Annotated in this window: 36 protein-coding genes and 2 pseudogenes (1 of these 38 only partly in view); 21 read left to right on the top strand and 17 right to left on the bottom strand. The window is 69.7% G+C overall.

All coding sequences use genetic code 11. The annotated features are described in order from the left end of the window. Positions 1-306 (top strand): annotated as a pseudogene (locus FG385_RS24350) (preprotein translocase subunit SecA); the annotation flags it as partial. A 42-nt stretch (positions 307-348) separates the two neighbouring features. Here FG385_RS24350 and FG385_RS24345 read toward each other — a convergent pair. Next, positions 349-771 carry an Rv3235 family protein gene (locus FG385_RS24345; protein ID WP_139099099.1) on the bottom strand — a complete coding sequence of 141 codons (423 nt, stop codon included), beginning with the start codon at positions 769-771 and terminating at the stop codon, positions 349-351. Positions 772-877: 106 nt separating this feature from the next. Between FG385_RS24345 and FG385_RS24340 the strand changes: the two genes are divergently transcribed. Next, positions 878-1,261 carry an HAD family hydrolase gene (locus FG385_RS24340; RefSeq protein ID WP_139099098.1) on the top strand — a complete coding sequence of 128 codons (384 nt, stop codon included), beginning with the start codon at positions 878-880 and terminating at the stop codon, positions 1,259-1,261. On the opposite strand, the gene FG385_RS24335 is transcribed toward FG385_RS24340, so the two are convergent. Beyond that, positions 1,239-1,994 (bottom strand): TrmH family RNA methyltransferase, encoded by a 756-nt coding sequence (locus FG385_RS24335; RefSeq protein ID WP_235022763.1) that lies wholly within the window; start codon positions 1,992-1,994, stop codon positions 1,239-1,241. The two genes, FG385_RS24340 and FG385_RS24335, sit on opposite strands and share 23 nt — an antisense overlap. 87 nt (positions 1,995-2,081) lie before the next feature. Between FG385_RS24335 and FG385_RS24330 the strand changes: the two genes are divergently transcribed. The 3 genes from FG385_RS24330 to pruA are packed head-to-tail and all read left to right on the top strand — an operon-like array spanning position 2,082 to position 5,620. After that, entirely contained in the window at positions 2,082-3,494 is a 1,413-nt protein-coding gene (locus FG385_RS24330) for a WS/DGAT/MGAT family O-acyltransferase (protein ID WP_139099096.1), read from the top strand. Then, positions 3,491-3,982, top strand: coding sequence for a DUF6912 family protein (locus FG385_RS24325; protein ID WP_139099095.1), 492 nt, complete (start codon positions 3,491-3,493; stop codon positions 3,980-3,982). Before FG385_RS24330 ends, FG385_RS24325 begins: the two co-directional genes overlap by 4 nt. 9 nt (positions 3,983-3,991) lie before the next feature. Further along, entirely contained in the window at positions 3,992-5,620 is a 1,629-nt protein-coding gene (gene pruA / locus FG385_RS24320; RefSeq protein ID WP_139099094.1) for an L-glutamate gamma-semialdehyde dehydrogenase, read from the top strand. Between the two features lie 13 nt (positions 5,621-5,633). On the opposite strand, the gene FG385_RS24315 is transcribed toward pruA, so the two are convergent. Both FG385_RS24315 and rsgA read right to left on the bottom strand, forming a co-directional pair. Further along, on the bottom strand, positions 5,634-6,458 hold the full coding sequence (locus FG385_RS24315; RefSeq protein ID WP_139099093.1) for a LolA-like protein: 825 nt from the start codon (positions 6,456-6,458) through the stop codon (positions 5,634-5,636). Between the two features lie 26 nt (positions 6,459-6,484). Next, entirely contained in the window at positions 6,485-7,474 is a 990-nt protein-coding gene (rsgA, locus tag FG385_RS24310; protein WP_139099092.1) for a ribosome small subunit-dependent GTPase A, read from the bottom strand. 94 nt (positions 7,475-7,568) lie between these two features. On the opposite strand from rsgA, the gene FG385_RS24305 reads away from it, so the two are divergent. The 6 genes from FG385_RS24305 (at position 7,569) to FG385_RS24280 (ending at position 11,663) form a co-directional block, all read left to right on the top strand. Further along, on the top strand, positions 7,569-8,324 hold the full coding sequence (locus FG385_RS24305) for an SOS response-associated peptidase (RefSeq protein WP_139099091.1): 756 nt from the start codon (positions 7,569-7,571) through the stop codon (positions 8,322-8,324). Further along, positions 8,321-8,929: an alpha/beta hydrolase family protein gene (locus FG385_RS24300; protein ID WP_139099090.1), complete on the top strand. Its 609-nt coding sequence runs from the start codon at positions 8,321-8,323 to the stop codon at positions 8,927-8,929. Before FG385_RS24305 ends, FG385_RS24300 begins: the two co-directional genes overlap by 4 nt. 96 nt (positions 8,930-9,025) lie before the next feature. Beyond that, a complete protein-coding gene (locus tag FG385_RS24295) occupies positions 9,026-9,523 on the top strand; it encodes a YbaB/EbfC family nucleoid-associated protein (RefSeq protein WP_139099089.1) in 498 nt (165 codons plus the stop codon). A gap of 24 nt (positions 9,524-9,547) precedes the next feature. Continuing rightward, positions 9,548-9,877, top strand: coding sequence for a hypothetical protein (locus FG385_RS24290; protein WP_139099088.1), 330 nt, complete (start codon positions 9,548-9,550; stop codon positions 9,875-9,877). A 5-nt stretch (positions 9,878-9,882) separates the two neighbouring features. Further along, complete coding sequence (locus FG385_RS24285; RefSeq protein WP_139099087.1) at positions 9,883-11,010, top strand: hypothetical protein; 1,128 nt, start codon at positions 9,883-9,885, stop codon at positions 11,008-11,010. After that, a complete protein-coding gene (locus tag FG385_RS24280) occupies positions 10,941-11,663 on the top strand; it encodes a hypothetical protein (RefSeq protein ID WP_327436858.1) in 723 nt (240 codons plus the stop codon). The genes FG385_RS24285 and FG385_RS24280 overlap by 70 nt, the downstream gene beginning before the upstream one ends. Here FG385_RS24280 and ybaK read toward each other — a convergent pair. After that, on the bottom strand, positions 11,660-12,136 hold the full coding sequence (gene ybaK, locus FG385_RS24275; RefSeq protein ID WP_139099086.1) for a Cys-tRNA(Pro) deacylase: 477 nt from the start codon (positions 12,134-12,136) through the stop codon (positions 11,660-11,662). The two genes, FG385_RS24280 and ybaK, sit on opposite strands and share 4 nt — an antisense overlap. A gap of 193 nt (positions 12,137-12,329) precedes the next feature. Here ybaK and FG385_RS24270 point away from each other — a divergent pair, with 193 nt between their 5' ends. Together FG385_RS24270 and rsrA are read left to right on the top strand one after the other, a co-directional pair. After that, positions 12,330-12,962, top strand: a complete 633-nt coding sequence (locus FG385_RS24270; protein ID WP_139099085.1) for a sigma-70 family RNA polymerase sigma factor — start codon at positions 12,330-12,332, stop codon at positions 12,960-12,962. Beyond that, positions 12,959-13,270: a mycothiol system anti-sigma-R factor gene (gene rsrA / locus FG385_RS24265; protein WP_139099084.1), complete on the top strand. Its 312-nt coding sequence runs from the start codon at positions 12,959-12,961 to the stop codon at positions 13,268-13,270. Before FG385_RS24270 ends, rsrA begins: the two co-directional genes overlap by 4 nt. Before the next feature lie 158 nt (positions 13,271-13,428). On the opposite strand, the gene FG385_RS35695 is transcribed toward rsrA, so the two are convergent. Then, complete coding sequence (locus tag FG385_RS35695; protein WP_098515123.1) at positions 13,429-13,503, bottom strand: 50S ribosomal protein bL37; 75 nt, start codon at positions 13,501-13,503, stop codon at positions 13,429-13,431. Between the two features lie 91 nt (positions 13,504-13,594). Here FG385_RS35695 and FG385_RS24260 point away from each other — a divergent pair, with 91 nt between their 5' ends. After that, on the top strand, positions 13,595-15,100 hold the full coding sequence (locus FG385_RS24260) for a sensor histidine kinase (protein ID WP_139099083.1): 1,506 nt from the start codon (positions 13,595-13,597) through the stop codon (positions 15,098-15,100). Between the two features lie 174 nt (positions 15,101-15,274). Here the strand turns inward: FG385_RS24260 and FG385_RS24255 are convergent, their stop codons facing one another. Together FG385_RS24255 and FG385_RS24250 are read right to left on the bottom strand one after the other, a co-directional pair. After that, positions 15,275-15,520 (bottom strand): WhiB family transcriptional regulator, encoded by a 246-nt coding sequence (locus FG385_RS24255; protein ID WP_139099082.1) that lies wholly within the window; start codon positions 15,518-15,520, stop codon positions 15,275-15,277. 274 nt (positions 15,521-15,794) lie between these two features. Further along, on the bottom strand, positions 15,795-16,712 hold the full coding sequence (locus FG385_RS24250) for a diacylglycerol/lipid kinase family protein (RefSeq protein ID WP_139099081.1): 918 nt from the start codon (positions 16,710-16,712) through the stop codon (positions 15,795-15,797). 259 nt (positions 16,713-16,971) lie between these two features. On the opposite strand from FG385_RS24250, the gene FG385_RS24245 reads away from it, so the two are divergent. After that, the gene (locus FG385_RS24245) at positions 16,972-17,448 is read left to right on the top strand and encodes a hypothetical protein (RefSeq protein ID WP_139099080.1); all 477 of its coding nucleotides are present in this window, start codon (positions 16,972-16,974) and stop codon (positions 17,446-17,448) included. A 39-nt stretch (positions 17,449-17,487) separates the two neighbouring features. Here the strand turns inward: FG385_RS24245 and FG385_RS24240 are convergent, their stop codons facing one another. Beyond that, entirely contained in the window at positions 17,488-17,964 is a 477-nt protein-coding gene (locus tag FG385_RS24240) for a GNAT family N-acetyltransferase (RefSeq protein WP_139099079.1), read from the bottom strand. A gap of 12 nt (positions 17,965-17,976) precedes the next feature. After that, on the bottom strand, positions 17,977-18,558 hold the full coding sequence (locus FG385_RS24235; protein WP_139099107.1) for a histidine phosphatase family protein: 582 nt from the start codon (positions 18,556-18,558) through the stop codon (positions 17,977-17,979). Between the two features lie 58 nt (positions 18,559-18,616). Between FG385_RS24235 and FG385_RS24230 the strand changes: the two genes are divergently transcribed. Further along, positions 18,617-19,126 carry a hotdog fold domain-containing protein gene (locus FG385_RS24230; RefSeq protein WP_139099078.1) on the top strand — a complete coding sequence of 170 codons (510 nt, stop codon included), beginning with the start codon at positions 18,617-18,619 and terminating at the stop codon, positions 19,124-19,126. A 21-nt stretch (positions 19,127-19,147) separates the two neighbouring features. On the opposite strand, the gene FG385_RS24225 is transcribed toward FG385_RS24230, so the two are convergent. Further along, positions 19,148-19,744 (bottom strand): dTDP-4-dehydrorhamnose 3,5-epimerase family protein, encoded by a 597-nt coding sequence (locus tag FG385_RS24225; protein WP_139099077.1) that lies wholly within the window; start codon positions 19,742-19,744, stop codon positions 19,148-19,150. Positions 19,745-20,040: 296 nt separating this feature from the next. Here FG385_RS24225 and FG385_RS24220 point away from each other — a divergent pair, with 296 nt between their 5' ends. The 3 genes and pseudogenes from FG385_RS24220 to FG385_RS24210 all read left to right on the top strand — a co-directional run. Next, positions 20,041-21,240, top strand: coding sequence for an NAD(P)-dependent malic enzyme (locus tag FG385_RS24220; RefSeq protein ID WP_139099076.1), 1,200 nt, complete (start codon positions 20,041-20,043; stop codon positions 21,238-21,240). 78 nt (positions 21,241-21,318) lie between these two features. Next, the gene (locus FG385_RS24215) at positions 21,319-22,398 is read left to right on the top strand and encodes an ABC transporter ATP-binding protein (RefSeq protein WP_139099075.1); all 1,080 of its coding nucleotides are present in this window, start codon (positions 21,319-21,321) and stop codon (positions 22,396-22,398) included. A 162-nt stretch (positions 22,399-22,560) separates the two neighbouring features. Next, positions 22,561-23,730, top strand: a pseudogene (locus FG385_RS24210) (S8 family peptidase); the annotation flags it as partial. 231 nt (positions 23,731-23,961) lie between these two features. Here FG385_RS24210 and FG385_RS24205 read toward each other — a convergent pair. Together FG385_RS24205 and FG385_RS24200 are read right to left on the bottom strand one after the other, a co-directional pair. Then, on the bottom strand, positions 23,962-27,639 hold the full coding sequence (locus FG385_RS24205; RefSeq protein ID WP_139099074.1) for a multifunctional oxoglutarate decarboxylase/oxoglutarate dehydrogenase thiamine pyrophosphate-binding subunit/dihydrolipoyllysine-residue succinyltransferase subunit: 3,678 nt from the start codon (positions 27,637-27,639) through the stop codon (positions 23,962-23,964). Positions 27,640-27,811: 172 nt separating this feature from the next. Then, positions 27,812-32,752: an RHS repeat-associated core domain-containing protein gene (locus tag FG385_RS24200; protein WP_139099073.1), complete on the bottom strand. Its 4,941-nt coding sequence runs from the start codon at positions 32,750-32,752 to the stop codon at positions 27,812-27,814. Positions 32,753-32,913: 161 nt separating this feature from the next. Here FG385_RS24200 and FG385_RS24195 point away from each other — a divergent pair, with 161 nt between their 5' ends. Continuing rightward, positions 32,914-34,284, top strand: a complete 1,371-nt coding sequence (locus FG385_RS24195; protein ID WP_139099072.1) for an FAD-binding oxidoreductase — start codon at positions 32,914-32,916, stop codon at positions 34,282-34,284. Between the two features lie 43 nt (positions 34,285-34,327). Next, on the top strand, positions 34,328-36,598 hold the full coding sequence (locus tag FG385_RS24190; RefSeq protein ID WP_139099071.1) for a P-loop NTPase fold protein: 2,271 nt from the start codon (positions 34,328-34,330) through the stop codon (positions 36,596-36,598). Positions 36,599-36,883: 285 nt separating this feature from the next. Here the strand turns inward: FG385_RS24190 and FG385_RS24185 are convergent, their stop codons facing one another. From FG385_RS24185 to ald, 4 genes are all read right to left on the bottom strand, one after another. After that, complete coding sequence (locus tag FG385_RS24185) at positions 36,884-40,636, bottom strand: ABC transporter ATP-binding protein (RefSeq protein WP_139099105.1); 3,753 nt, start codon at positions 40,634-40,636, stop codon at positions 36,884-36,886. A gap of 90 nt (positions 40,637-40,726) precedes the next feature. Then, positions 40,727-41,611 carry an ABC-2 transporter permease gene (locus tag FG385_RS24180; RefSeq protein WP_139099070.1) on the bottom strand — a complete coding sequence of 295 codons (885 nt, stop codon included), beginning with the start codon at positions 41,609-41,611 and terminating at the stop codon, positions 40,727-40,729. Next, positions 41,611-42,660, bottom strand: a complete 1,050-nt coding sequence (locus FG385_RS24175) for an ABC transporter ATP-binding protein (RefSeq protein ID WP_139099069.1) — start codon at positions 42,658-42,660, stop codon at positions 41,611-41,613. Before FG385_RS24175 ends, FG385_RS24180 begins: the two co-directional genes overlap by 1 nt. A gap of 537 nt (positions 42,661-43,197) precedes the next feature. Further along, positions 43,198-43,760, bottom strand: the 3' portion of a protein-coding gene (ald, locus tag FG385_RS24170) for an alanine dehydrogenase (protein WP_139099068.1). Its footprint extends 553 nt past the window's final position; 563 of the gene's 1,116 nt are visible here — the last part of the coding sequence; the start codon falls outside the window, past its right edge; it ends in the stop codon at positions 43,198-43,200.

Here is a 43,760-nt window from a genome sequence, read left to right as displayed (position 1 = left end):
GCCGCGGTCCCCGCCGCGGGCCAGGCCGCGCCCGTGGCCGAGCCGGGGCGCCATGCGCGCCCGGCCCCGCCGCAACCCGAGGCGGAGCCGGTGCCGTCGGCGTTGCGCGGCAAGGGGCTCGGCGAGGGCAACGGGCAGAGCGGGCTCACCTTCTCCGGGCCGGCCGAGCAGGGCGGCGTGCAGCGCAGCGGCGCTGGCACGAAGAAGCAGTCGGCCGGTGGTGGTTCCGCAGCGGGCGGCACCCGCCGCGAGCGCCGTGCGGCTGCCCGTGCCGAAGCGAAGAAGTCCAAGAAGAGCGGCCACTGAGTCGTGTGAGGGGCCCGCCGCGAACGGCGGGCCCCCTTACTTTCACCGCGGGGCGATCACGTCGAACACCGTGCAACGCCACGTGTCGTCAAGCAGGTCGAAGCGGGCCGCCACCGCGTACACGCGCGTTGCGGTCGCCACCGTCGCCGCCACTTCGTAGGACGAAGGCGGCACGACGCAGCCTCGGATGCCCCTCAACTGCGGCCGCGCGATTCGCAGCGGGGGCTGGACGACCAGTTGCGCCTGCAGCCGGAGGCCCGTCCAGCCCTGCACATGCGTCACCGACCTGCGCCCGGTGCGGACCTCCAGCAGCGCGTTCACCACGGAACGGACGTGCGCCAGCGGCAGCGGCGGGCCGTCCGGGCCCGACCGCCGATTTCTCGGCCGCGCCGGCGGCCGCCTGCCTCCAGACAGCAGACGGCCCAGCTCGCGATATGGCTCGTACCAGGTCAGCGGTGTCAACACCCGCTCGCCTCCCCCAGGAAGTTCGGATCATTCGACCGTTATGAGGGGGAAGTCCGAATCGTTCGGCCCGATGGAACCCGAACCGGTGACGACTATGGTCGGACGCATGCTCAGGGGGCTCGTGATCGACTACGCCGGGGTGCTCACCGACCCCGACGCCGACGCCTTGTACGCGGCGATCGGCGGGCTGCGCGACCGCGGTATCCGGACCGCCCTGCTGTCCAACGCCACGGGCGGCAGCCAGGCCAAGGCCCGGTTGGCCCGCTGGTTCGACGCACTTGTCTTCTCCGGCGAGGTCGGCTTCGCGAAGCCGTCCCGGCAGGTCTACCTGATCACCGCTGAGCGGCTGCGCCTGCCCGCCGCCGCCTGCGTCTTCATCGACGACTCGCGCGGGAACGTCGACGGAGCCGTGGCCGCCGGCATGACCGGGGTGCACCACACCTCCATCGAGGCGACGCTCGTCGAGCTCAGCGCGTTGTTTCCCGCCTGACGAGGTCGAAGCACAGCACCGCCGCGGCGGCCGACACGTTCAGCGACTCGACGGCCCCGGGCATCGGGATCGACAACCGCCCGGTCAGCAGGTGCTTGACCTCGTCCGACACCCCCGCCGTCTCGCCGCCCAGCACGAAGGCCGCCCGCTCGGGCAGCTCGGCGGAGAACAGCGGTTCCCCGCCCGACGCGCTCAGCCCGTACAGCCGGTACCCGGTGTCGGACAGCATCCCCGCCGCCTCCGCGGCCGTCGCGCAGCGCAGGACCGGTGCGCGGAACGCGACCCCGGCCGAGGCCTTCACCACCAGCGGGTCCAGCGCCGCGACCCCGCGCCGTGGCACGACGACGCCGCCGATCCCGGCCGCCGTGGCGGTGCGGAGGATCATGCCGACGTTCGCGGGCGTGGTGATCCCGTCGAGCAGGATGACCCGGGTGGGCAGCGGCGCGCTCGCCAGCGCGGCCGACAGCGGCCGCATCCGGGGCGCGACGACGTCCGCGAGCACACCCTGGTCCTGCTTCCCGTTGCCGGCCAGTACCTTCACACGATGCGCGCTTGCGCGGTGCACCGGAACACCGGCCCTGCGCGCGGCCTGCTCGATTTCGGGGGCTCGCGCCGTGTCCGCCAGGATCACCTTGTCGACCCGCAGCCCCGCATCGCCCAGCGCTTCGAGCACCGGCTTGCGGCCGTAGACGGTGAGAAAACGGTCCTTCGGAGATACCTGAGTTTCGTGCACGCCCCAAGTACAGCAGCCTGTGCCAGCGCCAGCCCCTCTCCCTCCACCGCCCTCAACGGAGGCGCTTCGCGCCGCTACATTGACTTTATGCCCGACCGGCTCTCGGCGCTCGACGCGTCGTTCCTCTACCTGGAGGACGCCGTGACCCCGATGCATGTGGGCGGTGTCGCGGTGTTCGAGCGCCCCCGCGACGGGTTCGACTACGAGCAGCTCCTGTGCCTGGTGCGCCAGCGGCTGGGCTACCTGCCGCGCTACCGGCAGCGCGTGCTCCCGGTGCCGGGGCGTATCGCCCGGCCGGTCTGGGTCGACGACGTCGACTTCGACCTCAACTACCACGTGCGCCGCTCCGCGCTGCCGTCTCCGGGCAGCGACGAGCAGCTGTTCGACCTGGTCGCCCAGCTGATGGCGCGGCCGATGGATCACGGGCGCCCGCTCTGGGAGGCGTACTTCGTCGAAGCCCTCGCCGGCGACCGGGTCGCGCTCGTCACGAAGACGCACCAGGCGGTGGTGGACGGGATCGGCACGGTCGAGCTCGGCCAGCTGATCCTCGACACGGCACCGCAGCCGTGTGAACCGTACGACCACGCCGACACCTGGGCGCCCCGCCGGATGCCGTCCAACGCGCAACTGGTCCTCGACGCGGTGAGCGACACGGTGCAGCGGCCGGGCGAGCTGGTGGAGAACATCCGGACCGCCGCCGGGGACGCCGCCGCAGCCGCGGACAAGCTCTCCGGCACGGTCGGCGGGCTCGTCTCCGCGCTGCGCACGATCACGCGTCCCGCCCCGTCCGGGCCGTTGAACAGGCCGGTCAGCGGTGGGCGCGTGTTCGCCGCCGTGCGCACCCGCCTCGAGAACTATCGCTGGATCCGCGCGCAGCTCGGCGGCACAGTCAACGACATCGTCCTGACCGTGCTCACCGGCGCGCTCCGCGAGTGGCTGCTCTCACGCGGCGAGAGCCTCCACGCGAGCGCCACCCTGCGCGCGCTAGTACCGATGGCCGTGCTCGAACCGGACACGGTCGAGTTCTTCACCGCCGGGCTGGTGAACAACCAGGTCGAGGCCCACCTGCTGGATCTGCCGGTCGGCGAGCCGAACCCGGTGCTGCGGCTGCGGCATATCAGCCACGCGATGCGCGTCTACACCGACTCCAGCCGCTCGGTCGCGGCGCGTGCCATGCTGAAGGTGGGCGGGTTCGCGCCGGCGACGATGCATTCGCTGGCGGCGCGGGCCGCCGGGTCGTTCTCCGGCCGGATCTTCAACCTGGTGATCACCAACTCACCGGGTCCGCAGCAGCCGCTGTATGCGGGGATGGCGAGGCTGGCGGAGATGTACCCGGTGATCCCGCTGGCGCGCAACCAGGCACTGGCCATCGGGGTAACGTCCTACCACGGGAATGTCTACTTCGGACTGAACGGGGACCGCAAGGCCGTGTCCGACGTGGGGAACCTGGCCGCGATGGTCGAGGATTCGCTGGACGAACTGAAGGGGACGCACTGGTGAGGGTCTATCTACCGGCGACGATCGGGATGCTGCGCAAGCTCGTGTCCGAGGGCAAGCTGCAGCCGCCCGGCGGCACCGGGTTCGCGCTCACCCCGGCGCTGCGCGAGTCCTATGTCAGCGGTGACACCGAGGAGCTCGAGTACGCCGCGATGCTCGACGCGGCTCGCGCGTCGCTGCGGCTGCTCGGTGACGAGGAGAAGGAGCTGCCCCGCCGGGTGGTGATCTCGGTCGACGTCGGGAACGCCACCATCCGGCCCGATCTGGACGCGGCCGTGGTGAAGCTGTCCGGGCCGATCGTGCTCGACGAGGTCGCGGCCGTACATGTGGACACCGAAGAAGCCGAGAAAGCCGTCCGCGCGGCGGCGGCCGTGATCGACGCCGCGGACCTCGGCGACCTCGACGCGGAGTTCACCCTCGGCGAGGCCGAGGATCACGACCTGGCTTGGTATGCACCGCAGGAGCTGCCTTTTCTCTTGGAGTTGCTCTAGGAGTCTCTGATGGACGCCGTCACGAACGTGCCCAGCCCGCGCAACGAACCGGTCCTCACCTACGCGCCCGGGACGCTGGAACGCGAGTCGCTGCTGCGGCGGCTCGCGGAGCTCGAAGCCGAGAAACACGAGCTGCCGCAGACGATCGGCGGCCGCAGAAGGCTCGCCGGGGGAGACTCGTTCGACGTCGTCCAGCCCCATGACCACGGGCATGTGCTCGGGGCGTCCGCGCAGGCGACGCCGGAGGACGTGGCGGACGCGGTCGAAGCCGCGAAGGCCGCCGCGCCGGGGTGGCGGGAGCTGCCGTTCGACGAGCGGGTCGCGGTCTTCCTGCGGGCCGCGGATCTGATGGCCGGCAAGTACCGCGACACGCTCAACGCCGCGACCATGCTGGGGCAGTCGAAATCCGTGCAGCAGGCGGAGATCGACGCGGCCTGCGAGCTGATCGACTTCCTCCGGTTCAACGTGCACTACGCGCGCCGGATCCTCGCCGAGCAGCCGAACTCGGCGCCGGGCAGCTGGAACCGGATGGACTACCGGCCGCTGGACGGGTTCGTCGTCGCGATCACCCCGTTCAACTTCACCGCGATCGCCGGCAACCTGCCGAGCGCCCCCGCCATCATGGGCAACACCGTGGTGTGGAAGCCGACGCCGACGCAACAGCTGGCCGCGCACTACACGATGCTCGCCTTCGAGGAGGCCGGCCTGCCGCCCGGGGTGCTCAACCAGGTGACCGGCGACGGTCATGCGGTGAGCCAGGTCGCGCTGGCCGACCCGGGGTTCGCCGGACTGCACTTCACCGGCTCGACCGCGACGTTCAAGCTGCTGTGGCGGCGGATCGCGGAGAACCTCGACGCGTACCGCAGCTACCCGCGGATCGTCGGGGAGACCGGCGGCAAGGACTTCCTCATCGCCCATTCCTCGGCCCGCACGGACAAGCTCGTCGCCGCACTCGTGCGCGGTGCTTTCGAGTACCAGGGCCAGAAATGTTCGGCGGCTTCGCGCGCGTACCTCCCGCGTTCACTGTGGGAGGGCGGGCTGCGAGACGAGCTGGCGGACCTGACGCGGACCGTGAAATACGGTGATATCACCGACTTCTCGCTGTTCGGCGGCGCGGTCATCGACGCGCGTGCCTTCGCCAAGCACCGGAAACTGCTGTCCACCGTGGACTCCGATCCGGCGCTGCGCACCCTCGTCGGCGGGCACTGCGACGACTCGATCGGCTATTTCGTCGAACCCACCGTGCTGGTCTCCGACGACCCGGGGCACGACGTGTTCTCGATCGAATACTTCGGACCGATCCTCGCCGTGCACGTCTACGAGGACGCCGAGTACCCGGCGATCCTCGAACAGGCGGACAGCGTCTCGCCGTACGCGCTCACCGGCGCGGTGTTCGCCGAAGACCGCGCGGCCATCCAGCAGGCGCACCAGGCGCTGCGGTTCACCGCGGGCAATTTCTACGTCAACGACAAGCCGACCGGCTCGATCGTGAGCCAGCAGCCGTTCGGCGGCTCACGGGCGTCGGGCACCAACGACAAGGCGGGTTCGATGTTCAACCTGCTGCGCTGGACGAGCCCGCGCTCGATCAAGGAGACCTTCGACGCGCCGACCGGCGTCGGCTACCCGCATATGGGGTAGCCGACGCCGGTCGTCAGTTGGGCAGCTTGAGCTCGCCGACCTGGTCGGCGGGCGGGGCCTGCACGTCGACCGGGACACCCCAGTCGGTGTATTTCACGGTGATCTTCATGCTCTGCATCCCGGCGGGTGCCTCGCTGGAGGCCTTGAGCAGCGGGCTCATGTCCTCGGTGATCCGCACCGGAAGCTGGTCCTGGTTCAGCCACAGCTCGACCGGAACGATCAGCTGTTTCCCGGCGAGCTTGCGCAGCTCATCCTGCGACAGCCCGGTATCGGTGAACGTGTCGAGCGCCTTGATCAGGTCGACGTCGATCCAGTAGTGGGTCACCGGCTGGGCGTCGAGCGTCTCGTGAGCGCTGCGCGTGATCGTGCCGGCTTCCTGGATCTGCTGGAGCACCTTGCTTGGGTCGTTCTGCTGGGCCTGGGCGGTGCCCATCCGCTGGGCGATCGCGCTGTCCTGCGGCACCTTCCCCCATGGCTTGCCGCCGGTCATCTGCGCCCGGTACTGCTCGGGCACCTGCAGGTACATCGTCTTGTCCACGTACCGCAGCACTTCGTCGACCGGGCCGACCGTCATCGACAGCTGCATGGCGGAGTTTTCCCCGTCGAACCGCCCCTCACCCTGGCCGTTCATCGCCTGGTTGCCGAAGGCGATCTCCATGGCGAACTTCGCGGACTTGGCCTTGGCGGTCTGGTTCGTCGCGGCGCGGACGAGTTCCTGCGCGTTGCCGAACACCTGCGGATCCGCGGTCGGTGTCCCGGAAATCGGGCGTGCCCCGCAGCCGGTGAGCGTGAGCGCCAGCGCGAGCGCACCGACAGCGAAGACCTGTCTTGTTCTCATGATCCCCCAATCGCGTGAAGTGCTCGCTATGTTTCCAGACCGGCACGTGATCCCAGCAAACGACGCAAAGATCGCAACCGGCGCGCCTCCGGAACCTCGTCGAGCATGCAGTCGGGATCCTCGGGCGGCCCGAGATGGCCGCAGCCCGGCGGGCATTCCTCGGCCGCTTCGGCGAACTCCGGGAAGGCGGACACGATGTCGTCGGCCGTGATGTGCGCGAGCCCGAAGGACCGCACTCCGGGGGTGTCGATCACCCAGCCGCCGTCGGGCAGCGGCAGCGCGACCGCCGCGACCGAGGTGTGCCGCCCCTTGCCGACGGCGCTCACCTCGCCGGTGGCCAGTTCGGCGTCGGGGACCAGCCTGTTCACCAGTGTCGACTTGCCGACACCGGAGTGGCCAACCAGCGCGGAGACCCGGCCGCGCACGGTGTCCGCCAGCGGCAGCGAGTCCTCGTCGTGCCTCGTCACGAGTGCGGGCACGTCGAGGTCGGCGTAGCGGGCGAGCAACTCGTCGGGACTCGCGAGATCGGCCTTGGTCAGGCACAGCACCGGCCGCAGCCCGCCGGCGAAGCACGCGACGAGGCACCGGTCGATGAACCCGGTGCGGGGCGGCGGATCCGCCAGCGCGGTGACGATCAGCAACTGCTCGGCATTGGCCACGACGACTCGTTCGTAGGGATCCGTGTCGTCGGCCGTGCGGCGCAGCACGCTCGTGCGCTCCTCGACGCGAACGATCCGCGCGAGCGTGTCCGGCTTGCCGCTGACGTCGCCGACCAGGCCCACCTGATCGCCCACCACGACCGGCGTGCGGCCCAGTTCACGGGCCCGCATCGCGGTCACCTCGCGCGCCGGGTCACCGCCCATCGCGCAGGTCCAGCGGCCACGGTCGACGGCGACGACCATCGCCGCGACGGCGTCGGCGTGCTCGGGGCGGCGCTTGCTGCGGGGGCGTGAACCACGTCCGGGGCGCACCCGGACGTCGCTCTCGTCGAGCCTGCGCCAGTCCCTGCCCGCCAAACCGTGCTCCTCCTCGCCGGATATGTCCGCCCACGATGATCCCTGATGTGTGTCACGATGGATTCTTCAGCACCGGCATGAAGGAGCAGGCGACATGTGCGGCCGCTACGCCTCGACCAAGAATCCCGCTGATCTGGTCAAGGAGTTCGACGCGGTGGACGAGACGGACGGCAAGGCCCGCGACGCCGACTACAACGTCGCGCCGACCAAGAACGTGGTCACCGTCGTGCAGCGGCATCCGCGCGACGCCGAGGGCATCGTGCTCGACGACGAGCCGGCCGTGCGCAGCCTTCGTGTCATGCGCTGGGGGCTCGTGCCGTTCTGGGCGAAGGACCCGTCGGTCGGCAACCGCATGATCAACACGAGGGCCGAGACGGCGACCGGGAAGCCGGCGTTCAAGAGGGCACTGGCCAAGCGGCGCTGCCTGGTACCGGCCGACGGCTGGTACGAATGGCGCAAGACCGACGGCAAGAAGGAGCCGTTCTTCATGACCGGCGAGGACCTGGCGTTCGCCGGGATCTGGGAGAGCTGGCGCGACAAGAACGAGCCCGACGCCGAGCCGCTCATCACGTTCTCGATCATCACCACCGACGCGATCGGCCGGCTCACCGACATCCACGACCGGATGCCGCTGCTGATGGCGAAGGACAGCTGGGCGAACTGGCTCGACCCCGACCGCGACGAGGTCGGCGAGCTGCTGACCCCGCCGCGCGAGCTGATCGACACGCTGGAGCTGCGCCCGATCTCCGACCGCGTCAACAACGTCCGCAACAACGGGCCCGAGCTGATCGAGCGCGTCGAGGCCGGTGCGGCCGACCTCGATGACGCCCTGTTCCAAGTCCCGAAATGACCCGGATCGAGATTCCCACGCCGCACGGCCCGGCCCGTGCCGAACTGCACTGCGCCGAGGAGGGCGAGGCCCTGCTGCTGCTCGGGCACGGCGCCGCCGGCGGGTTCGGGGCGAAGGACCTCGTCGCGGTGACGCGGGCCGCGCAGGCCGCCGGGGTGGACGTAGCCCTGATCGAGCAGCCGTACCGGGTCGCGGGCCGTCGCGCCCCGGCTCCGGCGAAGCAGCTCGACGCGGCGTGGCTCGCGGTCGCGGAGGAGCTGAGCGAGCGGTTCGACGGGATGCCGCAGGTGTTCGGCGGCCGGTCTTCGGGTGCGCGGGTCGCCTGCCGGACGGCCGGCGCCGGGCAGGCGGTCGCCGTGCTGTGCCTGGCCTTTCCCGAACATCCGCCGGGCAGGCCGGAGAAGTCACGGCAGTCGGAGCTGGACGCCGTCGAGGTGCCGGCGCTCGTGGTCCAGGGCGAGACCGACCCGTTCGGCCGTCCGAAACCGGGCCCGCATCACGAGGTCGTCGTCATCCCGGGCACGCATGCCCTGGACAAGGACCTCGAAGCGCTGTCGCGGATCACCTCGGAGTGGCTGGTCCGCGTGCTGCGCCCGCTCGACTAGCGACGGTTTTGTGATTTTTCGGGTAAAGCGAACAAGGCGGGCGTGCACCTGGCACAATCCGGACATCTGACCTGATCCTGCGTAAAGGGAGACGCGATGTCCGCACACATGGACCAGCTGATCGCCCAGTTCGAGAACTTCCAGGCCAAGGTGCGCCAGGCCGAGGCCAGCTTCGCCGGGGTCGGCGACATGCAGGAGCGGATCGCGCAGGTCGAGAACTCGGTGACCTCTCCGGACGGCACGGTCACCGTCGTCGCGGGCGCGGGCGGGACGGTCACCGGTATCCGGCTCGCCCCGGGCGCCGTCCGCCTCGGCTCCGACCAGTTGGCCGCGACGATCATGAAGACCCTGCGCCAGGCCGTTGCTGGGGCCGTCCAGCAACAGGCCGGGATCGTCGACACCACGTTCGGTGACGCGTTCGGCGTCAACCTTTCGGACCAGGTTCGCGAGGCTCAGGCCGAGGCGTTCGGAACCGCGGCGGAGGAGCCTGCGTCGACACCACAAGCGCCGGCACCGCAAGCACAGCCGCGCAAGCGCCGGCCCGGCCCGCCGGACGACGACGACTACTTCGACCAGAACATCCTCCGCCGCTGACCGATCCGACCGAGGGGTGCCCGCATGTCCGAGGCAATACAGACCAACATCGACGCGATCGCCGGGTACTCCCGGCAACTCCCGTTCTACGAGCAGGAAGCGGACAAGTTCGGTGGTCTGATCGACGCCGCCGACGTGACCGACGAAGCGTGGGGCGTCGTCGGCATCTTCGCCAAACAGGGCTATGCCGACCGGCTCGGTGAGCTGCGGTCGCTGCTGACCGATCTGAAGGACGGCGTGGACGGGTTCGTGACCAAGCTGACCAAGGCTTCGGAGATGTACCAGGGTATGGAGGACGCCGGGAAGATCACCTTCGGCAGGTACCAGGCCGAGATCGACGCGGTGGGGGAGTAAGGCTCATGGCCGGGGAAAAGAAGAGCATCGCGGAAACGCTCAACGTCGAGGGGTACGACGAGAGCACGGGCGCGAACCTCGACCGCGCCGCGGGGTACGTGCCGGTCGCCGGCACGATCTACAAGTCCGGCAAGTCGATCGCGTCGCACGCCCAGCAGGCGGCCGAGGCGGACAACCCCGGTGAGCTGGCGTCCGCGGGCGCCGCGCTGGTCGGCGACGGGGCGGCGTTCGTCGGCGCCGCCGCGGGGGACATGGTCACCTTCGCGATGGACCCGATCGGCTGGCTGGTCAGCCACGGGCTCAACATGCTGCTCGAACTCGTCCAGCCGCTGCAGGACGCGTTGCACCAGGTCACCGGCGACGGGCCGGCGATCGGGCACGCCTCGGAGAACTTCGTCACGATCGGGCAGGGCTTCGTCGCGCTCGCCGAGGACTTCGAGAAGACCGGCGACACCGCGCTGGCCGAGTGGGTGGACGACGCCGGCAAGGCCGCGAAGGAAGCGCTCGGCGACTTCTCGTCCGGCATCCGCGGGCTCGGTTCGGCGGCTGGTTCGGTGGCCGAGGTGCTGCAGATGTGGTCGATGGTCATGGTGGTCATCGAAGAGGTGATCAAGGGGATCATCACCGAACTGGTCTCGTGGCTGATCACCATCTGGCTGCCCGCGCTGGCCTCGTCGGTGATCAGCTTCGGTGGTTCGGTCGCCGCCGCGATGACCGCGTCCATCGCCAAGGCCGCCAGCGTGCTGCAGAAGGTCACCCGCTATCTCGGCAAGTTCGGCAAGCTGCTCGACAAGTTCATGGAGTTCCTGGTCCGCTACAGCGGCAAGCTGGAGGTGTTCACCAGGAAACTGCGGGTCGGCGTGCTGCCAGGGGAAACCAAGTTCGGGATCGGTGCGGCGGCGCAGGGCTTCCAGCCGAGCAACCGCGTGCTCACCTCGATGTTCGGCACCTCCGTCGGTGCCAGCCCGCTGATCGCCGGCGCGGGCGTCAAGGCCGGTATCGGCGCCGGTAAAGGCGCCTTCGCCGAAGGCAAGGAAGCCGTCACTCCTGAAGGAGACGAGCCGTGGTTCGACAAGAGCGAGATCGGTGGGGATCGCAGCCCGGAGGAGACCCGCAAGAACCTCGACATCTAGCGGCGCAGGCGCCGGCCAGGGCCCGGCGGCGGGCGGCGGAGAAGATCTTCGCCAACGAAGAGCGGCTCGAAGCCGAACGGGACAGGATCCTCGTGCGCCCCGGGTTCCGGGAACGGGTCGAGGAAACGATGCGAAGCCAATGGCGCGAGCCGGTCGTCGCGTTGCGCCTCGGTGACGACCTGCGATTCGACGTGCCCGGCCGGCGCCTGGACGGCACAGTCAAGGGCAAGCGCCTCGTCCGGCGGTTCTTCTGGAACATCCTGCGTGGCATCGGCGTCGCGGCAGCGTACGTCTTCTACCTGTCGAACCACGCGGGTGGCGGCCGGTCAGGCCGTGCCCGGCGGGAATTCCATGTGATGGGCCCGGCGAACGCGATGGCGCTCGACCTGGTCGACAGGCTCCGGCCGGCGAAGGGGCCGTGGCTGGTGTGCTCGCCGTCGTCTGTCGCGGTCGTGGACACCGGATCGACCTCCGTCGACCCGGCTGACGCGCCCCAGCCGCAGATCATCTGGCAGGCGCGAAAACCGCAGGCCCCGGACGTCGGCCTCGGCACGCGCACCATCACCTGGCCGGACGGGTCGAGCTTCAAGTTCCCGCTGCACGGCCGCACCGAGGCCCAGCACCTGCGACAGTATGTCGAGAGCCTTCGCTAACCGGCGATCGTGGCCACCGTCGCGTTCGTGAGCCGCACGAGGTCGGCCGGCGCGAGTTCCATCTCGAGTCCGCGGCGGCCACCCGAGCAGAAGACCGTGCCGAAACCCTCCGCGGACGAGTCGATCACGACCGGCAGGCGGCTGCGCTGCCCCAGCGGCGAGATACCGCCGAGGACGTACCCCGTGGCGCGCTGCGCGGCCGCGGCGTCGGCCATCTTCGCGCGCTTGCCGCCGACCGCCGCGGCCAGCGCCTTGAGGTCCAGCTGACCGGTGACCGGGACGACGCCGACGGTCAGCTTGCCGTCGATGTCCGCGACGAGTGTCTTGAACACGCGTGCGGGCTCGACGCCCAGCGCCTCGGCCGCTTCGAGCCCGTACGACTCGTGCTTCGGATCGTGCTGGTAGGTGTGCAGTGTGTGTGCGACCTGCTGTTTCGCCAGCACGGCGGTCGCCGGAGTTCCCTTGCCTGCCATCGTGATCACAGCTTAATCGATCGGGAATGACGACCCGCGGATTCACGTTTATAGCTGCGTGATGACCGATCTCGCTCGTCCCAGCGGCAGGGTGCAGAACCTCACACGTCCTGGTCAAGGCGCCGCACGCGGCCAGGCAAAGCCTGCCCGCGTATCCTCGAAGCTGTCTTACGCGCACGGGGAAGGGAAAGGTTTGCCGAGCACGCCGAACGAAGCGACACCCGCGGCCGCCGAGCAGGAGCAGGCGGCCGAACGCGCTGAGCGTTTCGAACGGGACGCGATGCCGTTGCTGGACCAGCTCTACTCGGCCGCCATGCGGATGACCCGCAATCCGGCGGACGCCGAGGACCTGGTGCAGGAGACCTATCTCAAGGCGTACGGGGCGTTCAGTTCCTTCAAGGAAGGCACGAATCTCAAGGCCTGGATGTACCGCATCCTGACCAACACGTACATCAACGGCTACCGCAAGCGCCAGCGCCAGCCGGTGCAGCAGCCCACGGAGGAGATCACCGACTGGCAGATCGCCCAGGCGGAGAGCCACACCTCGAGCGGCCTGCGTTCGGCCGAGGTCGAGGCGATGGACAGGCTGCCCGACAGCGACGTGAAGCAGGCGCTGCAGCAGTTGCCCGAGGAGTTCCGGCTCGCGGTGTACCTTGCCGATGTCGAGGGATTCGCCTACAAGGAAATCGCCGAGATCATGGACACTCCGATCGGCACAGTGATGTCCCGGCTGCACCGCGGCCGTGCGCAGCTGCGGAGTCTGCTGGCCGACGTCGCGCGTGACCGCGGCTTCATCAGGAGCGCTCAGCAGGAGGTGGCGCGATGAGCTCGCCGGAGTCCGGGAAGGACAAGGTCCGCTGTGAGGAAGCGCTCGCCGAGATCTACCTTCTCCTTGACCGCGAGTGCAGCCCGGAGCGGGACGAGGAGCTCAGGCGGCATATCGAGGACTGCCCGCCGTGCCTTGAGGAGTACGGCATCGACGAGGCGATCAAGCAGTTGCTGCACCGCAAGTGCGGGGGCGACCTGGCCCCGGCGGAGCTGAGGCAGAAGCTGCGGGCCTCGATCCGCCAGACCGTGGACATCCGCGGCCGCGTGACGGTCGAGCGCACCGAGGTCCACGTCGAACGGGACTGAACCCCGGACACGCTGTGCCGGTCGTTGCTAATCCGACCACAGTCACGGCTATCTGCCTTGTGCAGCAACGGTTACGTGCTGCTCGGGGTCTGCTTGCTTTTGGTCGGATCAGCAAAGGAGGCCCCGGCGGGCGCCGGGGCCTCCTGCGTACCTGATGCTCAGGCGTTCGGCTTCTTGCCGTGGTTCGCGCCGTTCTTCTTCCGGTCGCGACGCTTACGGGCACGCTTCGACATATCCGCTCCTCGGGTGTTGCTTGGCGTTGTCCAGTGTCGCAGGTGCCGCCCGGCCTGTGCCGACCCGGTCAGTTCTGGTTGTATGGATGCGATGTCCACACTCTCCGACCTGCTGGCCGAGAACACGGGCCTGCCAGGTGAGGCGGCCGACCATCTCCAGGCGGTGGTGGCCGAATGGCAGCTGCTCGCGGACCTGTCGTTCGCGGACTTCCTGCTGTGGGTGCCGGTCTCGCCGGAGTTGAACGCTCAGGGCGGTGACTTCGTCTGCGTCGCGCAGGCCCGCCCGACCACCGCCCCGACAGCGCATCCCGAGGACGTCGTCGGCACCCGGTTCGCCGCCGGGGAGCATCCGCAACTGGCCCGCGCGATGCGCGAGGTCCGCATCTGCCGTGAGGAGGACCCGCACTGGTATCGCGATCTGCCGATGCGGCGGGAGGCGGTGCCGGTGACCTTCGCCGGGAACGTCATCGCGGTGCTCAGCCGTGAGACCAACCTCGCCGCCCCGCGGGTGCCGAGCCCGCTCGAGGTCGCGTATCTCGGCAGCGCGGGCGACCTGTGCCAGATGATCGCGGACGGTACGTTCCCGAGCGCGGACTCGCAGAGCGACGTGCACACCAGCCCGCGCGTCGGTGACGGTCTGATCAGGCTGGACGCGAGCGGCAACGTGGTGTTCGCGAGCCCGAACGGGTTGTCGGCGTACCACCGGATGGGGCACGAGGCCGATCTGGTCGGCACCCGGCTGGCCCCGGTGACCCGCTCGCTGATCCGTGACCCATTCGACGCGACGGAGGTCGCGCACCGGATTCTCGACGCGCTGGACGGCAAGCCGGGCAGCCGTACGGAGGCCGACTCGCGGCGCGGGGCGGTCGTGCTGTTCCGCGCGCTGCCGCTGCGGCCGCACGGGCAGCCGGCGGGTGCGCTGGTGCTGGTGCGGGACGTGACCGAGGTGAAGCGGCGGGACCGGGCGCTGCTGTCGAAGGACGCGACGATCCGGGAGATCCACCACCGGGTCAAGAACAACCTGCAGACGGTGGCCGCGTTGCTGCGGCTGCAGTCGCGGCGGACGGCGAGCGACGAGGCGAGGCTGGCGCTGACCGAGTCGGTGCGCCGGGTCGCGTCGATCGCGATGGTGCACGAGGCGCTGTCGGTGTCGGTGGACGAGCGGGTCGATCTCGATCAGTTGCTGGACAAGGTGCTGCCGATGGTGGGCGAGGTCGCGACAGCCGAGTCGCGGGTGAGCATCCGGCGCTCCGGCTCGTTCGGCGTGGTCGTCGCGGAGATCGCGACACCGCTGGTGCTGGTGCTGACCGAGCTTGTGCAGAACGCCGTGGAGCACGCTTTCCCGACCGGTCGGCCCGGCTGGGTGGAGATCGCGGTGTCCCGCTCGGCGCGCTGGCTGGACATCGTGATTCGCGACAACGGGCGGGGGCTTCCGTCGGGGTTCTCGCTGGAGCGGGCGGACGGCCTGGGCCTGCAGATCGTCCGGACGCTGGTCGAGTCGGAGTTGCGGGGCTCGCTGTCGTTACGCCGGGTCAGGGACTCCGACCAGCACGGCACCGAAGCCGCCCTACGAATCCCCCTAAGCCGCCGGTTGTAGCCTAAGAGGCCAACAAAAAACGGGCGCTGGCCCACGATCAACGTGCCCAGCGCCCGCCCAGGGCGAGATGCTCGCACCGTGGGGGTCTGGGGGCTCGGCCCCCAGATGCAATCAAGAGAGCGAGCCTGGTCCGCGCTTTCCGCGGACACAGCTCGCCCCGGCTCGGGTCTCTCCCTACCGGATGCCGATGTGCGCGCGGCGACGCTTGAGGGCGCGACGCTCGTCTTCGCTCATTCCGCCCCACACGCCGGCGTCCTGCCCGCTGGCAAGGGCCCAGGAGAGGCAGTCGGAGGCAACGGTGCAGCGGTGGCAAACGGCCTTCGCCTCGGCGACCTGCAGCAGAGCGGGACCACTGTTCCCAACCGGGAAGAACAGCTCCGGGTCCTCGTCTCGGCAGGCCGCGTCGTGGCGCCAGTCCATGTCTGTGAGCTCCTTCTAACGGGCGCAGTGTGATGCGCCACAGTCGTCATGGCGGTCGTGTTTTTGGGTGCTTGTGAATGCTTTCACGAACCACCGCTTTCGACAAGGGTTTTCTCGAGATCGGTGAGTCAGCTCACCTGGTCGGGCGACCGTGCTGACCTGCGGTTTCTCTCCGAAACGGCCATCGAAGCGGAAGGATTGTGCGCTGAACGGACCCTCTGCGTCGACGAGCGGCAAGTTGCACTTTGCCGCGCACGATCACCCGTCTGGGCCCTCACCCGCCGGTCAGAACGGTCAAAGCGTGTGGGACACTGACGAATTCGACGCCGGTTCGCTGCCCTACCGGATCCCCGTCCACCTGGAAGTTTACCGGGTGCGAAGCCGTCACGCGCAGTTCTGCCAGATCATCGTGCCGCACCAGGTTCCGGCCGCGATGCTTCGCTTCGTCGCGCAGTGCCTGCCGCACGTGCCGGTAGACGGTCGCCAGCCGCAGGCGCCGCAGCGCGAACAGGCCCAGACCGGTGTCGAACGAGGTCCCGGTGTTCAGATGCACGGGGCGCGTGCCCACATAGCTCCACGGGTCGGTGTTCGACACGAACGCGGTGCTGACCTCGACCGGATCCTGGCCGGGCAGGTGCACCGTGAGCGGTTCCCGGCCGCGCGGAGGGTTGAAGTAGCAAGTGACCGCCGAGCGCATGTACAGCACGGCGTTCGTCTGCTTGCCGCGACGGTCGGCGACGGTCGCGACGACGTCGGCGTCCCAGCCGAGGCCGGCATTGAAGGTGAACCAGCGCTCGTCGGCCTTGCCGAGGCCCACGGAACGGCTCTCACCGCCCTCGATGGCCCGCAGCAGTTGATGCGTGGCTTCGACCGGATCCCGTGAAATGCCCAGGGCACGCGCGAACACGTTCGCCGAACCGCCCGGAACGACGCCGAGCGCGGGGACGCCGCCGCCCGGACCGTCCGCGAGCAGGCCGTTGACGACCTCGTTCACGGTCCCGTCTCCGCCATGCGCGACAACCAGGTCGATGCCCTCCCTGGCGGCACCCCGCGCGATCGCGAGTGCGTGCCCGCGGTAGTCGGTCTCGACCACCTCGAGCTTCACCTGGCTCGCCAGCGCGTGGGCCAGCACGTCCCGGCCACCGGCCGTGGTGGACGTCGCCTGAGGGTTGACGAGGAGAATCGCGCGCACAACCGCAGGGTAGGTCAACCGCCGCCGTCCAGGCGGGGTGCGGAGTGCCAAGTCACGGGAACAGATCCGAGTGCCGGTGGACCTCCCATCGTTCACGCCGTACCGCTCGTCGTGACAAGTGCACCCGGGACGACCGCCCGCTCGCCGACGACATACAGATCTTGACCCGACCGGCCGCGGTTCGAAAACGGCCGACCGGGTGGCTTACCATCGAAAGTGCTCACAGAAGGTCACGGCCGCAGGTGGAAGGCGTTTTTCCGTGTCGATCGCAGACAAGATCGCCCCCGCGCCACGTGAGGTCCGGCTCGCCGGGTTCCTCGCCGTGCTGCCCGGCCTGGGCCTGCTCGTGTTCGCCGTCGTGCTGCTCACGTCGGCGGGAGCCTCCGATGCCCCGCGTAACAACGTCCTCGCGGAGGCCGGCTTCTACGTCCTGTTCGCGCTCGCGGTGCTCGGCTGCGCCGCCGGGCTCGCGATGGGGCACACGTGGGCACGGTCGCCAGGGGTCGTGACCGCGTTGATCACCGTCGGCGTCGGCTGGTACCTGGCCGCGCCGTCCGGGCAGCCGGGACCGGGGGTGCCGGTCATCCTGGTCGGCTTGGTGATCCTCGTACTGCTGTTCCGGCAGCGGTCGCGGGCGTGGGCGCTCGGCCAGCGGCCGGGCGAGACCGAGGAGGAGGCCGCCGAGCGTGGCGGCCTCGAGGGTCGCCACGCCGAGCGGGACCAGCGGAAGGACTAGGTCGGTGTCGAACTCGGCGTCTTGGATGTAGATCTCGGGTTAGGGGGTGCGGGCCAGGTTGTCGAGGGCGGTGTCGGTGAGGCGGTAGACGGTCCACTCGTCCATCGGGATCGCGCCCAGCGAACGGTAGAAGCCCGTCGCGGGGTTCCAGTCCAGCACGGACCACTCGAGCCGCTGGTAGCCGTTCTCGACGCATTCGCGGGCGAGCGTCGCCAGCAGGGTCTTGCCCAGCCCCGACCCGCGCATCTCGGGACGTACGTACAGGTCTTCGAGGTAGATGCCGTGCACCCCGCGCCAGGTGGAGAAGTTGAGGAACCACATCGCGAACCCGACGATCTCCCCGTCCTGCTCGGCGACGTGGGCGAACACCGCGGGCGTCTCGCCGAACAGCGCCGTTCGCAGCTTCGCGCCGTCGAGCCGGCATTCCGCGGGCGCCTTCTCGTAGGCGGCGAGATCGTGCACCAGCTGCACGAGCGTGTCTACATCGGACTCTTTGACGCGGCGGATCTCGGCCAAGGCGGACCTTCCCTACGACGGCGGGATGTTCAGGTGCTCGATCTTGGGTTCGCCCCGCTCTTCGCCCAGCACCGACACCCCGGCCGGATCGAGTCCGAAGTGGACTCCCGCGGTGGCGGGCAGGCCCAGCCAGCGGGCCACCAGCACCCGGCCGAAATGCCCGTGCCCCACGAGTATGACCTCGGTCTCGGCGAGCGCGGCACGCACCCGGTCGAGAAGCTTATCGGCCCGCGCCGCGACGTCGGCACTGCTTTCCCCGCCGGGGATCGGCCCGGTCCACACCGTCCAGCCGGGTACCGATTCGCGGATCCACGAGGTGGTGACGCCTTCGTACTCGCCGTAGTCCCATTCGGCGAGGTCCTCGGTGGTCTCGTCGATCACCAGCCCGGCGAGTTCCGCCGTGCGGACCGCGCGCCGCCGCGGGCTGGTCAGCACCAGCGCCGGGCCCTTGCGCAGGGTGCCCAGCGTCAGCCCGGCCGCCCTCGCCTGGCTCTCCCCTGCCGGGGTCAGCGGGATGTCCGTACGCCCGGTGTGGCGACCGTTCACCGACCACTCGGTCTGGCCGTGCCGGAGGAGGAAGAGCTCGTGGTCCACGGTTGCGAACATAGCAACCATGCTGCTTTGCTACTCGTGAGTAACAAGGGAGCGTGTCATGAGCCAGACCTTCGCCATGTGGTCGAGACTCGCCGGGTTGCCCGGTGGTAAGCGGCTGTTCTCCGCCGCGGTTTGCCTGCGTGCGCCGTATTTCCTGACGGTGCTGCCGGCCGTGCGGGAGCTGCGGCCCGGCTACAGCGAGGTGACCGCCCCGAAGTGGTGGGGTGTGCATAACCACATCGGGACCTTTCACGCGATCGCGGCCTGCAACCTCGCGGAGATCGCGATGGGCATGCTCGCCGAAGCGACCGTGCCCGGCACCCATCGCTGGCTGCCGAAGGGGATGACCGTCGCCTACCTGGCCAGGGCGGAGACGAGCCTGCGTGCGGTCGCCGAAGTGCCGGAGCTTCCCGAGTTCGGCGACGAGGGTTTCGACCTGCCCGTGCCGGTGACGATCTTCGACAAGTGGGGGAAGGCGGTCGTGACGGCGACGATCACCATCTGGGTCACGCGGAAGCCCTCGCCAACGTCGGCCGTGGTGCCCAAGCACCATCACCGCGCCGGCTGAGCGCGACATCGAGCGAAGATCTCACCTGAGCGACGCGTAATGCGCGCGGCAGGCCTCGTAGTCCGGCAGGAGACCGGCCGCGCGCGCTTCGGCGAGCGTCGGCGCTGCGGTGTCCTTTTCGGACAGGATCGGCTCGAGGCCGGCGGGCCAGGGCAGGGCCAGTTCGGGATCGAGCGGGGTGATGCCGTGCTCGCCTGCCGGGTGGTAGCCCGTCGAGCACAGGTACGACATGGCCGTGCCGTCCTCGAGCGCGACGAACGCGTGACCTAGCCCCTCGGCGACGTACACCGCGCGGAACTCGACCGCGTCCAGCCGTACGGCGTCCCACTGGCCGAACGTCGGCGAGCCGACGCGCAGGTCGACGATCACGTCCAGCAGTGCGCCGCTCGGGCAGTACACGTATTTCGCCTGGCCCGGCGGGATGTCCGCGAAGTGCACGCCGCGGATCGTGCCGCGGCGGGAGATGCTGTGGTTGGTCTGGGCCAGCCGCATGGGGTGCCCGATCGCTTCGATGAGCGCGGGCTCCTGGAACGGGGCGACGAACAGGCCGCGGTGATCGGGGAACTGCTGGGGGGTGAATTCGTAGGCGTCCCGCACGGCCAACTCGCGAACCTTCATGGAAAAACCATAGCCATTCCGCTCGCAAGCCGGACGGACGTCTTGTTATACCCGCTTGACCAGTGTTTTTTGTGACATCCGGCGCACCTGCGCACCGCTGCCGGGGCAGGTGGTGTCAGACTGTGAGGACCGCCGCGTCCGCGGCCGTCGCCTGACCATGGGCTGCCAACCGGACGCCTGGCCGGCCGCCGGCGCCACCGCGCACGGGCCGCCGAGCAGCAGGAGCCAGTTCACACTGGGGAAATCGGGGACGGCCCTTGGCTGTCCCCGTTCGCAGTCCCGGGAGGGATTCGAGAATGACGCAAGCTGAGACGACGAACACTGCGCGGGACGATTCGTCGCCGGTGACCGATGACGAGATCTTCGCGGGGCACGGGGGCGGCAAGTTGACCGTCGCCGCGAAGCGGCCGATTTCCAGCCCGCGCGACCTGTCGGTCGCCTACACGCCCGGCGTGGCGAAGGTCAGCCGTGCGATCGCCGAGGACGCCTCGCTCGCCAAGCGCTACACGTGGGCCGACCGGCTGGTCGCCGTGGTCAGCGACGGCACCGCCGTGCTGGGTCTCGGCGATATCGGGGCGAGCGCGTCGCTGCCCGTGATGGAAGGCAAGTCGGTGCTGTTCAAGACGTTCGGCGGGCTCGACTCGATCCCGCTGGTGCTCGACACCACCGACGTGGACGAGATCGTCGAGACGCTGGTGCGGCTGCGGCCGTCGTTCGGCGCGGTCAACCTGGAGGACATCGCCGCGCCGCGCTGTTTCGAACTCGAGGACAAGCTCAAGGCGGCGCTGGACTGCCCGGTCATGCACGACGACCAGCACGGCACGGCGATCGTCACGCTCGCCGCGCTGCGCGGGGCGAACCTGGTGCTCGGCCGCGACATCGCCGGGCAGCGGGTGGTGATCTCCGGCGCCGGCGCCGCCGGGGTCGCGTGCACGAAGATCCTGCAGGAGGCGGGTGTTGCCGACGTCACGGTGCTCGACTCGAAGGGCATCATCCACGCGGGCCGGGAAGGGCTGAACCCGGTCAAGGCGAAGCTGGCCGAAACGACGAACGCGGCCGGGCTCACCGGCGGGCTGGCCGAGGCGCTGCGCGGGGCGGACGTGTTCCTGGGCCTGTCGGGCTCGACGATCGACGAGTCGCTGCTGGGCGCCATGGCCGAGGGCTCGATCGTGTTCGCACTGTCCAATCCGGACCCGGAGGTGCACCCGGAGGTGGCGGCACGCTACGCCTCGATCGTGGCCACCGGGCGCAGTGACTTCCCGAACCAGATCAACAACGTGCTGGCCTTCCCCGGCGTGTTCCGGGGCGCGCTCGACGCGGGTGCGCGGGCGATCACGGAGAACATGAAGCTCGCCGCGGCGGACGCGATCGTCGCGGTCGCGCAGGACGATCTCGGTCCGGACCGGATCGTGCCCAGCCCGCTCGACCCGCGGGTGGCGCCGGAAGTCGCCGCCGCGGTCGCCAAGGCGGCGGTGGAAGACGGCGTCACGGGCTAGGGTGGCCTGAAGGCTGTCGCGAAACGGCCGGTTCCCTGCTCGGGGGGCCGGCCGTTTCGGCAAAGGGAGGCAGGACACGTGGGGATCGAGTTCCGGGACGTCACCAAGCGTTATCCGGATGGCACGGTGGCGGTGGACGGGCTCAGCCTGACCATCGACGACGGCACCATCACCGTGTTCGTCGGCCCCTCGGGCTGCGGCAAGACCACGTCGCTGCGCATGATCAACCGGATGGTCGAGCCGACCTCGGGCCAGGTGCTCCTGGACGGTAAGGATGTCCGCGAGTCCGACCCGCCGGTCCTGCGGCGCGGCATCGGATACGTCATCCAGAACGCGGGCCTGTTCCCGCACCGCACGGTGCTCGACAACGTGGCGACGGTGCCGCTGCTGACCGGCTGGGGCAAGCGCAAGGCCCGCGACCGCGCGGCCGAACTACTGGACACCGTGGGTCTGCCCGCGGAACTCGCGAAGCGCTATCCGGCACAGCTTTCCGGTGGCCAGCAGCAGCGGGTCGGGGTCGCCCGCGCGCTCGCCGGCGACTCGCCGGTGCTGCTGATGGACGAACCGTTCTCCGCGGTCGACCCGATCGTCCGTGAGGGACTGCAGGACGAACTGCTCCGGCTGCAGTCGAGGCTGGGCAAGACGATCGTGTTCGTGACGCACGACATCGACGAGGCCGTGCGGCTGGGCGACAAGGTCGCGGTGATGCGCGTGGGCGGGAAGCTCGCCCAGTACGGCACGCCCGCGGACGTCTTGCGCCATCCGGTCGACGATTTCGTCGCTTCGTTCGTCGGCAGGGATCGTGGCTACCGTGGCTTGTCCTTTGTGGATTCCGCCGGGGTGGAAGTCAAGGATGTCGCGACGATCGAGGTGGGGGAGCCGCTGCCCGGCCCGGTCGAGGACTGGCGGCTGGCGGTGAACGCCGAGCGTCGCCCGCGCGGATGGCTCGCGCCGGGGTCCACAGTGGACGGGAAGCTGGCGGAGCCGGATCTGGTCGCGGGCGGTTCGCTGTACCAGCAGGGCAGCCCGATCCGTGGCGCGCTCGACGCCGCCCTGTCCTCGCCCTCGGGGCTGGGCGTCGTGATCGACGACGAGGGGCGGGTGGCCGGGGTGGTCACCGCGCGGCAGATTCTGGACGTACTCGACGACAGGGAGTGACCGCAAGCCTACTTTCGGCTGGGGCTGTTCGAGTTCCAGGTCTTCCGATCGCGGGGATGCCGGTTTTACGCTCAGCGAGGCATTCGCGAAGTGAATGCTTTTCGCCCCTTGCGGTCCGGTGCGTGATCGCCGGACCGGCCCTGCCAAGGAGGAATACCTGCCGTGCGTATCCCCACCGGAAGCAAGCGCAGACCGTTCGCCGCACTCGGCCTGGCCGCGGCCGCGGCGACCATCGCCGCCGTTGCCACCAGCGCTCCGGCGATGGCCAAGGAAGGCTCCATCGTCGGTGCCGACGGCGCCGGCGCGATCAAGGACAGTTACATCGTCGTCATGAAGAACGGCGCGTCGCCCACCGGTGCGCTGACCGGGCTCGTGCACCGAACGTTCTCCTCGGCGTTGACGGGCTACTCGGCGACCATGAGCGAGAGCCAGGCCAAGCGGCTCGCGGCGAATCCTGCCGTCGCGTTCGTCGAGCAGGACCACACCTTCCACATCGCGGCGGACCAGCTGAACCCGCCGTCGTGGGGGCTGGACCGGATCGACCAGCGGTCCCTGCCGCTGGACGGCAAGTACACGTACTCGACGACCGCGTCGAACGTGCACGCCTACATCATCGACACCGGGATCAACCTCGCCCACAGCGATTTCGGTGGGCGTGCCCAGTCCGGCTACGACTTCGTCGACAACGACAGCAACGCGAGCGACTGCAACGGCCACGGCACGCACGTCGCCGGCACTGTCGGTGGGAGCACCTACGGTGTGGCGAAGGGCGTGCAACTGACCGCGGTGCGGGTGCTCGACTGCTCGGGTTCGGGCACGTACTCCGGTGTCATCGCAGGGATCGACTGGGTCGCGCAGCACGCGGTCAAACCGGCGGTGGCGAACATGAGCCTCGGCGGGAGCGTGTCGACGGCGGTGGACAACGCGGTGGAGAACGCGATCTCCGCGGGTGTCACGTTCGCGGTGGCCGCGGGCAACGACAGCGCGAACGCCTGCACCACCTCCCCGGCCCGCGCCGCCGACGCGATCACCGTCGGTGCCACGACGAGTTCCGATGCCCGTGCGTACTACTCGAACTACGGCAGGTGCCTGGACATCTTCGCGCCGGGCAGCAGCATCACGTCCGACTGGATCGGCAGTTCCACGGCGACGAACACGATCAGCGGCACCTCGATGGCGACGCCGCATGTCACGGGCGCCGCGGCCCTGTACCTGGCGACGCACGCCAGCGCCTCCCCGGCAACGGTCCGCAACGCCCTCGTCGCCGCCGGCACGACAGGGAAGGTGACCAGCGCAGGCACCAACTCACCCAACGTATTGCTCTACACCGGCCAGTAAAGAACGCAAACCAAGGGCCACCCGACCCGGCCACCCGCCCGACGCAAGATGACCGCGAACCCCGGGTCATCCCGGAGCCTGCCCGCCGGCGAGGCATCTTTGAACCGGGCGCGGGCGCCCTCGATGGGAGGGTGTGGGCGGTGTGGTCCGGTGGTGCGTTTTGTTGCTGGGTAAGGAAGAGCGCCCTTTCCCCTTGGCTGGGGAGGGCGCTTTCCTGTGTGTCTTTTACTCGAAGGCCTTGGTGATCAGGGCCTTCTGCTCCACCTCGTGCACCTTGGACGAACCGGCCGAGGGGGCGGCCATCGGGCGGCGGGACACGACGTCCAGGCCCGACAGCAGCTGCGGCAGCTTGCGCGGCAGGTGCAGGCCGAGGAACGGCCAGGCGCCCTGGTTCTCCGGCTCCTCCTGCACCCAGGTCACCTGCCGCGAAGCCGTGTAGCGCTCGAGCGCGGCGCGCAGTTTCTTGATCGGCAGCGGGTAGTACTGCTCGACGCGCACGATGGCGACGTCGTTCGCCTCGCGCCTGGTGCGTTCGGCGACCAGTTCCCAGTACAGTTTGCCCGAGGTCAGCAGCACCTTCCGTGCCTTGGCGGGGTCGATTTCGACGTCGTCGATCACCGAGAGGAACTTCGACTGGTCGACGAAGTCTTCGACCGGCGAGGTCGCGACCTTGTTGCGCAGCAGCGACTTCGGGGTGAAGACGATCATCGGCCGGCGGATGCCGTCCAGCGCGTGGCGGCGCAGCAGGTGGAAGTAGTTCGCCGGGGTCGAGGGCACCGCGACGGTCATCGAGCCCTCGGCGCACAGCTGCAGGAACCGCTCGATCCGGCCCGAGGTGTGGTCCGGACCCTGGCCTTCATGCCCGTGCGGCAGTAGCAGTACGACGTCCGAGAGCTGGCCCCATTTGGCCTCGCCCGAGGAGATGTACTCGTCGATCACCGTCTGCGCGCCGTTGACGAAGTCACCGAACTGCGCTTCCCACATGACCAGCGCGTCCGCGTTCGCCACCGAGTAACCGTATTCGAACCCGACGGCCGCGTACTCCGACAGCGCCGAGTCGTAGATCAGCACCCGGCCCTGGCCGTCCCGCAGGTTCTGCAGCGGCGCGTACTCCTTGCCGCTCTTGCGGTCGATCAGCACCGAGTGCCGCTGGGTGAACGTGCCGCGGCGCGAGTCCTGGCCGGACAGCCGCACGAGGCGGCCTTCCATCGCGAGCGAACCGAACGCCAGCAGCTCACCGAAGGCCCAGTCGATGCCGCCCTCGCGCGACATCTTCGCGCGGCGCTCGAGCACCGGCTTGACCCGCGGGTGTGGGCTGAAGCCTTCGGGCACGTTCATGAACGCGTCGCCGATGCGCTCGATGACCTCGCGGGACACCGCGGTCGTGACCTTGGCCGGCACCTGCTGCTCACCCTCCACCGAGGGGCTCGCCGTCGCCGGGTGCTTCTCCAGTTCGCGCACCTCGTTGAACACGTGCTCGAGCTGGCTGGAGAAGTCGCGCAGCGCGGCCTCGGCCTCTTCGACGGAGATGTCACCGCGGCCGATCAGGGCCTCGGTGTACGTCTTCCGCACCGAGCGCTTCGTGTCGATGATGTCGTACATCGCCGGCTGCGTCATCGACGGGTCGTCGCCCTCGTTGTGGCCGCGGCGGCGGTAGCAGATCATGTCGATCACGACGTCCTTGTTGAACGCCTGCCGGTAGTCCACCGCGAGCTTCGCGACCCAGTGCGCGCCCTCCGGGTCGTCACCGTTCACGTGGAAGATCGGCGCGCCGATCATCTTCGCGACGTCCGTGGCGTACTGCGAAGAGCGCGAGTGCTCCGGCGCCGTGGTGAAGCCGACCTGGTTGTTGATGATGATGTGCACGGTGCCGCCGGTGCGGTACCCGCGCAGCAGCGCCAGGTTCAGCGTCTCGGCGACCACACCCTGCCCGGCGAAGGCCGCGTCGCCGTGCATCAGCACCGGCAGCACGGTGAAGCCCTGGCCATCCTGGTCGCCCTTGTCGAGGATGTCCTGCTTCGCGCGGACGATGCCCTCCAGCACCGGGTCCACGGTCTCCAGATGTGACGGGTTCGAGGCCAGCGACACTTTCGTCTCGCCGTCGCCGAACATGCGGAAGTACTTGCCCTCCGCGCCCAGGTGGTACTTCACGTCACCGGAACCGTGCGCCTGGCCCGGGTCGAGGTTGCCTTCGAACTCGCGGAAGATCTGCGAGATCGGCTTGCCCACGATGTTCGCCAGCACGTTGAGCCGGCCGCGGTGTGGCATGCCGATGACGACCTCGTCGAGTTCGTGCTCGGCGGCCTTGTCCAGCACGGTGTCCAGCAGCGGGATGACCGTCTCGCCGCCTTCGAGCGAGAACCGCTTCTGGCCGACGTACTTGGTCTGCAGGAAGGTCTCGAAGGCCTCCGCCGCGTTCAGCTTGGACAGCACGTACTTCTGCACGGCCGGGTCCGGCTTCGCGTGCGGCACCTCGACCCGCCGCTGGATCCACCGGCGCTCTTCCGGGTCCAGGATGTGGGTGTACTCGACGCCGACCGTGCGGCAGTAGGAGTCGCGCAGCACGCCGAGGACGTCGCGCAGCTTCATCCGGTCCTGCCCGGCGAACCCGCCGACGGCGAACTCGCGGTCGAGGTCCCACAGGGTCAGCCCGTGCGAGAGGACGTCGAGATCGTCGTGGCGGCGCTGGCGGTAGTTCAGCGGGTCGGTGTCGGCCATCAGGTGACCGCGCATCCGGTAGGCGTCGATCAGCTCGAGGATCCGCGCCGTCTTGTCGATCTCGCCCTCGGGGAGGTCCTTCACCCAGCGGATCGGTTCGTAGGGCAGCCGCAGCGAGGTGAAGATGTCGTCGTAGAAGCCGTCCCCGCCGAGCAGGAGCTCGTGGATGCGCTTGAGGTACTCGCCCGATTCGGCACCCTGGATGATCCGGTGGTCGTAGGTCGAGGTCAGCGTCATGATCTTGCTGATACCGAGGTCGACCAGGGTCTTCTCGCTGGTGCCCTCGAAATGCGCCGGGTACTGCATGGCACCGACGCCGATGATCGCGCCCTGGCCCGCCTGCAGGCGCGGCACGGAGTGGTTCGTGCCGATCCCGCCCGGGTTGGTCAGCGAGATGGTAGTGCCGGCGAAGTCGTCGGCGGTGAGCTTGTTGTTGCGCGCCTTCTTGACGATGTCCTCGTAGGCCTGCCAGAACTGGAGGAACGTCATGTTCTCCGTGTTCTTGATGGAGGCGACCACGAGGGTGCGGCTGCCGTCCTTGCCCTTCATGTCGATGGCGAGGCCGAGGTTGACGTGCTCGGGCGTGACCGCGAACGGCTTCCCGTCGACCAGCTGGTAGTGCCGGTTCATGTTCGGGAACTCGTGCAGCGCGCGGACCATCGCGTACCCGATGAGGTGGGTGAAGGAGATCTTCCCGCCCCGGGTGCGCTTCAGATGGTTGTTGATGACGATGCGGTTGTCTGCCATCAGCTTGGCCGGCACGGCGCGCACGCTGGTCGCGGTCGGGACGCTCAGCGAGGCGTCCATGTTCTTCGCGATCGCGGCGGCGGCGCCACGCAGCTGCTTGGTCTCCTCGTCGGCCGCGGGCTTGGCGGCGGCCGCCTGCGGCTTCGCGGCGGCGGGCCGCGGGGCGGGGGCGGGCTTGGCGGGAGCGGGAGCGGGTTTGGCGGCGGGCTTCGGAGCGGTGGGCAGCCCGTTCGTCGACGGCTTCGGCGCCTGCGTCGCCGGGGCGCTGGCGCCCCCGGTGTCCGGCTTGGTCTCCGGCGTCTGCGTCGGCTTGAAGTCGGAGAAGAAGTCATGCCACGCGGCGTCTACGGAGTTGGGGTCGGCGAGGAACTGGTCGTACATCTCCTCGACGAGCCATTCGTTGGGGCCGAACTGTGACGCAGGGCTGCTGCTGGACACGGCAGAGACTCGCCTCTATCCATCTCTCGATCTTGGTTGTCCGCTGATGCGCCTACCAGGCTAACCCCCCACCCTCGCCGCATGTGATCGAAGTGGTGCATCTCCGTTGCAAGTGCGTTTGGTGTTCCTCACTTGATCGGTTCAGTCGGGGATGGATCTGCTACCGCGACGGTCAGGTCTGCATCGCGTTCACCACCCGGTCGCGAGCCGCGGCGAAGTCCGCCCGTCGAGCGGCCTTCGCCGCGGCGGAGTCGTACAGATCTCCGCCGGGCATGCGCATCTCGCCGGTGACCGTGTCCATCCTGGTGCCGGACGGCGGGAAGATCGGCATCTCGGTGAGCTTCCTGTTCTCTAGCAGGTATGCCTTCGTCACGTCGTGCAGATCGCCCTTCCACTCCGCGTGCAGATTGAGGTGGTCACGGATGGAGTGTTCGAAACCATTGGCCGAGCCGGGAAACTTCGTCTCGTTGCTGACCTCCACTTTGTACTCGGCGTGCAGGTTCTCCAGGTCGTTGCGGATGGTCTTCGCGCCGTCCTCACCCCATCGGTGCGCCAGCGCCTGGTGGGACGGCAGAGTGCCGCCATCGCCGCCACGCGAGGTCTTGAGCCAGTTGTCGACCTTCTTCAACGGCTCTTCGAACGAGCCGCTCATGTTCTTGTTCGCGGTGCTGCTCAGTGGGGTCAGGTTGGGCGACAGCCCCGGGCCGCCGAGGTTGTCGTTTCGCAGGTGACCGCGAATGAACGCGGAGCCGTCGCCGTCCTTGCCGTTGCCGGCCGCCTTCATGTCGTCGATCTGCTTCTGCAGCTGGGGGTTGAGTTTTCCTTCTCGCGCGGCCTTGTTGAGTTCGATGACGTCGGTGTTCTGCCCTGGCTGCGGCTTGCTGCCACCGCTGTGCTTACCGCGCCCGTCGAGCTTGTGCGGGCGGCCACCGGAGGTCGTGCCGCCGCCCTGCGACTCCGTCCGGCCGGACTCGCGATTGACCGGCCCCGAGGGGTTGTCGATGGCCTGCTGGTTGCTGCTGTAGTCGTCGGTCTTCATCTTCTTGTTCGCGCTCGACGCGGTCCCGTCCGCCTTGCGCTTCCCGGTCCCGGACGGGCTGCTCGACGGCGCCGTCTGCGCGGCTTGGCACGGTTTGGCGCGGCCGGACTTTCGAGGTTCGATGTCGTCCGCGAACTTCGCCATCCAGTCCTGGGTGAGCCCGACCGGGTCGAGCATCGTCATCGGGTCGCCGACATACGCGACCGGGTTGGGCGCGGGCGCGAGGCCGAGCGGGTCCGGGCTGACGTAGCGCGCGGTGCCGGGGTCGTAGTACCGGAACACGTTGAAGTGCAGGCCGGTCTCGGGGTCGAGGTACTGGCCGGGGAACCGCAGTGGCGTACCGCCGTCGTCGCCCGGCGGGGTAAGCCCCCACAGGTTGGTCGCGACCGGCTGCACCGCACCCGTGTGCAGCGACACCAGCTCGACCGGCGTGCCGATCTCGTCGGTGACGAGCGCCGTGACGGTCCTCGTACCGTCGGCGGCGGTGGCGATCTGCAGCACCGGGCGGCCGTCGCCGGGGTGATGGACCCAGGTCAGGGCGCCGGTGAAGGTCCCGTCGGCGATGTGCGCGGCCTCCACGAGCCTCGTGCCGTCCCACGCGAACGCGACCTGTTCGGCGACCACGCCCGCCGCGTCGAGCCGTTGCTTCGAGACCCGGCGGCCGAGCGGGTCGTAGCGGTAGCGCCAGACCGTGCCGTCCGGGGTGCGCACGCCCGTCAGCTGGTCCTGCGCGTCCCAGGTGAAGGTCCAGGCCTGGCCCGCGACGGTGCGGCGGACCAGCCGGCCCCGCGCGTCGTGGACGTACGACACGGCGCCCGCGGACTGGATGACCGTTCCGGCGTAGCGCCGCGGCCCGGACTCCGCGCCCGTGCCCGCCGAGGACCCCACGAGGTTGCCGAGCACGTCGTAGCCGTAGGCCTCGGTCCCGCGCGGCGAGTGCACCGCGGTGACCCGGCCGAGCTGGTCGAACTCGTGGCGTGAACCGCCCGCCGGGTCCTGCCGGGCGGCGAGGCTCCCGTCGGGGCGACGGTGGTAGCGGGTGACGCCGGCGGGCGTGTGCTGCGCCGCCAGCCTGCCGCTCGCATCGAACTCCTGGCGCACCACCGGATTTCCCCCGGCGGACAGTACGGTCATCCGCCCGGCCGCGTCGTGCGCGAGTGAGATCTCCATACCCGCCACCAGGATCCGTTCCGGTTCCCCGCCCTCGCCGCTGTCCCAGCGAATGTCCACACCGGACGGCGTGAGGCGGGTGGTCGCGGACCCGGAATAGCCGAACTCGGTCAGCGCGCCGGCGGTCCGCTGGGCGCTCACCCGGCCCTCCCCGTCCCGGGTGAGCGAGACCTCGGCGTCCGGCCCGGCGGCGTGCACGAGCCTGCCGACCGGGTCGTAGCGGAAAGTCTCGACAACGCCCGCCGAGCGCCGCTCGATCAGGTTGCCGAGCAGGTCGTAGCGGTAGTCGAGCACCTCGCCCGCCGCGTTGACCGAGCGGACGAGCTGCCCGGTGGCGTCGTAGGTGTACCGGGAGATGCGCCCGTCGAAGTCCTCCTCCGCGACGAGACGGCCATCGGCGTCGTAGGTGTAGCGCCATGACCGGCCGAGCGGGTTGACCACCTCGATCAGCCGGAGCTCCGTGTCGTAGCGGTAAACGGTCCTCGCGCCGGAGGGATCGGTGATCGTGCGGCGCGTGCCGAACGGCCCCGGTTCGGTCATGGTGACCCGGCCCAGCTCGTCGGTCGCCGACGTCTGCTGGCCCGTGCCGTCGTAGGTCCAGCGGCGGGTCGCCCCGGCGGGCCCGGTCAACGCCCGCAGGCCGCCTTCGACGGTCCAGGACATCGTGCTGCGTGCCCCGGCGGCGTCCACCACCTCGCGCGGACGGCCGAACATGTCGCGCTCCGCCACGGGAGTACCCGCCGCCGAGGGCTCGGTCTCCTCGATGTCCACGCCGAGTTGTTCGGCGTACGGATCCGGCAGGTTCGCCGCGTCGTACTCGCGGCGCCACACCTGGCCGTCCTGGCTGATCTCGATCTCCAGATCCGGACCGGTCCAGTGCAGCAGCACCCGGCTGCCGTCCGGGCGCACGACGGCCCGCAGCAGGCCGGCGGTGTCGTGCTCGAACTCCGTGCGGCGCCCAAGCGGGTCGGTGCGCGCGAGCAGTTTGTTGTGCGGCCCCCATACCGAGCGGGTGACGCCACCGAGTTTGTCCGTCTCGGCCACCACATCGCCGCGTTCGAACTCGAACACCTTGCGGTGCCCCAGCGAGTCAGCGGTCACCGTTCGTCCGTCCTCATAGGACAGAGAGCCGTCCAGGAACCCGGCGTCGCCGACCGTGCGGACGCAGCGGCCCTCGGCGTCGTAGACGTAGCGATACCAGGCTCCGGTGTGATCGGTCCAGCCCAGCAGGCGGCCGTCCTCGTCGTGCTGGTACTGCGCGGGGTTCGGCGAGGAGTTCGTGCGGGTCGCGAGATGGCCGTGCTCGTCGTAGGCGTAGGTGGCGACCGGGACGGTGCCGGTCCCGGTCAGTGCGCCGATGGCGCGCACCCGGCCGTCGGCTACCTCGAAGGCGAGCCGCGTGCCGCCCGAATGGATCAGCGTCTCGGGCGCGCCCGATTCGTCGTGTTCGATCTCGACGGACTCGCCGCCTTCGGTGCGCACTTCGGCCAGCATGAACACGTCGCGGTCACCCGGGGCCGGGACGAACACCCGGAGCTGCCCGCGGGCCGGGTCTTCGAGCACGTACCCGCCGCCGACCTCCCGCAGCCGGCGCAGCGGACCGTGCGCGGGCGTGGCCTCGGTGCCCGGCGCGGGCACGGGGAACGACAGCACCATCGCGTCGGCCGACAAGTACCGGACCGTCCCGGCGGCCAGCTCGAGCCGTTCGTCCACAAGGGACGTCCAGGACGGACCGAACCAGCGGCCGTGCCGGTAAGAGGACACGTGCTCGCGCACGATCAGCTCGCCCAGTTCGCCGGGGACGCCGAGGTCCACTTCGGTCAGCAGGACGTCGCCGGTCGCGACGTCGATCGGGTCGAACTCGCAGGTCTTCTCGCCGGGTTCCTTGGTCTTGGCCGGATCCGGGCCGTCCTTGGCACTCGACGCGCGCGTGCCGCCGGCCGGCTCCGGGCCTTTGGCCACCGGCGGCGCGCTGTCGCCGGGATCGCCCTTCGGCGTGCCACCGCCTTCGAGCTTCGGCGGCGGATCGGCCTTGCCGCCGCCGAGGCCGAGGTCCTTGCCCGCGCCCGAGGGCAGGGTCCCGTTCCCGGGGTTGACGTCCTTCGCGCTCGCGGGAAGCGTGCCGGGGTTGCCGCCTTTGCCGACCTCGCCGGGCTTGAGTCCCTTGAGGCCCTTGGCCGCGTCCTTGAACACGCCACTGGCTTTGCCCAGCAGCTTGCCCAGCTGGCCGAGCGCCTTGGTCAGGTTCGCGATCAGCCCCGCGATGTCCTTGGCCGTCTTCGCGACCAGGTTCACCACCTGCGGCACCACCCACGCGAGCCCGATGCCCAGCGTCGCGATCACCTGCAGCGCCCAGGAAACCAGGTGCCCGACGACCTGGGCGATGGTGTCGCGCACCAGCATCCGCACCGCGGCGACCACCTGACCGGCGGTCTTCACCCCGCTGGAGGCGCCCTCGCAGGCCTCGGACGCGGCCTGCAGGACCTTGGCGACCTCGCCGGCCTGCTGCCGGTAGGCGTCGGCGGCGGGGCCGGTCCAGGACTGGATGTCGGCGTTGATCTGGTTTCCCAGGTCGGCACCGACCTTGCCCACTTCGGCGGCGATGTTCTTCCAGGTCTCCGAATGCGCGGTGATCTGGTCGGGGTCCCCGGCGAGTTTGTCCAGCGCCTCCTTCAGCGGGCCGACGTGTTCCATCAGCCAGCCAACGCCCGCCGCGAGGATGGAGCCGAACGGGTCGGCCACGAACGCGAGCGCATCCATCGCGGTCCCCGCGGCGCCCAGGACGGTCGAGGCCCAGTCGCCGCTCTCGATGCCCTGTTTGACCGACTGGGCACCTTCGAGGATCGTGATCCCCGAGATCGCCGAAGTGGAATCCTGCTTCTGGGCCACCAGTGGATTCGTCATGCCGTCCCTTCACCCGGATTCCACCTGCCGTCCACCATGACGGATGGTCCGCGAATCCGGCTCCGCTTGAGCGTCCTCGCGGCCCGTTAGGTCAGAGACCGGTGTACGGCCGGGCATCTCCCGTCCGGTCTTCCGCGTAACCTGGACAGCCGGAGGTGGCAATGGATCTCGTGGCCCGGCTGCGCGCGGTGGTGCCCGCGGAGCACGTGCTGGACGACCCCGACGTGGTCGAGACCTATCTGCAGGATCACGCCGAGTGGGCACCCTACGCGCAGGCCGTCGCGGTGGTGCGGCCGCGCAGTACCGAAGAGGTGCAGGCGGTCGTGCGGCTGGCCGCGGAACACCGGGTGCCGGTCGTGCCGCGCGGCGCGGGCACCGGGTTGTCCGGCGGGGCCAACGCGATCGAAGGCTGCATCGTCATCGCGTTCGAGGCGATGAACCAGGTGCTCGAGATCAACCGGGCCGAGCGGTTCGCGGTCGTGCGGCCGGGGGTGGTGAACGACGACCTGCGCGCGGAATGCGCGGTGCATGACCTGTGGTACCCGCCGGATCCGGCGAGTGCCCAGTGGTCGACCATCGGCGGCAACGTGGCGACCAACGCGGGCGGGCTGTGCTGCGTCAAGTACGGCGTCACCCGGGACTACGTGCTGGGGCTGGAGGTCGTGACCGGGCGCGGTGAAGTGGTGCGCCTGGGGCGGCGCACCGCGAAGGGCGTCGCGGGCTACGACCTGTGCGGGCTCATGGTCGGTTCGGAGGGGACGCTCGGCATCATCACCGAGATCACCGTGCGGCTGCGGCCCAAGCGGCTCGCCGAGCGCACGATCGCCGGGTACTTCGATTCCGTGGTGGCCGCGGGCGAGGCGGTCAGCGCGGTCTCCGTGTCGGGCGTCGTGCCCTCGGCGCTGGAACTGGTGGACAGGCACTGCCTGGAAGCGGTGGACGCGTGGAAGAACATGGGCCTGTCCACCGAGGCGAACGTCGTCCTGCTCGGCCGCGTCGACACACCGGGACAGGCGGGCGAGGACGAAGCGACGACGATGCTGCGGTGCTTCGAAGCCGCCGGGGCGACCTGGGCGGCGGTGTCCTCGGACGAGCAGGAGGCCGAGGCGCTGTTCGACGCTCGGCGCCTGGCGTACCCGGCGCTGGAGCGGCTCGGCCCGGTGCTGACCGAGGACGTGTGCGTGCCGAAGGCGCTGGTGCCGGAGATGCTCGCGCGGATCGAAAAGACCGCGGCTGAGCACGACACGCTGATCGCCAACATCGCGCATGCCGGCGACGGCAACCTGCACCCGCTGCTGATCACCCCCATCGGCGACGAGGACGCGAAGCGCCGGGCGCAGGCGGCGTTCGAGGACATCATCTCCGACGCGATCGAACTCGGCGGCACGGTGACCGGCGAGCACGGGATCGGCCTGCTCAAGCGGGCCGGCCTCGGGCGCGAGGTGAGCCCGGCCGTGCTGGACATGCACCGCGCGGTCAAGGCGGCGCTGGACCCGCTGAACATCCTGAACCCCGGCAAGATCTTCACCTGATCAGTGCAGCAACCATCCCGGTGCGGAAGCCGTCGAATACGACATGACGGACCAGTTGACGATGGATGAGCTCGCGCCGGCGGTCGACGGGGTCATGCGGGCGCTGGCGTCCGCGGAACTCCCGCCGATCGTCGACGAGGTGCTGGCACAGCGGAAGATCCAGGAGTTCTGCGAGGAGCAGAGGCTGGACCGTGCCGATCTCCGCAGCCGCCTGCTCGCCGATCCCGGCGCGCTGCTCAGCCCGACCAACGACCGGATCTCCGCGTACCGGGACGCGGTGCGCGCCCTCGGCGAGGTCGGGCCGGCCGGCGCGGACCGGGCCTGGTCGAGCGAGTACCGGGCGGTGCTGGAGTTCTTCCTGCTGCTGATCGGGCCCGCTGTGGTCCTCGGCGGTGCCGCGCTGCTCGCCGCGGCGTACGGCGGGGGAACTTGGCTGATCGCCAAGATCGGCCTGACGCTGGCCGTCGTGGTCGTAGGTGCCCTGCTCTACCTGGGACTGTCCATCGGCTGGCTGTTCACCATCACCGACCGGGCGTGGCCGCCACGATCACGGCCGTTCGGCACCCGCATCGCCTGCCGGATCGCGCGCTGGGCCGCGTTTCTCGTGACCGTTGTCGCCGTGCTCGGCCTTTGGCCGTCGCTGGTCCGGCACGTGACGACCCCGGGCACGGTCATCGCCGCGGTACTCGCCGTGCTCACGTTCGCGTTCGCCGCGGCGGGCGCGTCCGCGAGCCCGAACAAGCCGAGCATCGCGGCGCTCCATTCCGGTCTGCGCGCCGAGGCCGAGGAGGCCCTCGATCGCTGGCGCGAGGACGCGCGGCAGGCCGCCGAACTCGCGGTGAACAGCCTGATCAGCCGGCTCGCGGCGCCGTCATACGAGGTGCGGCTCACCGTCCGGGACGACTCCGGTCTCGGCGAGATGACCAGCATCGCGCGGACGCTCGAAACCGCGTCCACCCAGCGTTTCAAGCGGGCGCTCAGCGGGATGCGGTCCGGGGCGATCGGGGTCGCCGGGCCGCGCGGCGCCGGTAAGACGACGCTGCTGGAAGCGCATCGCGAGAAGCGGCTGCTCCCGGAGGGGCGCGAGCATCTGGTGATCCGCGTCGACGCCCCGATCGGTTACGAGGGCCGGGATTTCGCGCTGCACATCTACGCCGTCGCCTGCCAGGCCGTCATCGACTACCGGAAGGCGGCGCGTTCGCTGAGGAAGCGGCTCTTCGACCGGCGAACAGCCGAAGACAAGGCCTGGCGGATGCTCGTCGCGGACGCCGACCGGCGGCTGGAGGAGATCCGTTTCCAGCTGACGACGACCACGGGCTGGTCGGGCAAGTTCACGCTGCCGAAGGCCGCCGCGGACTTCACGGCGAGCCGGTCCAAGGCCAGGGCCCGCCAGCCGCTGACGTACCCCGAGATCATCGACGAACTCCGGAAGTACCTCACGACGACGGCACGGCGGCTCCGCGAGACGAACCGCAATATCGCGGCGACGCCGGTGGTCGTGGCGATCGATGAGCTGGACAAGGTCGCGTCGGCCGAGCACGCGCACCGGTTCGTCAACGAGCTGAAGGCGCTGTTCGGCGTGCCCGGCTGCCATTTCGTGCTTTCGGTGTCCGAGGACGCGCTGATTTCGTTCGAGCGCCGGGGTTTCTCCGTGCGCGACGCGTTCGACAGCGCCTTCGACGAGATCATCCGGCTGGACTACCTGACCTTGCCGGAAAGCCGGGAAGTGCTGGGGAGAAGGGTGATCGGGCTGCCGGAGCCGTTCGTCTGCTTCGCACACTGCTTTTCCGGCGGCCTCCCACGAGACCTGATCCGCGTGGCGAGGGCGATGATGGACGTCGCGCAGACGACACCGGCACCGGGCCTCGCGCAGGTGTGTACGGCGCTCACCGGAACCGCGATCGAGCAGGCGGCCCGGCTCGCGCAACGAGAGGTCAGGCCGCTGGGGCACGTCTCCTCGGCAGTGGAACTGGTCCGGCTCGCCGACGGACCGGATCTCGCCCGGCAGCGGCCCGAGGAACTGCTTGCCACGGTGAGGAAACTGGCCGTGATGAGCGAGGAGAGCGAACCACTCGGGGCGGTCCGGATGGAACTGGCGACGTTCCTCTACTTCGCGCTGACGATGCGTGAAGTCTTCGACGACACGCTCTCGCAGAACCGGATCGTCGGCGGCTCCACGGACACCGGGCCGGGTTCGTTCGAGACACTCACCCGGGCACGTCAGGCTTTCGGCGACAACACGACCCAAGCCTGGCTGCTCGTCGACCAGTTCCGCCAGGCATGGCGGCTCCCGGTCGTCGAACTGTCTACTTAGGATTCGGCGCGGCGCCCAGCTGACCCCAGCGGCGGGCGATGTCCGGCGCCGTGGCGCCGAAGGTGCGGCTGCGGGTGCCGTTGTGGTCGCGGACGCCCACCGGATGGTGGGGTAGCCATGGACGGCGGCGAGTTCTCTGAGGGTCGGCGGCTTGCCGAGTGAGGGGTGGCGAAACCGGGCGGCGGTGCCGGGGCCGTCAGGCTGCTGACAATCTCCTCCGGCCCGTTCGGCTGCGTCATGCCGCTCCCCAAACCGGCCGAAGGTTAACGTAGCAGAACCAAGTCGTCACCGTGGGTGAAATTCGCTGTTCAGCCATAGTTGGGCGTAATGTCCGCCGGCCGCGACCAGTTGGTCGTGTGTGCCCTGCTCGACCACCCGCCCGTGGTCCAGCACGATGATCCGGTCCGCCCGCGCGGCCGTCGCCAACCGGTGGGCCACCACGAAGGTCGTGCGCCTGCGCGCGAGCGTCTCCGTCGCCTGCAGCACCGCGGCTTCGGTGGACGGGTCGAGCGCGGCCGTCGCCTCGTCCAGCAACAGCACGTCCGGGTTGACCAGTTCGGCCCGGGCCAGCCCGATCAATTGCCGCTGCCCGGCCGAAAGCGCCTTGCCACGCTCGCCGACCTGCTGCCGGAACCCGGCCGGCAGCGCGCTGACCCCGTCCAGCGCGCCGACCGCGCGCACCGCCGCCTCCACCTCGGCGTCGCTCGCGGACGGGCGGCCGTAGCGCACGTTGTCCGCGACCGTGCCCGAGAACAGGTGCGCCTCCTGCGGTACGACCCCCATCCGGTGCCGCAGCCCCGGCAGGTCGTAGTCCCGCACGTCCAGCCCGTCGATGCCGACCTTCCCGCTCGTCGCGTCGTAGAACCGGGCGACGAGCTTCACCGCGGTCGACTTGCCCGCTCCCGTCGCGCCGACCAGCGCGACCGTCTCGCCGGGCGTCACCTTCAGCGAGATATCCGCGAGTGCGAGGGAATCCGTGCCGGGGTAGGCGAAGTCGACCGCGTCGAAGGTGACCTCACCGGACAGCCGTTCCGGCACCGCCACCGGATGCTCGGGCGGCGGCACCGAAGTCGGCGTGCGCAGTAGGTCGCTGATCCGGTGCAGCCCGACCTTCGCCTGCTGGTACCCGTCGAATACCGACGAGAGCTGCTGGATCGGCGAGAAGAACAGGTTGAGGTACAGCAGGAATCCGAGCAGCACACCGACTTCCAGCGTACCGGCCGCGACCCGGTTCGCGCCGATCACCAGCACGACCGCCTCGGCGACCCCGGAAAGCATTGTCACGAAAGGAAAGTACGTCGCGACATATCGCTGCGCCCGCAGCCGCGAGCGGCGGTAGGCGTCGCTGCGGGAGGCGAAGTCGGAGGCCGAACGCTCCTCGCGGCTGTAGGCCTGGGCGACCCGCAGACCGCTGACGTTCTCCTGCATATCGGCGTTGACCACGCTCACCCGCTCGCGCGCCTCGTTGTACGCGGCGGTGGCCAGCCTGCGGAAGATCACGGTCGCGACGATCAGCACCGGCAGCACGGAAAGCGCATACAGACCCAGGGACGGGTCGGTGACCAGCAGCGCCGCCGAGATACCGACCAGGGTGAGCGCGCTGATCACCGCCTGCGCGACCCCGGTCTGCAGGAACGTCGAGAGCGCGTCGACGTCGGTGGTCATCCGCGTCATGATCTTGCCGGACAGTTCGCGCTCGTAGTAGTCGAGCCCGAGCCGCTGCAGATGCGCGTAGCTGCGCACCCGCAGCGAGTAGAGCACCGTCTCCCCGGCGCGCGCGGTGAGCTTCGTCTGCGCGCGGATCACGAACCAGTCCATCGCGACGATCAGCGCACCGGCCGCGGCGATGAACCACACGACCGACTCGACCCCGGGCCGCACCCCGTGGTCGACCCCGTACTGGTACAGCGCGGGCAGCGCGATCGTCGCCGCCGCGTCCAGCCCGACCAGCAGGATCACCGTGGTCAGCAGCAGCCGCACCGGCCGCAGCATCCGCCCGAGGCTGAACCTCGGATCCGGTTCGGTGACGTCCGTCTCCGTCAGCGCCGGCACGTCATTGGCCGGCGGCAGCCTGCGCACCCCCTCGATGAGCTCTTCGGTCGGCGGCACGTCGAACGCGCCCCGCATCCCGGCCATCCCCCCGCCCGCGGCGGCCCCTCGCTGCTGGGCGGAGTCCGCGAGTTGTCCCGCGTCGTCCTGATCGGCGACCTCCGGCCACAGCTGCGGCGTGACCCCGGTTTCGGGCCGGACCGCGCATTCGGGGCGGTGCTTCTGCTCGACGCCCTCACCGGGCCCGGCCACGAGTTCGCGGTACAGCTCGCAGCGTTCTTCCAGCTCCGCGGCCGTGCCCACGTCGACCACCCGGCCCGCGTCGAGGACGGCGATCCGGTCGGCCAGTGCGAGCGTCGACTTGCGGTGCGCGATGAGCAGCGTGGTCCGGCTCGCGGTGACCGCGCGCAGGGTGTCGTGGATCGCGGCCTCGGTCACCGTGTCGACGGCCGAGGTCGCGTCGTCGAGGATCAGCACGCGCGGATCGGTCAGCAGCGCGCGGGCCAGCCCCAGCCGCTGCCGCTGACCGCCCGACAGCGTCAGCCCGCGTTCGCCGACGAGCGTTTCGTAGCCCTCGGGCAGTTGCCTGATGAAATCGTGCGCCTCGGCCGCCTTCGCGGCGGCGTAGACCTCGTCGTCGCTCGCGTCCGGGCGGCCGTAGGCGATGTTCTCGCGGATCGACGTCGAGAACAGGAACGCCTCCTCGAACACCACGCCGATCGCCTTCCGCAGGTCGGCGAGGTGCAAGTCGCGCACGTCGACGCCGCCGAGGCCTACCGAGCCCGAGTGCACGTCGTAGAACCGGGGCAGCAGCAGGGAAATCGTCGACTTGCCCGAACCGGCGGTGCCGACGAGGGCCAGCGTCTCGCCCGGTTTCGCCTCGAGCGAGAGCCCGTCGAGCACCGGTTCGGACCGCGTGTAGCCGAACCTCACGCCGTCGAGCCGGATGCCGAGCGGACCCTCGGGCAACGGGCGAGCGTCCGGCTTGTCACGGACTTCGGGCTGCGCGTCGATCAGCTCATACACCCGGTCCGCGCCCGCGCGTGTGAGCTGCGCCTGCACCACCATCGAGGAAAGCATCCGCGCCGGACCGATCAGGCCCGACACGTAGCTGGCGAACGCGAGGAACGTGCCGAGGCTCACGTCGCCGCGAAGGGCGAGGATCCCGCCGAAGGCGAGTACGGCGACCTGGCCGGCCGCGGGCAGCGCCGAGGTGGTCGCAGTCGGTACGGCCGACAGCCGGGCCGCGCGGAGGCGTTCGGCGAACAGCTTCCTCGCGGTCTTCTCCAGCCGCGCGACCTCTCGCGCCTCCTGCCCGAAGCCCTTGACCACGCGAACGCCGGTCACCGTCTCCTCGACGTGCTGCGCGAGGTCCGCGGCACGCTGCTGCGCGGACCACGTGGCGGGGAACAACCGCTTGCGGGACGCGCCGACGACGATCGCGACCGCCGGCACGACGATCAGGGCGATCAGCGTCAACCCCGGTGACATCCACAGCATCGCGGCGAGCGAGAACACGGCGAACACGACCGATCCGGCCGACATCGGCGTCATCATCAGCAGCGACACGACCAGTTGCAGATCGGTGATCGCCCGCGAGACGACCTGGCCGGTGCGCAGCGAGTCCTGCTTCCCGCCGTCCAAACGCGACACCGCGCCGAACACCGCCTGCCGCAAGTCGTGCTGCACGTCCAGGGCCAGCCGCCCGCCGACGTACCGGCGGATGAACGCGGTCCCGAACATGAGCACCTGCACCCCGACCAGCCCGCCGGCCAGCAGGCCGAGGCCGGCGGTGCGGCCGCCGACCGCGTCGTCCACCGCGACCCTCACCAGCAGCGGGCTGACGGCCTGGAAGCCGACACTGACGACCGCCGCGGCGAGCGACAGCACGACGAGCCAGGGATGCCGCCAGCAGGCGGCGGCGAGTCTGCGGATCCAGCCGGTCTGCGGTTCAGCGGTGGTGGGAGCAGGAGCGGTCACACGCTCCAGACTATGCGCGTCGGAGAACACTGTGCGGTGATTTGCGTGGCGGTGCCGGTTGACGGCCCACCGCAAGCGGCTCCGCCGCTGCAAAAGCCGCTACGTGATGTCGCGGCGCTGGTTGGCGGCCCATCCGCCGGCGAAGAAGACCGCGGTCCAGGCCAGGAAGACGAGCGCCGACGCCCACCACGAGACCGCGCCGGGCGCGCCCGCGACGTACTGCAGCGTCCACTGCGTCTCCTTGTCGAGACCCGGCACCTTCACCCCGGACGCGCCGAAGGCCTGCGCCCCGATCGCCCCCACGATCCCGTTCATCGTGCCGTTGGGCAGCACCGCGCCCAGCCAGTCGATCCGCCACAGCCCGTAGAACAGCAGGACCAGCACGTTCTCGATGATCAGCAGGTAGATCACCAGCGTGACCACACTGCCGACCACGCTGTTCCACATCGCCCCGACCCCGATGCCGAACAGCGTCGCCAGCACCCCGGCCAGCATGCTCGCGCCGAGCACGCCGATCCACTGGCCGCCGGTCGGCAGCCGCGAACCGTCGACCGTGATCAGGATGCCCAGGCTCGACACCGCGGCCAGCACGATCCCGTAGATCGCGCCCCAGACGATGTAGGTGATCATCTTCGCGGTCAGCACCGACACCCGGTTCGGGGCCGTGAGGAACGTCGTGGTGATCGTCTTCTTGCTGTACTCGCCTGCCAGCGCGAACACCCCGAAGATCACCGGGAAGGTCAGCCCGATGTTGATCCCGTGCGCGATCGCCAGCAGGCCCATCGGCAGGTTGCCGGTCTCGATGCCCAGCGCCCGCGCGATCGTCTGCGTCTGACTGCTCGTGAGCACGTCGCCCACCTCGTTGGCGAACGCACCCCAGCCGAGCGCGAACCCGAAGGCCAGCACCACCGCCGGGATCATCAGCCCCCACCAGCTCTTCGTGGTGAGCGTCTTGCGGAACTCCGCGACGAGCAACCGGCCCATCAGCGCTGCCCTCCCCAACCCTGGTACGGCCCCTGCTGCTGCGGATACCCGCCCGGCGGTGACTGGTACTGCGGCGGCGGACCCCACCCGCCACCCGGCGGGGGCGGCGGATAATGCTGCTGCGCCTGGTACGGCGCGCCCGAGTACTGCCCGTTGGTCAGCTGGAAGAACAGCTTCTCCAGATCCGCGCGATCCTCTTCCATGCCGTACACCGCGAGCCCGGACTTCGCGACCAGATCGCCGATCTGCTGCCGCGTCGCGCCCAGCACCACGACCCGGCCGTCCGGCGCCATCTCCAGCTGCGTGAACCCGCCTTCCCGCAAGGCATTCGCGAGCGCGTTCGGATCGCCCGACTGCACCAGCACCCGCGACTGCCGGCTCGCGCGCAACTGCTCGAGCGAGCCGTAGTACCGCGTCACCCCGTGGCTGATGATCACCACCTGGTCGATCGTCTGCTCCACTTCGGACAGCAGATGGCTCGACACGAGCACCGTCCGGCCCTCACGTGCGTAGGCACGCAAAAAGTTGCGCAGCCAAAGGATTCCTTCGGGGTCGAGACCGTTCGCCGGTTCGTCCAGCACCAGCACCTGCGGGTTGCCCAGCAAGGCCGTCGCCAGCGCCAGCCGCTGCCGCATGCCCAGCGAGAACTCGCCCGGCTTCCGGTTCGCCGCACCCGAAAGGCCCACCAGCGCCAGCACCTCGTCCGCGCGCTGATCCGGCATCCCGATCGCCGCCGCGTACACCCGCAGGTGATTACGCGCCGTCCGTTTCGGATGGAACCCCTCGTTCTCCAGCACCGCGCCCACGATCCGCGCCGGATTTCCCAGCTGCTCGTACGGCAGCCCGCTGATCGTCGTGACCCCGGCCGTCGGCGTCACCAGACCCAGGACCATCCGCAAGGTGGTCGTCTTCCCCGCGCCGTTCGGACCGAGGAATCCCGTCACCGAACCCGGTTCCACCACGAAGCTCAGGTTCTGCACAGCCGCGACCTGGCCGAACGTCTTGCTCAAACCGTGCACGACGATCCGGCCGCTGCCGTCGTTCTGCATCACTGCCCCCTTGATCCGGCGAACGGGTGAACTCGGCAGGCGACATCCTGCCTCATCCACGGTCGCCATGGGGCAGGAAGGGGTAAACAGCCACTCGGTCGGTGAATCACGACGTCCCGTACGGGCAGGTGAAGAAGTATTTCGACAAAACCAGAACCCCGTGCAGCGAACTCGGCCAGGACCACCTAAGCTAGAAGGTGGCGGCCCGCTCCCAGTGACCCCCAGGCTGGTTGAGCGGGCCGCCCCTGTTCGCGGGGCCTTTGCCGCCGCTTCCCTGAGGGGCTCAACGCAGCGTGTTTTTTGGGGGTGCGACCCCCAAACCCCGCCCGGGGGCTTGCCCCCGGACCCCCATCCGCGGGGCTTTGCCGCCGCTTCCCTGAGGGGCTCAACGCAGCGTGTTTTTTGGGGGTGCGACCCCCAAACCCCGCCCGGGGGCTTGCCCCCGGACCCCCATCCGCGGGGCCGGATCCGGGGGCGTGCTGCGGTGTGTGTGCGGGAATGCGGTGTGCGTGCGGGAGGTGTTCTTGTTGTACGGGGTTAGGGGAGGAGGTCTTGCAGGGGGGTGTGGGGGAGGGTGTGGGCGGCGGAGACCGGGGCGTTGGTCAGGGCGCCTTGGTGGGTGTTCAAGCCGTTGGCGAGAGTGGCGTCGGTTGTCAGGGCGGCGTGCCAGCCCTTGTCTGCCAGGGCGACCGCGTAGGGGAGCGTGACGTTGGTCAAGGCTTGGGTGCTTGTGGTGGGGACGGCGCCTGGCATGTTCGCTACGCAGTAGAAGACCGAGTCGTGGACCTGGTATGTCGGGTCGTCGTGAGTGGTGGGACGGGAGTCGGCGAAACAGCCGCCCTGGTCGATGGCGATGTCGACCAGGACCGAGCCCGGCTTCATCCGCGAGACGAGGTCGTTGGAGACCAGCTTGGGGGCCTTGGCACCGGGAATGAGAACGGCGCCGATCACCAGATCCGCGGCCAGCACGGCTTCTTCGATGGCCAGTGTGGTCGAGGCCACCGTCTTGATCCGGCCGTTGAACTCGTGATCGATCTGGCGTAGACGGTCCACATTGGTGTCGAGGATCTCCACATCGGATCCCAGGCCCACCGCGATCC

This window comes from Amycolatopsis alkalitolerans (assembly GCF_006152065.1).
In the GTDB taxonomy this organism is placed as follows: Bacteria; Actinomycetota; Actinomycetes; order Mycobacteriales; family Pseudonocardiaceae; genus Amycolatopsis_E; species Amycolatopsis_E alkalitolerans.
The sequence above is the reverse complement of the archived record's forward strand: the minus strand, read 5'-3'. Positions and strand labels throughout refer to the sequence as shown.

Excerpts from the sequence above, each read along its gene's own strand:
- FG385_RS24340 (WP_139099098.1), top strand. The coding sequence starts at position 878 with ATGCTCAGGGGGCTCGTGATCGACTACGCCGGGGTGCTCACCGACCCC.
- FG385_RS24330 (WP_139099096.1), top strand. The coding sequence starts at position 2,082 with ATGCCCGACCGGCTCTCGGCGCTCGACGCGTCGTTCCTCTACCTGGAG.
- pruA (WP_139099094.1), top strand. The coding sequence starts at position 3,992 with ATGGACGCCGTCACGAACGTGCCCAGCCCGCGCAACGAACCGGTCCTC.
- FG385_RS24315 (WP_139099093.1), bottom strand. The coding sequence starts at position 6,458 with ATGAGAACAAGACAGGTCTTCGCTGTCGGTGCGCTCGCGCTGGCGCTC.
- FG385_RS24305 (WP_139099091.1), top strand. The coding sequence starts at position 7,569 with ATGTGCGGCCGCTACGCCTCGACCAAGAATCCCGCTGATCTGGTCAAG.
- FG385_RS24300 (WP_139099090.1), top strand. The coding sequence starts at position 8,321 with ATGACCCGGATCGAGATTCCCACGCCGCACGGCCCGGCCCGTGCCGAA.
- FG385_RS24295 (WP_139099089.1), top strand. The coding sequence starts at position 9,026 with ATGTCCGCACACATGGACCAGCTGATCGCCCAGTTCGAGAACTTCCAG.
- FG385_RS24290 (WP_139099088.1), top strand. The coding sequence starts at position 9,548 with ATGTCCGAGGCAATACAGACCAACATCGACGCGATCGCCGGGTACTCC.
- FG385_RS24285 (WP_139099087.1), top strand. The coding sequence starts at position 9,883 with ATGGCCGGGGAAAAGAAGAGCATCGCGGAAACGCTCAACGTCGAGGGG.
- ybaK (WP_139099086.1), bottom strand. The coding sequence starts at position 12,136 with ATGGCAGGCAAGGGAACTCCGGCGACCGCCGTGCTGGCGAAACAGCAG.
- rsrA (WP_139099084.1), top strand. The coding sequence starts at position 12,959 with ATGAGCTCGCCGGAGTCCGGGAAGGACAAGGTCCGCTGTGAGGAAGCG.
- FG385_RS24260 (WP_139099083.1), top strand. The coding sequence starts at position 13,595 with ATGTCCACACTCTCCGACCTGCTGGCCGAGAACACGGGCCTGCCAGGT.
- FG385_RS24255 (WP_139099082.1), bottom strand. The coding sequence starts at position 15,520 with ATGGACTGGCGCCACGACGCGGCCTGCCGAGACGAGGACCCGGAGCTG.
- FG385_RS24230 (WP_139099078.1), top strand. The coding sequence starts at position 18,617 with ATGAGCCAGACCTTCGCCATGTGGTCGAGACTCGCCGGGTTGCCCGGT.
- FG385_RS24225 (WP_139099077.1), bottom strand. The coding sequence starts at position 19,744 with ATGAAGGTTCGCGAGTTGGCCGTGCGGGACGCCTACGAATTCACCCCC.
- FG385_RS24220 (WP_139099076.1), top strand. The coding sequence starts at position 20,041 with ATGACGCAAGCTGAGACGACGAACACTGCGCGGGACGATTCGTCGCCG.
- FG385_RS24200 (WP_139099073.1), bottom strand. The coding sequence starts at position 32,752 with ATGACGAATCCACTGGTGGCCCAGAAGCAGGATTCCACTTCGGCGATC.
- FG385_RS24195 (WP_139099072.1), top strand. The coding sequence starts at position 32,914 with ATGGATCTCGTGGCCCGGCTGCGCGCGGTGGTGCCCGCGGAGCACGTG.
- FG385_RS24190 (WP_139099071.1), top strand. The coding sequence starts at position 34,328 with ATGACGGACCAGTTGACGATGGATGAGCTCGCGCCGGCGGTCGACGGG.
- FG385_RS24180 (WP_139099070.1), bottom strand. The coding sequence starts at position 41,611 with ATGGGCCGGTTGCTCGTCGCGGAGTTCCGCAAGACGCTCACCACGAAG.
- FG385_RS24175 (WP_139099069.1), bottom strand. The coding sequence starts at position 42,660 with ATGCAGAACGACGGCAGCGGCCGGATCGTCGTGCACGGTTTGAGCAAG.